Consider the following 55,000-nt stretch of genomic DNA (forward strand, 5'->3'; position numbering starts at 1 on the left):
CATTTTCAGCAACTAACGCTTCAAATCCCTGACCTTTCAGATTTACTGTATCAATACCTACATGGATAAGTATTTCGCGGCCTGAATCTGAAAGAATGCCGATTGCATGCTTTGTCGGGAACATGTTAACGATCTTCCCGTCTACCGGTGATACAACAGTTCCTTCTGCAGGTACAATCGCAAAACCATCACCCATCATTTTACCTGAGAATACAGCGTCAGGTACTTCTGTGATTGGTTTGATTTCTCCTTTGATCGGTGAAATGAAAAGATCTTCCTTGTGCTCAGTCTGAAGAGCTTCAGGATTTACTTCTTCAATTTGCTGTTCAACTCCGCCTTCCGGAGCTTTTTCAACCGTGCGCGGTCTTTTGCCGCTCATGATATCTTTCATTTGTCCTTTGATTGTTTCAGATCTCGGGCCAAAGATAGCCTGGATGTTGTTTCCTACTTCCAGTACTCCAGATGCACCAAGTTTTTTTAAGCGTTCTTTATCTACATTTTTAATATCGTTTACCGATACACGCAGACGAGTAATACATGCATCAAGATGAGCGATGTTTTCTTGTCCGCCCATAGCATCAAGAACTTCATATGGAAGATCTCCGCCTTTACCTGAAGAAGCTGTTTCTTCATCTTCTACTTCTTCACGGCCCGGAGTCATTAAATTAAATTTGCGGATGGCAAATCGGAAGCCAAAGTAATAGATCACAGCAAATACTAATCCAACAGGAATGACAATCCAGGCATTTGTCTGAGGGTTGATTAAACCGAATAGAATATAGTCAATCAAACCGCCTGAGAAAGTCATGCCGATTTTTACATCTAAGAGATGCATGGTCATGAATGACAGACCTGCAAACACCGCGTGAACCGCAAATAGGATAGGAGCTACGAATAAGAATGAGAACTCCAGCGGCTCTGTAATACCTGTTAAGAAAGAAGTTAACGCCGCAGATGCCATAAGGCCTCCGACTACCACTTTCTTTTCCGGACGTGCTTCATGATAAATTGCTAATGCAGCGGCAGGAAGACCGAACATCATGAACGGGAATTTACCAGTCATGAATGTACCTGCAGTAAGGTTTTGTACATTGTCACTGATTTGTGCCATGAAAATGCGCTGGTCACCGCGAACCGTTTCCCCTGCATTCGTTACATACTGTCCGAATTCATACCAGAATGGAGAGTAGAAAATATGATGAAGACCAAAAGGAATCAATGAGCGTTCAATTAATCCAAAAATAAACGCTGATAGAGTCAAGTTCGCATGAACCATGTTTTGAGAGAAAGCATTCAGCCCTTCCTGGATTGGCGGCCAGATAACAAGCATCAGCAAACCAAGGACTACAGACGTTGCTGCCGTAATAATCGGAACGAAACGCTTTCCGGCAAAGAAACCTAAATAGGATGGAAGTTCGATTTCAAAAAACTTGTTATATAATGCAGCGGCGATAATACCAACAATGATACCGCCGAATACACCTGTCTGCAGAGTTGGGATTCCTAATATGTTTGCATAATTAAGCCCATTTACATCCTCAGCAGTAATTCCTGCAGCCGTCCCCATTGTCACATTCATAATTAGATAGCCGATAATGGCAGCAAGCGCAGCTACACCTTCACCGCCGGCCAAACCAACTGCTACACCAACTGCAAATAGAACAGGCAGGTTGGCAAAAACGATATCTCCTGCTTTTTGCATAACTTGAGCAACGATTTCAACTCCGCTGTTATCCAGGAATGGAGCCAGCTCAAGCAGCGCCGGATTTTGCAGAGCAGCACCGATAGCGAGCAGTATCCCCGCTGCCGGCAGTAATGCTACTGGAAGCATTAAGGCTTTTCCTACTTTTTGCAGGACGCCAAATACTTTTTTAAACATATGTTAACCCCCTATAGTTTTTTACTCATTAAGCGTTTTCATTTAAAGCGGCAAGCATTAAAAAAATAAAAAAGGCATGAGGAAAAAGGATAGAATTCAGGTGTATACAAGGGTATCATACCCTATTTACCTAAATTCAATTACCTTTCTTCACTCATGCCTGATCGAATCAGTAACACGTAAAGACTTGCCTGTTTCGCAAGATAGTATTGTAATTAATTTATTTTCTTTTGAAGCCTCTGCAGATGCATTGTCAGATAAACAGCTTCTGCATTAAAGACTGGTTTTTTTAATGTTTGCTGCATTACTTTAATGAGCTTCCAAGAGAGATTGTAGCACACCGGATATTCTTCTTTCAAGAGGGAAGTTATTTTTTCCGGCTCTTCAACCACCTCGCCTTTGTTAACCCGTTCAATGGTGAATCGGATATGGCGGACAAGCCTCATATAATCGATGCTGTCTTTATCAATCTTAATGTCAAGCTGTTCTTCAATCATATTCACAAGATGGGTTACCAGTTGTGAATGCTGATTGACTTCGGATAAATCGCGGTTCATTACAGCACTATGAACATGGAGGGCAATGAACCCAATCTCCCCTTCAGGCAAATAAATACCGGTTCGCTGTCCTATAAGGTTCACAACTTCGTGGGCAATTTCGTATTCAAATGGGTAGAGAGTCTTAGTTTCGATAAGAAAAGGATTTTTCATTTCCATCCCTTTTTTCAGACGCGTTATTGCAAACATCAAGTGATCAGTTAACGCAACATGGATATGTTCATTAAGCATGGAATTTGCCCTTTGTTTAATCAATTGAATTGAGGAGATAATTGCTTCAAGCAATTCATTATCCACAAAAGGCATCAGTTTAATATAATTCTCCTGCTCTTTTTCATTTTTAAGCACAAAGAGCTTTTCAACCAAATTAGAGTCGATTGGCTGGCCCGGCCTCCGGCTGAAGCCAATCCCCTTACCGATAAGGACAACTTCCCCAAATGACTCGTGGCTGCCAATAAGGACGTTATTATTAAGCACTTTTTTTACCTTATACTCACCCATTCTCTTCTCCCCGCCCATAAACAAATGTACTCTCATGGTATTAAAGCCTGTCCGGGAAGTCAACGGATTGAGAATAAAATAAAACAGACCCGCATTAAAGCGGGCCTAATTCATAATTATTACTTCAGGAAAATGAAATACAAAACAAATATGACGAACAGCCCGTACATGATTGGGTGAATCTCTTTGATTCTTCCTTTTACAATCATGGTGATTGGATAGAAAATAAATCCGATTGCAATTCCTGTTGCGATACTGTAAGTCAATGGCATTGCAATAATCGTAAGGAATGCCGGAACTGCAATTTCAAACTTAGTCCAATCAATGTTGCCTAATGATGCAACCATCAATACACCGACAATGATCAGTGCCGGAGCTGTCACCGCAGAAGTGATGACTTCTAATAACGGGAAGAAAAATAATGATAACAGGAAGAACCCTGCTGTGACAATCGATGCAAATCCCGTTCTCGCACCTGCCGCAACCCCTGATGAAGACTCAATGAAAGAAGTTGTCGTGGATGTTCCGAATATCGCACCAACGACAGTTGCTGTGGAGTCCGCCAGAAGCGCTTTACCTGCGCGGGGCAATTTATTTTCTTTCATTAAGCCCGCCTGGTTGGCAACACCCACTAACGTTCCTGCTGTATCAAAGAAGTCAACGAATAGGAATGTCAGAACAACCACCAGCATGCTTGTTGAGAAGAATGAAGGGTCACTGTATGCCCCGAATGCCGCTCCAAACGTTGGAGCTACACTTGGCACGGAATCAACAACCTTTCCTGGAACGTCAATCAGGCCGGCAATCATCCCAACAATCGTCGTGAGTACCATCCCTATAAAAATTCCGCCATTAACACCTTTTGTCATCAGAATTACTGTGATGATAATCCCGAAAATAGCCAGAAGCACATTCCCATCAGTAAAATCTCCTAATCCTACAAGAACTGCATCATTATTGACAATCAGCCCTGCGCTTTGAGCACCGACAAATGTAATAAACAATCCGATTCCGGCACTGACCGCATACTTTAATTCAGCAGGGATCGAGTTAATAATTTTTTCACGCAAACCAGAAAGGGATAAAAAGATAAAGATAATCCCTGAGATAAGAACCCCGCCTAATGCATGCTGCCAAGGAATTCCCATTGTTAAAACAACAGTATAAGCAAAAAATGCATTTAATCCCATTCCCGGGGCAAGTGCAATCGGATATCTGGCCAGCACCCCCATCAATAGGGATCCAATTGCGGCAGCCACTGCTGTTGCCACAAATACTGCCCCATAGTCCATTCTCATGGAATCCGGCAAATCAGGTATATCCATTAACGATAATGTAATCGGATTAACGACTAAGATATAAGCCATTGCTAAAAAAGTTGTAAGTCCGCCGATAAATTCACGGCGATAGTTAGTACCAAGTTCTTCAAACTGGAAGTACTTCTTCATTTCTCTTCCCCCTATTGGCTGTCTTTATTTTTTAAAATAAAAAAACTCCGGTTTGACTACCGGAGCATTGACAACTAGGCTCGTGCTTGCAATAGGGGAAAACAAAGAAAAATAATAGCAAAAACATCCCTATTTGCACTTACCTCGTAGTCAAGCTATTTACGGCAGCTCGGTAGAAACTTTTGGGCCATATCCCCAATATTATACGACGTAAAACGACATATTTAATTCTTCTTTATCATAGCACCTCAAAAAGTCCTAGTCAATAGAAAAAGCGAACATTTTCATGTCCGCTTTTTCTTAATGTTCGTATTTTATTCCCACTCGATTGTTGCAGGCGGCTTGCTCGTAATATCGTAAACCACTCTGTTGACATGCGAAACTTCATTAACGATTCTAGTTGAAATAATCTCCAGTACATCCCATGGGATACGTGCCCAGTCAGAAGTCATGCCGTCTATTGAAGTAACCGCACGGATTCCGATAGTATAATCATAAGTCCGGGCATCTCCCATTACACCGACACTGCGGATATCAGGCAGAACCGTGAAGTATTGCCAAATGTCGCGATCAAGCCCTGCCTTTTGGATTTCCTCACGCAGTATAGCATCAGACTCGCGCACAATTTCAAGCTTATCTTCTGAGATTTCCCCGAGAACGCGGATACCTAATCCCGGACCAGGGAATGGCTGTCTCCAAACGATTTCATCCGGAATGCCAAGCTCTGTTCCCAGCGCACGCACCTCATCTTTAAACAGAGTGTTAAGCGGCTCGATCAGCTTGAATTGCATATCTTCAGGAAGTCCGCCTACATTATGGTGAGATTTAATGGTTTGCGCAGTAGCTGTTCCGCTTTCAATAATATCTGTGTAGAGAGTCCCCTGTGCAAGGAAATCAATGCCTTGAAGCTTAGCAGCTTCATCATCGAATACATAGATGAATTCGTTGCCGATAATTTTTCGCTTTTGTTCAGGATCGCTAACACCTTTAAGCTTATTCATAAAGCGTTCCTGGGCATCCACTTTAATTACATTCATATTAAATCCATCAGCAAATGTCTTCATGACGCCTTCTGCTTCATCTTTTCTCAGCAGGCCGTGATCCACGAAAATACAAGTTAGCTGGTCACCGATTGCTTTATGAATAAGGACGGCAACAACAGATGAATCAACACCGCCGCTTAATGCGCAAAGAACCTTTTTATCTCCAACTTCCTGGCGTATCTTTTCCATTTCGATTTCAATGAAGTTTTCCATTGACCAATCGCCTGTACAGCCGCAAACGCCGAACACAAAGTTTTTCAGCATATCGTTTCCGTGAACTGAATGGCGTACCTCAGGGTGGAATTGAACAGCATATAAACCGCGTTCTTCATTGCTCATAGCCGCAATCGGGCATGATGGATTTATACCATCCACTGTAAAACCAGCTGGAGCCTCTACGACAAGATCGCCATGGCTCATCCAGACTGTCTGTTCTCTAGGCAGATCTGTAAACAATTTGGATTCATTTTCAATCTTCATGATTGCCTTACCGTATTCACGGTGCTTGGCAGGCTCTACTTTACCATCAAAATGCATCGTCATCAGCTGCATGCCATAGCAGATTCCGAAAATCGGCAAGCCCAGTTCAAAAATTTCTTCATCACAGCGGAAAGCATTTTCGCCGTAGACACTGTTAGGCCCGCCAGAGAAAATAATTCCTTTTGGATTCATTTCTTTGATTTCCGCAGCTGTAATCGTATGCGGATGAAGCTCACTGTATACACCCAGTTCACGGATTCTGCGAGTGATTAACTGATTGTACTGGCTTCCAAAGTCCAGCACTACGATCATTTCTTGATTTTGAAGTTCTGTTTTCCCCGTCACACTGTTCACCTCATTAAATTTGTAATATTTCTTTTAGTCTTCTCTCCTGCAGGTAAAATATCTAGTAAAAATATAATTTCTTTGCAATCTCATATATAACCGCCAGCCAGAAGCTGGCCAATAAAAAAACCGGAACTCTTTCTCCACAAAAAAAGTGAAGGCAGAATTCCGGTTTTCACGTATAGCAAAAAGCTTCTTCTGCCTTCATAGTCAGATCATTTACGGCGATCCGGTAGAGACTTTCGAACCATATTATCGAGGATATATGAAGGTTGCATGATTTAATTGTAATACGCGGCAAAAACCGAACATTATGCCGCTGTCTTATTTGCCTATTGTAACAACAGCCCCAAATCCCGGTCAAGCTATTGTCTTTTTAATTAAATTTTCCCACAATTCCTTCGTGTCATTCCAGCTTCCTTCTTTTAGAACACCCCTGTAAACAAGTTCTTCATAACGGGCTGTCAGCCTGCTCATTTCCTTTGTTGAGAAAAAGCTGTCTATATATTTGGCATACTCCCTTAAGGTTTGGCCGTTTTTCCGTTTTAACCCGTACCGGTCCAATTCTTTTAAGAGAATCAGATAAGCCTTAGGAAAATGCTCATCATCCTTTGTCTTTTTAAATCTCCAGATAAAATAATGCGGCATCCATTTGCCCCTCTTCTGGAAAAGCACGAAAACAAGCACACCAGCTGCCAATATCGCTGCTGCGATTACTTTCCAATTATCTTTTAAGAAAGTTCCCAGATTGTCCCAAAGCTCTTTTATTGAAAACGGCGATTTTTCCGCCGCTGCTTCTTCAGGCATGTCTGGCTTAACAGGAGTCTCAGTCTCGCTTGGCTTAACTTCTTCTGGCTGGCTCGTATTTTGGCCAGCGTTGTCAAAGTTAAATTGTACGTTATTATTGAACCCCTGAGTTGGTTCAAATGGAACCCAGCCCATTTCAGGGAAATAGATTTCCACCCATGAATGGGCATTGTTATTTGTTATCTCAAACAAGCGAAGACCAGACCCTAATGACTGCTTGAATTCTCCTTCTGTATAACCCTTCACCCATCTTGCCGGCAATCCAATGGATCTGGCCATTACCACCATGGAGGAGGAGAAATTGTCGCAATATCCCTGTTTGGTATCAAATAAAAACTGATCCACATAATCCTCATTTTCATCTGGAACAGCTACGTCTGTCTGGCTGTAGGTATATTCTGCCCTTCGGAAATACCTCTCAAGCTCCCTTGCTTTTTCAAACCAGTCCGGTTTCTCTTGAGTAATTTCCAGAGCAAGTTCCCTGACTCTTTCAGGCAAGTCTTCAGGCAGCTGTGTATATCTCGCCACAAATTCCTCAGGCAGTGATTCCGCATTTGCCCAGGCTGCCTTCATTGCAGTCACACTGTATTCAGGCACCTCGAAGCCTAACTTATATTCTTCCAATGCAAATGGCCGTCCGCCCTCCAATGTCCGGATCTTTTCAGTGGCCGTTTCAAGCTCATAGGTAATGAACGGTGCAGCTTCAATATTATTTAACCCTAACGGATACACCACATGAGGGTAATTCATAAAAGTATAAACGGAGCTTACTTCTTCAGTGGTTTCAATTGCATCGTTATCGATGAACGATGTAACCGGGATTTCTTCTCCCATTCCAAACGGTTGATATTCTCCCTCTGCCTGGGATGTAACCCATCCTTTGCCTGTATAAGTATCTTTTGTTTCAACCTTCCAGTAATGGCGGGACTCTACTTCCGCCCTGAAGACCACAGCGTTATCTCCTATAAAAGGACCGCCAAGACGGGAATCATCTTCCCCATAGCCGATTTTCTGAATACCCGGGCCATCACTGCCGCTATTTTGTCCATACGACTTAATAAATGGAACAGGATCGGGCCAAATCGGTTCTGCCTTAGGTGCTGCAAACCCCAAGCCAGTACTCAGAGCGATCAGAGCAGTCAGCGGAATCATCCATTTGCGCGACAGGGAGGCTTCTTTTTCAGCCCTTCCTGATCCAGAAGACGGTTGAAGGTTAAGATGCCCATAACCGCAAAGCCCGCAATAACTGTCCTGACAATCGCCGCATCTGCCTCGTAAGGCGTAAAGGTATCCAATACAGTTATATAAATGAGTGTCATGAAAAAGAAAATGAAAATCCGCCTGCGATTGATCAGCCAATACTGAATCAAATAAGTCATCAGCCACAGCAGAATGAAAAAGAGGAGGCTTCTGAATAAATTTGTCATGCCCGGCCAGTCTCTATCAGCTATTAAAGCAAAATTGTGCACCATGTCCGATGCAAATAATGATAACCATGAAAATTGGAAAAACGATCCCTCAAAGTACAAATAATGCAGTTCATAGAGAATATAAAGCACCTTTATAAACCCGCTTAATACAGGGCTGACACCGAAAAAAGCCAATAGAAGCGATAGTATAAGGAACATGAGAAAAACAATGACATTGGATGTGTCCGTCAGCTCCTCAACCGGACGAAGCCATTCCCATAATAAGAAAAATCCCAGAACATAAAGGAGAAAAGAGGTAAGATCTTTCTGTACCTTAAGAGAACTCATCACTTGCTCACCCCCGAAAACACATCTGCAAAGTGTCCGTTATGAACCAAAACTACCCGGATTCCCCTGGCATTGGCAGAGGTTTTGAGCAGCAGTTCATCTCTGGAAGGAGCTTCATCCTCATTTTTCATTAGAAATATAGTGACAATCCCTTTCTTGGACGTGAAAAAACTGGCTTTCTCTATAAGCGCTTTTGTTAATTTCGCTGTAATAACCATCAGCTGACTGTTCTGCTGTAAAAGAAAGTGCTCTGCTTCAAGAACCCGGTCCACTGCCGCTTGAGAATCATCCTTTATTTTTGCCAAATGATAAAACAGCTGAAGCTGGTGCGCTTCCCCGCCTCTGATTGGAAAAGCTGTCCGCGTTTCTGCTGAGGTCAAAAACCCAGTCTGTGCTCCTTTGCGGAGAATCGCCCTCGCAATGGAGGCTGTAAACGAAACGATCGCTTCAAACCGGCTATCCGGTGCACAATCCATGAGGATATAGACGTCATGGGATTGCCTTTGTTCAAATTCTTTGGTCATAATATCATTCCGCTTAGCAGTAGCTTTCCAGTTAATCCAGGAGAATCTGTCTCCCGGCTGATACTCCCTGATGCCGATGGCCATGGAAGTATCCCTTTGCACCCGCTCTTTTGAAGCAGTCATTCCCTGATCATAATGATGTGCCATAGGCTTATAAATGATTTCCTCATATGCCGGATAGACGATCATCCGGCTCTCAGCAGGTGCTTGCCTTTCTTTTTCTATTAAACCGAGCAGATCACCTGTTTTCACACGGATGGAGGCAAAAAAATGCTCCCCCTCGGAAGGCTATTAATCCTGTATTGAAGGGACATTTCCTTCTGGAACCCAGGAAATAAAAAACGCTTTGCCTCGTTTGATTTCCTGGCATGCTGAAGCTGTTCACTCATCTCATCCTCAATGATCAGATACAATAGTGGAAAAGCTGTTCTTCTGGTTATCTTCAGGGTGATAACTGCCTGCTCGCCTGCATTGAATTCTGTTTTTGGCAGGATCCGCTCCACCTTAAAGTCGTTTAAAGAATAAAACGATAAGCCAAGTGCGTAAAGAGCAAAAGGAAGAAAGCTGTAAAATAAAAACCAGCTTACAAAGCCGCCCTGAAACATCGCATATGAAAAGGCGAACAGAATAAGCAAAAATAACACAATCAGCTTCCAGACATCTTTCATTGCTTTTAATAGCTGTTTCATTTTACTTGGCTAACCTTTGAACAGGAACCGAAACCCTGGCAATGACCCGTTCTACTACTTCTTCAGCGGTAATGCCCTCAAATTTTGCCTCAGACCTTAAGATAATCCGGTGGACAAAAACAGCAGGCGCTAAATACTGAATATCATCCGGAAGAACATAATCCCGGCCATACATGAATGCGTAAGCCTGGGCTGCTTTCATTAAAGCAATCGAGCCGCGGGGGCTTGCCCCTAAATACACACTGCTATGGCTTCTGGTCTGATTGGCAATTTCCACAATATAGCGTTTAAGCGTCTGATCGACATGCACTTCTTTAATTTCTTGCTGGAGTGAGCGCAATTCAGCTAAATCTATAACAGATTCCAGATCTTCTATCGGCGGAATCCGCTGCGCCCGATTCAGGACCTCCATCTCATCAGCGATATCAGGATAACCCATTTTCATTTTTAACAGGAATCGGTCCAACTGGGCTTCCGGAAGCGGATAAGTTCCTTCATACTCAATCGGATTTTGCGTTGCCATAACGAAGAAGGGTTTCTCAAGGCGATGTGTCACCCCGTCAATGGTTACGCTGCTTTCTTCCATCCCTTCAAGAAGAGCAGATTGCGTCTTGGGGGAGGTTCTGTTGATTTCGTCTGCTAATATAATATTGCCCATAATGGGGCCAGGCCTGAACTGAAATTCCATTTCCTTCGGATTATAGATGGATACGCCTGTCACATCCGAAGGCAGCAAATCAGGCGTGAACTGGATGCGTTTAAATGCGGCTCCGACTGATTTAGCCAGTGCACGCACCATCATTGTTTTCCCGACACCCGGCACATCCTCGAGCAAAACATGGCCTTCCGCTAAAAGTGCCACTAAGCTCAATTCTGCGACATCCCGTTTGCCGATCATGACTTTTTCGATATTTCCTAATACCCTCTCAATTGCAGGGTGCATATGATTTCTATCCATGTGAAATCTCTCCCCTTTATCTATATCTCGCATTCCATTAATTTACATTATCCTAAATTTAATTCTAACCTATTATATATTCGCTGTCGCGTTAGAAACTCCTGTGTTTTTCTTATGATGATTCTCCCTTATCCCTGGGTTTTCAATAAAAAAAGACTGCTTCACAGCAGCCAAACATACATTACTTATATCGTTTTCCACTTTGATCTACATAGAAAGATTCAATGATGGTTCTTTCAAACGGCTTTCCATTTTCAGTCTGGCCTTTCACTTCTGTTGTCACATTGTATACACCTTCATGTGTAAAATCGCTTTCGGTCATGAGGCCAGTCTTTTCTCCATTGGCTTTTTGCTGCAGTTTTTCCCTGAGGAATCAAACCCGAAGAGGACCCATTTTGTATTAAAGGTTTTATGGCTTTTCGCAGACTTGCCCAGAATTTTATCATTTAACGGGCTGTCCAGCGCAACAGTGTACAGATACGCAGCATTTGCCGGAGCCTTTAACGCCCAGTTTCCCACTTTAGGATAATCTATTTCAAACTGATGAACCCATGCTCCTTTGAAAAACTCGGATTCTTCCTGATACGCTTTTTTCGTTTTATATTCCTTTCCGTCCGGACTGGTCAATTTTAAAGCAGACAAATTCTTTTCACTTAAAAAAGAAACGGTCATGGATTCTACATTTTCCTCCACGGAAAACTGTTCGCTTATTGCACTGACAGCTTTCCCGCCTTTTACAATGGAATGAGTGCCAGGCTGTCTGGCAGCGGATCCAGAGCTTGCTGGTGAGAAAACCGCAGCAGGCTGAGTGATAGTGGTATAGGGCCTGAACACCGGAAATGTATGGGATCCTTCCCGGATGGTTGTATGATTCCAGCTGCCCTCCTGAACAACGGATGCTCCTGGCAAGCGGGAATTAACCGCCGTAATGACGCCATCGCTTTTTCCATACTGGCTCAGATATAAGCCTCCCCAATAGGTTGCACTGCCAAATGAACCCCATTTAGTGCCGCCAAGTGTATAATATCGATTTTTTGCAGCATTCTGATGGGAATCTGTAAGGCTACGGAAGTATTGCATATTGCCTGTCTGCAGGGATTCAGTTGCTTCATTATTGTTGCCAAGGAGGGCAGCAAGCCACCAGGCCGCGCTGCTGTGGGCGAGATCTGCGAGTTGGGTTCCAAAATGAGGGGAAGATAGGGAGATGACATTTGAGACATATGGATGGGCATTGTAATGAACAAGAGCTGTCTGAATATCAACCCCGCCTTTGCTGTAGCCAATGACCACTAGCTTTTTTCCGCCGAAATGATGGTACATTTCTTGAAGCTTTTCAGCCAGAATCGTACCATTCGTCCACATATCACGGTCATGATGAAGGTCAATGAATGCTGTTTCATACCCATTTGCCAAAGCCACTTCATACATATCATTCCCTTCATGCCAGACAGCTGATGAATTATTATAGCCGTGCACAAACACAAGAGGTGATTTGGAAGGATCAATGCTTGAAGGTGCTTCTCCGGCATACCAATAACCCGGAGTTCCACTGTCATCACCGCCAAAACCGCCAGCCTTCACCATACCAGGGATAATCAGCATCATACAAAAGATCACTCCTGCCATTTGTTTTATCAAGCTTTTCCCCTCCTTAAAGGAGATCCGGACGGAAGCCCAGTCAATTTGATTTTATAATTTTCAGAATATTTATTGAAGGGTCTTTCGATATAATTTCCACACATTTGGAAAAAAGAGGCCAAATTATTGAAAAAAGCCACAGGAACAAGCCCCGTGACTTTATAGCAATTAATAGGATACACCTGTGCGGTTATGTGTTTTTTCAAACTCTTCTTTATTCGGGTCAAAGTATTTTTCATTGAAAGCTGCCACGAATTTATCATCTTTAATATATCCCGCTCCCCATGTAGGATCCATAGTAAGCCAGCTTCCATCCACTTTCACTTCCACCCATGCATGCTTCTGCGGCCAAAATCCGCCGAAAGCAGTCCCTTCGACAAAACGGGCTTCCATATTGCTTGCCCGGAGCAGGGCAATGGCAAGATACGAATAATCCTGGCATACGCCCGTTTTGGAATCCAGTGTCTTGAGTGCACTATCATCCCAGCTGAAGTCATCTGTTTCAAGTTTATTCACATCATATGAAACGTTTTTCGCGACAAAATCATATACAGCCTTCGCTTTTTCCCTTTCACCGCTTATGCCTTCTGTCAATTCTTTCGCCAGTTCAGTAATTTGCGGTGCATCTGACTGAACGCCTCTTGAAGGCAGAAGGTCCCGCTTATCCTCGCCTGTTGACTCTACCTCAAACTTGGCAAATCCATAATAACGGAAATAATCACTGTTTTCTTCTTTAATTTCAGGAACACTTAGTGTGACTTCATATGTGCCCTGGCCGAACCTTAAATAAAACGAATCATCAAATGTGAAGTCTTCTACTGGAATAACATCCAGTGCTTCGTCCTCACCCTTTTTAGTGGTAATGTAAATATGATCGGTTTCAGGGCCAAATTCTGCCTGCGGATCAATTTTTCCTTTTACAAAAAAGACACCGTCAGATTCCTCACCGCCATATTGCGGGTATTCAAGTGCCACTCCCCGCTCCTCATACGTTTTAGAATATTCGATAGGGCTCATCGTCCTATCAGATTCGTTGTCTATTAAGATAGTTGTAGCCGTCTGATAGTAATTTTCCCTTTCCCTGTCAGGGACAAGCACCTCAAGCTCGTGAAGCCCTTTTCCATAGAATAATGGCACATCATAGGAAAACTTTCCGTCCTTAAGCGGAATGACATGCTTCCACATATCCGATTCCTTATTCAGCTTAAGCATGATCGTATCGCTGTCTGATAGGCTTCCCGCTTCCCCTTTTAAATGGAATACTTCATTGCCATTTATATAGCTTGATTCAATATCCAGAGTCAGATCTGCCTCCTGGCCAAACGGAGTATACGTCAGATCCCGTTCCGCATTTGGATTCACATTGTGGACAGTGAACGAGGCAAGATCATAATAGTAATTCTCACTATCCGTACTCGGAAGCTGAACGGTTATCTTGTACTCGCCTTCCCCATTAAATAAACGGATATTCTGCTTGAACTTCCCTTCTTTGATGGGTGTGTAGTATTCAAGATCGTTCCCTGCCGGTCCATCCTCTGTGGAACGAACCTTAATCCAGGCATAGTCTGATTTTAGGTCCGAATACTTCTCGATCTCTCCCTGCACAGCCACCCTGCCATTAGCAGCAAACTCCTTATACTCCGGATTCTTCAAAGCCGCTCCCACTTCCTCGCTGTAAGAAGTCAGCTCCAGAGGTTCGAGCTCAAGTTCCTTGTTTTTCTCTTTAACCAGTTTTTCATATTTGTCTTCTTCCTTTTTCTCTGCTTTGGCCTCTGAACTGCTTTCTGAGCTGCAGGCTGAAAGGAAGAGAAAGCTGGCTAATACTAACATCAATAGGGTGATGGGGCTTTTCTTTGGCATGGTGTCCTCCTTTTTAATCTTTCTTAACTGTATTACGTGCGTTATGCCATTCGGTTTCAGAAATTACCAAACTCAAAACAAAAGCTCTTTATAGGGTTAACCTTTAAAGAGCTTCTCTGTAGTACTGTTTTAAAAAATTCAATATCGATAGATATTAAAATATTTCTATTAATTTTACTCAATCCTATGTTCCTGCCTAACATAGTTATCTTCTTCCCTTAACTTATCCAGATCGATTTTCCGATCCCATACTTTTCTGGCATTGTCAGTCATATAAGGAAAAATGTATTGATCAACAATTACCTGAAAATCACCATCATCCAAGAGATTATAGGTGCAAATCTTTATTTTTTTATCATCGAAGGTTTCAATAACAATATCATTTATAAGGTTTAATGGATTTCTTATTAAATCAATTTTTTGAATGTTTTTTATTAAAACATGGCCTTTTGGTGCAATAACTGTACCTTTATCCCCTGGAACTATTTTCAGCAAAACCCTTCCTGGGATTAATCCAGGCAGACTCCAAAGAGTCAAATGAAGATAGAAGGGAGTTAAAACAATTCCTCCACCAAGATAGAGGAAAGAATACTTAGAGTTGAATTTCAATCCATGAATGATTAAGAAGATACACGCAAGCAAAAATCCAACTGTAGCCAAAAACATCCATACATACATGAACTTAGAACCTTTTATGATTACCGTTTCGCCTTTTTTCTGAATCATTGACAAACAATATTCACCCCTTTGAACCAAGCAAAGATACTAAAGAAGAGAGATTCCACACATAAAACCATTATTCAGCCTTTGGTCCTTGCCTCTCATAATTAGCTTGCTGCCGAAGATTCTCCAGATTTATTTTTCGATCCCAAACTTTTTTTGCATTTTCAGTCATATAAGGATATATATATTGGTCAACTATTATCTGATAGCGAAAATCACCAATCAGGTTATACGTGCGAATTTTAATTTTTTGATCATTGAATGTTTCAATAACAATATCATTAATTAAATTCAATGGATTCCTTACAAGATCAATGTTTCGTATGTCCTTAATTGGAACAATACCTTTTTTGATTTAATCACACCATTTTCTCCGGGTGTAATGGACAGCAAGATTTTACCCGGGATTAAGCCTGGTAAATTCCAAAGTGTGATATAGAGATAAAAAGGAGTGAAAATTATCCCTCCGCCAAGATAGAATAAAGAATATTTAGAGTCAAACTTCAATCCGTGAACAATTAGAAAGATACAGGCTATTAAAAAACCTACAGTAGCAAGAGACACCAAAACATACATGATGTTTGAACTCTTTATTGTTATATGATCTTTGTCTTGAACCATCGATATATAATAATCCCCCTTTAGATTTGAGACAAATAAAAGGAGTCACTTTTTTCTCTCCTTGAGAAAGCCCTCTCTTATGAGAGGACTTGTTAGACAGATTCAATTTATCTTATTCAATTTTAGGTTCTTTTCTCTCGTATCTTGCCACTTTACGAAGACGTTCAAGATCTACCTTTCGATCCCAGACCTTTTTTGCATTTTCAGTCATATATGGATAAATGTATTGATCTACAATCATTTCATAATCTAAGTCACCAAGAAGATTATATGTTCTAATTTTTATCTTTTTATCATTGAATGTTTCAATAACAATGTCATTGATTAAATTTATAGGATTTCTAACTAAATTGATATTACGAATATTACTTATAGATACCGTACCTTTTTTAGCATTAACTGTTCCTTTTTCTCCCGGGAGTATTTTAAACAAAACCTTTCCTGGCATTAATCCAGGCAGACTCCAAATAGTCAAATAAAGATAGAAGGGAGTTAATACGATTCCTCCGCCAAGATAGAGGAAAGAATATTTAGAATTAAATTTCAGTCCATGTGTAATTAAGAAGATACAAGCAAGTAAAAATCCTACTGTAGCTAAAAACATCCATACATACATGAACTTAGAACTTTTTATTAATACAGCTTCTCCTTTTTTCTCAATCATGGACAAGAGGAATTCCTCCTTGGACAGAATTGTTAAATAATAGGTTTCTAATAGATGTCTCGTCTGCCCTTTGAATATTTAAATCTAAGTTATCGTCTCTTGTAATCATCCAGAAGTCCAATTTCCCAGGAACAATAAAAATTAGGTCAATTAAATCGGGATTTTTTGCAGAGTCATATTTAAGACTAAGTAAGCTATCCATTCTTCCTTTTCTATTGGAAATATCTTTTAAAAACTCAAATGAGAATGAACCATTAACCCTATTTTCCCACTTTTGAGCAGTAGATTCAGACAACGAATCCGATTCACTCATATCACCTAGGAATTCTTCAAATTCTTCATTCTTCAAACTAAAAAGCACTTCATCCTGTAAAGGCAGCTTGCTAATATTGAAGAAACCTTTAATACTTGTTATTATATTTTCTGGTGTGGATTTGGTAATATAATGTACTTGATGGTCATGCAATAACTTATGAAGATAAACTTCCCCATTTCCAAAATGAAAAGATATGTTTTCTTCCCCTCCGAACTTTAAATCAAATCTAGAAGCTTTAACCGTCTTCTCCGCATTACTCAGAATATTAATATAAGACTTGTAGTTCTCTTTTAATCTATATTGATTATTAACCTCTACGGCCATATCTTTTGCCAGCAAAGAGCGAGCCGCAAATTCCAGCATTAACTTCAATTCGGAATCTTGAAGTGAAGGAAAATACGTTTCTTTCATAGATATTCCTTCTTCATATAATCCTTCACTATAAAATGCAAAAATTAGTTCCTCAATACTTAATTGAATGGTACTCATATTGCCTCCTTAAAAAAACGATAATTTTTTATCTAAAAACCCTTTTGCTCCATCTAATAAAGATCCAGCTGTCTCCTTAGCCTTTGACAGCCCTTTTCCAATATCTTTAATTTTCCCTACCGGATCAGACATTGTTTCTTTAATTTGTTTATTGACAATATCAATACCCTTATTTGCTGCTTCAACAGCTTTTCCAGCTTTCTCAAACCCACCTTTAAAAAACTCGACTCCATGGTGTAAAGGTTCCTTAATAAGGATAGCACCCTTTTCAGCAATTCCAGCAGTTAATTTAGCAGCTTTCTCTCCAATAATTCCACCAACGAATGAACCTGCAGCTGCACCCACAACTGTTCCAACCGGTCCAACTAAACTACCTAAAGCTCCTCCTATTACTGCACCTGTAATTGCTCCTCCTGAGATAGCTACTGTATTATTTACAGCATTACCAATCGCTTTAGCATTTTCACGCTTCAAAACATCCGGGTTATTTCCGTACTTAGCATAGTTCTCTGAAATTTTAAGCCCCATTCCTCCGACTTCCATTGCACCGGTTAAAACAACTGTACTTAATGCATTTGTTTTAGCGAATTTGGCACCAGTACTAACAAAAGATTTAAACGTAGTTGGATTAAAAGTTTTATATTTAATTTCATCAAAAAAAGCTCTGGAGCTACCCGCAAACTTCGCCACATCATCCGGTAGATATTTAGCAATTTTTCTATGAATTAAATCCGCAAGTGGTACATCTTTATACTTACTTCTCAAATATAATGGACCCAGGAACGCTCTTGCCATCGTTCCCAACTTTTTAGATTCATCAATTTTATCTGTTACCTTCTGAAGGGCCGCCATATGTTTATAGGTAAATACACCATCAGCATCCTTTATAAATTGAGTAAAGCCCAACCCGTAAAAAGCAAGCTGTTTTGTCATCAATGCTCCGAGGGCTGTTACGGCACCATATTGCTCATATAGCTTATACAACTTACCGACCAGATTATCTGCGTCAGCAAATTTATTCGCGACCATTCTCAGGTCAATCTCCATTTCACTGAGCTGCCCAACCAGCTGATTACCAGTACCCCAAGGATCCCCTACATGATAGAAGCAATGCCTATATTCCGCCGGAGCGCTGTTAATCAAATCTGCAAGCTCCATATGGAGGTTTCTGTATTCGTCTTCAACTCTGGACAAACGAGTAACCAAGTCATTTGCCAGGTCTTCCAGGCGATCTGGATTGACAGATATTTCATTTCCCATTTCAATACCTCGTTTCTTTTCGGATTAGTTCTTCTAACTAAATTAAATTAATTATTTGATACCCAACTATTAATACTTGAATTGGCAATATAAAAAGGTCTGCACATCCCGGCACCGCTTCGCCATCATATCTTTTATTCTTGTCATAAGAACCTTTTTCTTCTCTTCATTATTAGACATAAAAAACCCATCCAATCTTTACATTCTTCAATTATTATTTTTCCTTAAGCCTTGCCAATCTCTCTAATTCTCTTTGTCTTTCAATTTCTTCTCTGACTCTGTCAACTTCATTCGCAGCGCTTTCCAGTTCTCGGCTGATGTTATAAAGGTTATCAGAGTGCCTTTGGAAGAGGACACCTGCTTCTTCCAATGCGGAATCAAATTTGTCCCGGGCTTTGCCTTTCCATTCATCTGCATGGTTTTGGACACTTTGCTTTAGTTTGAATTCCTCTGTTTTAATATCATCTGAAGCTGTCTGAAATACCCTTGCCAGGGCTCTTACATGTGATGAGTTCATTTTGACACCTCATTTTAAAAGTTATTCTATCCAATAATTTAAAAGTCTCGTCAGCTGGCTATTTGGCCAGACTTTTTCATCCCTAATTCTTTATTCTATTTTTTAGAGGCCAATTATTTGAGGAGAGTTTGCTGAAGAATTTGGCTGCAGTATTTATGTACATGTCTCCAAACCGGAGACATGTACGGGAATTATTCAATTGTCGGCCTGCTTTGCCATCCTCGGTATGAGGAATCCCATAATCACACCTATGGCAATGATAAGCAGAATAATATAAAGATAGATTAATTTGTTATCTTGTTCAGTTGGAGTTTGCTCCTCCGCCTTCAAAAAGCTTTCCTGTTTAGAATCGGAAAAAAGCTGAAGCTGGTCTGCTTTTGCGGTGATGGTATTATTAGTGGTTTCACCGCCATCAAAAAGCTGATCCTTCACTTCCTTCAAAGGATCCAGGTTCTTTTTTGTAAAAGTAAGATCCTTTTGTTCTTCGGGGATCTCTTTTTTATTTTCATAAAGCGATTTTTCATGCAAGTAATCGGTATTCTCTTTGAATTCCTTTTTTCATAGGTATTCGGAGTTAAGTTATCAAAATCAGGGGTCGCCCCGGCTGATTGGCCAGCTATCAGCCAAATCGCCGGGATCAACAGAATGATTTTAATAAATCTTTTAAGCTTCATAAGCCTGATCCTCATCCCTTTTTGTACGCAGGTCTTTTATCGACCGGACTGCAAATGGAATGATGGCAAGGAAGGCTATGATGCCAAGCAGTATGAGAATAGCCGGAACAAACAGTGATTGCGAATCATACTGGATGGACATATATACCTTGGACATTGGATCTTCATAGTTAATATTCGGTGCTGTAAGAGCCAGGAACGGACTAATGAAGAAGGCAATGAGACCAACGCTCAAAATCCATCCTGCCAGATTGCCGATCTTGAATCCTGCCAGCACAATGGCTGAAGCCGCAGTCAGCAGCAATATGGTGAATATCGTCCACTCAATAGCCCGATCCTGTTCCATTGAGTAAATATTAAGGCCAAATATGCTGATAATCAGACCAACAATAAGATTCAGCAGTACAAACATGGAAGCATGGACAAGCATCGGCGCATTTTTGAAATAATGGCTGAAGTATCCGATCATTAAGCTGCTGAGCAGAACAATGGCCAACACAACAACCGGCGGCAGCTTGCTTTCTTCTTTCTTTGCAGCTGTTTCTCCGCTGATTTGAAGCGGATTGGATAATTGTTCGTATACCGGGCCATTCTTTTGGCCATTCACATAGGTATTACCAAGAAGGTTGTAAATATCATCCCGGAACATCTGAGTCGTCTCTACGTTCGAGCCCCACTTGGAATTCAGTGTATCTGCATCCTGCTGGACACTTTGCACCTTTTGCTCAAGCTCACTTGTATAGGACACGATATTGCTTTGGTTCTCCCCGATAGACCCAACAAGATCATTAATCATCAGCATTCTTTGGCTGATTCCTTCCTGTTTGACCATCACAGAAGTACCGTCGATGCTATCTACAGGAACTGGTGTATTCGTTGATGATGTTTGAATTTGCTCTCTTACTGAATTGGCATTCTCTTGGAGAGCGTTTAAATCTGTCTCGATTGCTGCTTGCTGTTCTTTAATTTTTTTATTGTAATCTGTGAAGAATGCAGTAAACTGACCTTCGAGGTCTGTCAGCTTTTGCTGAGATGATGGTATTGCTGTGTTCAGGTTATCCCACACCTTTTGTTCTTCCTCATTCACAGCTACTATAGAATTTAATTTCTGTACAAGCTCTTCCACCTTTTCAGGATTTTGACTGTACGAATTTTTTATTAAATCTTCATACTGAATAAGTGAGGCATAATACTCCATCATTTTTACAGGTTTAGTATTCGTAATTTCATTATTAAAAGCAGCTAAGTTAAAACCGAGTTCTATGATTTGCTGTTCTTTCTCCTCTATAAGATTGATCATAGAAGAGAAACTCATTGAAGCCCCAAGCTGATCTAAGAGGCTATTCTTTTCTTCCTCTAAACTTTTATAAGCTGCATCCAGGTTGGTAAGGTCTTCAATTAATTTGGCATTTACTTTCTGAAGTTCCTCAACTATTTTTTGCAGCGGGTTTTCTCCAGAATCCTTCGCTGCCAGTTTTTGCTCTACTGCTATTAGGCGCTGGGATAAAGCAGGTAACACAGTCAAAGCAGAAACAACTTGTTCCGGCTTGGTACCTTCTATCGTCTCTAAAGATGTTTTCAAATTTGTAATCTCTTTTTCAACGCTTAAAATTTCATTTCTTTCCTCTTCCATACCAAGTAAAGATGGGGCTTCTAAACTGGCCGCTGTTATAGAATTAGCTTTGGCTCCCCCAGGATTTTTGTTAGATGCTGTTCCTGATCCTGCACCTGGATTTCCCGGTTGTTGTCCATTGGATAGTTCCCCTTTCAATAACCCGATATTTTCAGCTGCTTTATTGAATGAAGCTGCTTCTTGTTCTTGAAAATATGTTTTTAAAGCATTCATTTGTCGACCTACCTGATCGTTACGGATAGCCGATAAATCACCAAACACTTCACTATTCTCCTCAAGCTGCTTTTCCACACTATCAATCCCGCCAGCCAATTCCTGATTCCCCTTATTCAATACACTAAGTGCCTCAGAATAAGTTGGCTGCTGTTTTCCCGCAACAGCTTGAATATTGACTACATTTTCATCCTGCATTTTTTGAAGGATATTTTGCTGATTATCCTGGTATTCTTTATACTGATCTACAAACTGTACAAACGAGCCAAGGTTCTCTTCAAATTGGCTGAGGTTGTTTTCACCCTCAGTAGTGCTTTCGGCAGTAGTCTTCACTGTCGATTGAATGCTCTCCAGCATATTGCGCTGCTGTTCAATTTCCTCTGCCAGGTTCTTTGAACTAGGCTTATAGAAAGCGAGCATTGCATTCTGGAAGTCTATTTCTTTTTGTAAAATGGTATCGAACTGGGATTTCACATTTTCAAGGTCCTGGGATACATAGGTCCAATACAATGTTGAAATCTTTCCATTAACACGGTTGGTGGCAGTCTGGATCTCACGCAGAACCTTTTCCCGGTTCAGTGAGTTCAGCTGGTTCTGCACCGTATATTCAAAACTTGCTTTTTCAGGCTGCTTGCTTTCATAGGACATGATGTTCTTTGAAAAGTTGGATGGAATATAAACGACTGCGTCATACTTGGTATTTTTCAACCCATTCTCTGCAGCACTCCTGCCAATGACGGTCCATTCATACTGTGAGCCGTCCTGCAGAATCGATGTAATTTCCTCTCCAAAATCAAGTGACTTCTCTTCCTTGTCAGCGCCTGTATCTTCATTAACAACAGCTATGGTTCTTGTGGCATTCTCCCTGACTAGCAGAGGATTATCGCCAATGGAGCCAAAAAAGATGGCTGGCGCGGCGATAATCAGAAGCATCACCAAAACCATTTTCACGATGTATTTTGTTTTGGCTGTCATGCTAAGACCTTCCTTTCAGTGGCACATAAAGGAATTTGAATTTTTAATTCCTTTCCGTTTATAACGTAATAACCATATCCCGGCTGGATCTCTGCCTCTTTCCGGTCGTATGGAAGGGTAAACAGCGTCTGCTCCGATTTCTTCATCAGAACGATCGCCTGGCGGATCTGTTTGATTTCTGCTGTTAAGGAATCGTATCCTTTTGTCAGTTCATTATTGCTGCCCGTAACGATGACACTAAAGCCCAGATGGCTGCCGTTTTTCATCAGCCTTGCCATTCTTTCCTGCAGACTGTTATCTAATGTCTGCGCAAAACGGGAGTATCCATCCACAGCCAGTACGATTGGCGAAAACTCTATATCGGTCTTGCCATGCTGGATTGCGTTTAGATATTCTTTTTCCCTGAGGGATAATTGTTCTTCCACCTGTGCTGCCCAATCGCTGATCTGTTCCTTTGTCTCGATATAAACCGACTTTTCCTCGCTGGCATAGGATGATAATCCTCTGTCAAAGGAATCGAAAATACCGACGGACTCTGCATCCTGAACAAGCATGTGATTGATCATGAGCTTAAGAACATTTGTCTTTCCTTTTTGGGCCTGCCCCAGGATGATGCAGTGTTTCGTTTTATTGAAGTTCGCATATACAGGTTTTACAGATTCCTCATCAAGGCCAACAGGCACAAGTCCCGGCTGAACAGCTCCATTAGTGTAGCGGGTAAAGTTAATCGTATTAAGCTCTGCTGGAAGCATCGGCACCTCTTCAGGCAGCCTGCAGTCCTTGTATTTCTCTTTCAGTTCCTGGATGTCTTCCCGGATGGCTTCTATAATCTCAAAATCATCCTTGCCATCTGCCGGCAAGAATACCTGTGAGAAATATGCCTCTTCCATTTTAATAATGGCTCTTCCCGGTATAGGCTCAGGTGCGAACGGAACCCTTCCCAGTACGGAGTATGCCTCGCTGCTGTCCATCAAATAATGGACAACCTTCGTTTTAAGGTTGTTCATAAGCGACTGTCTGATCGAATTGATCCGCGTCGCAGCAAAAATCATATAAATGCCGAGTGACTGTCCGTCCCTGGCAATCTGATTGATTTGTGTTTCAAGCTCCTGCATTTCTTCTTTTACTAAATCAAAGTTATCAAATGTGATATATACGAGCGGCAATTTCTCGCTGCTCATCGAATTGTACATCTTAATTCCGCTGACTTCCTGCTGCTGAAACAATAGCTTTCTGCGGGCAATTTCATCCTTGATCAGATTCATGAACTTTTCAATTTTACGTTCTTCATCCATCAGGAAGAAGTCGGCCGTATGCGGCAGCTGTCTTAGCGGAAGAAGTGAGCCATTTCCAAAATCAAAAATATAATAATGGGCTTCTTCCGGAGTTCGCTTTTCGGCAATGCTGAGAAGCATTGTCATAATCGTATGGGATTTTCCATAACCTGAGGAGCCAAATACCCCCACATTACCATCCTCTATGATTTGATAGCTCAATGGATACTGGCTCTGCTTCTCAGGCTCATCCACCATCCCTAAATGAATCTCATGATTCTCTTCAGCGCGGTGGAGCTTCCTGCTTAAACGCCCTTCAAGAGGCGGAAGCCACGGACTTCTAAGCTTTTTAATGCCCATCGAAGACTGTGCTGCTTCAATTTCCTCCACCACTGCTTCAATTTCTGTTTTTCCGCCTTTTTTCTTTCCTTGGCGTGAATTAACATCCGATAATGGCACAAGGCCCAAGTCGGTTACGATTGCAATTTCATCCTCTGTCTCTGAGGAGTCATCCAAATAAGGCGCCCCGCTCCATGCAGATTGGAAGAGCTCATAGACTTCATTATTGCCGACTTGCAGGTAGCCGCGTCCGGTTACGGTAATAGCTGCTGCATCTCCGTTTTTGATGATCTCCCGACTGTCATCTGTGTCCTGAACCTTTAAAGCTACCCGGAAACGGGCATTGCTCCAGATCTGTTCATCAATGACACCGCCTGGCTTTTGGGTTGCCAGAATTAAATGCACCCCCAGGCTTCGCCCAATTCGTGCAGCACTGACAAGCTCCCTGATGAATTCTGGCTCTTCACTCTTAAGCTCTGCAAACTCATCGGAAATTAAAAACAAATGCGGCAGCGGTTCCTTTGCCATCTTGTTTTTATAAAGGTCTGTGTAATCATTGATGTGATTCACCTGGTATTGATCAAAAAGCCTCTGCCGTCTTTTCAATTCACTTTTGATTGAGGCTAGCGCTCTTGAACTGAAGTTTTTGCTTCCTTCAATATTCGTAATGGTTCCAAGAAGATGCGGCATGTTCTTAAACGGCTGAGCCATTCCCCCGCCTTTGTAGTCAATCAGCAGGAAAGCGACCTCATGTGGATGGAAGTGAACTGCAAGTGAAAGAATATAGGTCTGCAGGAATTCACTCTTACCCGATCCCGTTGTCCCAGCCAGCAGTCCGTGCGGGCCATGCGCCTTTTCATGAAGATTCAAAAGCGACAGATCTTCCTTTCCTTTTAAGCCAATTGGTACCGCCAATGATCTGGAAGACTCTTTTGTAAGCCAATTCTGCTTGATTGGAAGTTTTCCCACTTCCTTTACTTTCATCATTTCCAGGAACGAAACGCTATTTGGAATGGAATTGGTCATTCCAACCTGATGATCAAGCGTTCTTAACAGACGGGAAAATTCCTCATTTCCCTTCTTCTGATGAGCATCGAGCCTAAATGGGATGCTCACGGCCTTTTTGTCCTGAATCAGAATGTCTCCTTCTTCCTGATTGACATATCTGACAAGTGTTTGAATATTATCATGCAGGCTTTCCTTTGAATCAGCTGCAGTAATAACGGAGATCCCCATGTTGGAGTGGTCGCCCTCCAAATACTCCAGAATCACATGATCTGCAATCAGCTGCTGGTTAGTAATGATAAACACCAGATGCGGAGAATACACCTGCTTTTCCTTATTTTCATCCAAATCCCTTTCCCGCAGGATTTCATAAATGGAAGATAACAGCTGATCCCTCGTTTGTTCGTTATATATCAGCCCTTTTGCATGTGCATGCGGCATCTGGAAATGCGGAAGCCATTTCAGCCATTCCCATTTCTTATATTCCTTTTCATTAAAAATAAATACAAACCGTACATCATGATAGCTGTGGAAAAACGCCAGCTGTCCAATGATCTGGTGTATCTCATTCTTAACAACCGACTCTTTTCCGATCAGTCCGATTGGCCCCTTAGCAAGGTCAGCCACGACTGGCACATTTCTAACTTCCTTATAAACTTTTTCCATCTGCTGTGACTGTTCAAGCAGGTCATCAATTTCACGGTTAGCCATATCCCCAGAGCTGACCTTAACTTCATAACTCGCTGGCACATTACCGGTTCCAAGCCTGAACTGCAGAAAATCAAAACTCGCAAGGGGTCTTTCCCAAATCCGGTCGGATATATGGCTTGTGAAGTATTTCATTTTCTCAAAAGAGGGAAAGTGGAATTCCAGAACATGCCTCTGCTGGTCAGACAGTGCCTGCAGCTCTTTCCTCTTCTCTTCCAGATAGGCAGTATACACTCGATGTCTGCGCTCTTTCCGCTTCTTTTGATTGCTTTTATCCTTAAAGTACTGAACGGTAGATGTGACTAACGTGGTCATGAACATGACCATTGAAATGATAATAAAAATTCCTCTTGGCTGAATCAGAGCCACGATGCCCATCACGATCAGCATAATCAGCGGCGGCATAATGATCATCCATAACCCCCGATTGGAATCATCAGGCTCCTGTGACGGGAAGGATAGAGAAACTTTCTCATCCGGCATCTCATAGATCATTCTGGGCGTTCGGCGATAGAGCGGATATTTCTTTGCCATCTCTGATTGCGGCCTGATGGTAATCGGAAGCTTAGATTCATAGCTTTCAATGCTGTCGATCTGGAATAGATCCTCTTCTTGTATTCGAATAGACATAAATGGGAAGAACAGCACATCCCCGATTTCAAGAAAAATTCTCTCTACGGCTCTTTTTCCGTTTACATAGAGCTGTCCTGACTGTGGTTCTGCCATCCAGCCGTTATTTGTTTTAATCAGTTCGAAGGAATGGCTTGCATCCATTAAAATGCCGTTCTTTTTATAAATCGATGCTTCTGGGTTTTCCGAGGAAAATTCTATTTGCTTTTGATAGCCAGAATAGTAGGTCTGGCTATTCATATTTTCAGAGGTTACGATTATCGTCAGGGTCTTCCCTTCATCATTTAGCTGGAAGGGTTCCCCGTCATTTAGCTTTCCGAGAACTGACTCATTTTGCCTCACTTCATAGGAGCTGTCGTGCCTTTCTATTGACACAGCCCCTTTTGTGAAAGGGAAATCCCTTATTGTCACCAGCTGTTCAAGCTCTGGGCCTATGGTGATCGTGCTGCTATTTTCAAATGGCATAGACAGCTGCTGGCAGTAATCGCTGTAAAACAACCATAACTGTTCCATCTCTCCACCTCCTGTCTATCTTAATTTGGTTTTGTCTTTGCTGCCTCTTCCTGCTTTTCGGCTGGCTTTTCAGCAGATGTTTCAGCTGCCTTTGAATCTGCAGGCTTTTGCTCTTCTGCAGCCTTCTGTTCAGGCTCTTGTTTTACAGCCTGCTCATTATCACTGCTGTTACTTTGCTCTTCCTGAAGACGCTTCTCCTCTTCCTCCTGAGCTTTCTGTTCCTCTATATACTCATCAATCTCAGCTTGAATTTCGTCAATTTTCTGCTGTTTTTCATCAGATTCAAGACTATCATCTACTTTGATAACTTCCCGGTATTTAATCAATGCAAATAGAATTAATTCTCTATCCTCAAGATCCCGTGAGATATCGAGAGCTTCCTTAGCATCTCCCCTCCCAATATGAATCCAGTAATGATAGTAAAGAGGATCTGTCTGCAGGGTGATGGTATTTTGGACATTCTCTTTCTGGTCTTCCGTCAATGCTTCATTTATTATGTAAGACTGCGCAAGTTCGTATTGCACGACTCGCGGCATCTGATCAATATCATAATTGGATAATTCAGAAACGACTTCACTATATTGGCTTTTCAAGAAGTGTTCCTGGCTATTAATAAATGCTGCCTGTTTAGGCTGTGTAAAGAAAAGGGAATATAGACTGAAAGCAAGGAAAGGCAATAAAGCAATCAGCAGACCCCAAGCAGAATACCTTGTGGCTTTCCATTTTTTCTGCGGAACCTTAACATATTCCTTATCTTTCTTTTCAAGCATTTCAATATTAGTCCGGATGACTTCTGACAATTCATTTTCATCCTTGGCTTTGATCACACTAGCCGCTGCAGGCGACAGTTCAATGGTTTCATGGAGTCTAAGGTAATCCCGGAAGGAATGCTTTCCATCTACAGCAGCTGCAACGGTCGCTTTCAATTCCATCCAGAGTTTTTCATGATTGGCTTCATAAGGCGGAAGGCTTTCTTTCACACCATAGTGAAGCAAATGCGGCGACAGGCTTTCATCAGCCACTAAATTTTCCGGACAAACAATGAGATGCAGTCTGGTATATGGATGACTTTTCACAAGCTTGAGGAGCTGTGAAGAAAAGATCCATCTGCTTCTTTGGTCTTTCTTTTTTAATTTGGAAAAGGTTAAATAATTTGAGGGAATTTGCAGGACGAGGCGCAGTTCATCCTCTGTTAAATGGACATCCCTTTTTATAGCTGAATCCATAGCTTTGAGCAATTCCAATTCCGCAGCAGCATCAGCTTTTATTTTCTCTCTTTGAAAAAGAATGGTAAGGGATTGATGATCTGTTTCGACAACCGCTTCAAGCTGCTCTTCAAGGTAGGTTTGACTCTTTTCTGACATTTTTTAATGCTCCTTTATAAAATTTCGAAACGGTCCCCAGTGGTAATCCCCTTTTCTGCCAGCTTATCGTTTCCTGACAGAATCATTTGCTTGTTAGGAATTCTGACCCAATAGCCTTCCCGGGGCGGCTGAGGAATCGACTTAGCTTGCCAAACAATATCAACTACTTTTTTAACAGAGTGATAGTTAGATAGACGGAGATCAAAAGGTTCAACTTCATAATTTTTCAGATCAATTGTTAATTCTATGTACATATTCAACACCCCACTAGAAAAGCGCAAGCGCCTCGATCACCCTCGACACCTCGAGGGGGTAGGCGCTGGAGCTAGACAAATTACCAAAGTGAAAATTTGCTAATTTAGTACAAAAAAAGAGCGCTTTTCATCTGATGAATGTAGCGCTCCTTCTCCACTTTATTGATTCAGATGAAATTAGCCGCGGATTTGGCCAGCAATCTGGTTATCAGCATCCTCAAGAGCTCTTGCAGTATTATTAAGCTGAACAGAGATATCCTCTAATAATTGCTGCATTTGAACAAATGAAGGTCTTAAAGATTGGTATTGTTCAGCAAACGCTCTGCTTGCTTCCCCTTCCCATGCACCTTCCAGTTCACGAATCATATTATCCAAACGGACAATCTGATCCCCAACCTGGCTGCTTTCTCCATTATAACGGTTAGACATGCCTACTAATTCTGCTGGTGTAACGCGAATAACTCCTGACATTCAAATCTCTCCTTTTCAATAGGTTACTATTATTGTAAAAATACACAATTAAAAGGTCAATTACTTACTTGCAAAAAATAACAAAACAGTTATTTATACCCACCAATACCCAATTTCGAGATACTTAAACCAAAATTGGTATTTTTTTCATAGGTTTTTTCTAATTTTTTGTTATTCACTCATTTTAAAATTCAAATTTTCTACCTTTTTATTACTATCATGGCAGTCAAAACTCGTCAAATCGCTTGAGTGGCCTTGTCGAATTATGTCTGTGGTTTTATTCCTATTAATCTATAAACCCCCAATTGTATTTTATAGGCAGAATTACCTTATTATTTATATTTTAATTAAACTTTGTTGAGCCCTTTTTTTCCTAAAATCACCCTTCCGGCTTTTGTAGTTCTTTTGAATCATTTTCAAGAAAAAATTTCCGTGTTCTTAAAGCAAAAAAAAGATACAGCTGAATCGCTGTATCTTTTAACAACCTATTTATTCCTCAACCACCTTAGCATCCTTCAGCATTTCATCCGTTAAAGCGACTCCCTGCTCCTCAGCTGCTTTTTTGTTAATCACCAGCTCAAGACTTTCAGGGTAGCCAACAGGAATCTCACCAGGCTTTTTGCCTTCAAGGATATCAACGGCCATTTGGCCAGTAGAGTATCCAAGATCATGATACTCAAAACCATAGGAAGCAAATCCGCCCCGTTTAACCGAATCGCTTTCTCCAACAAATGCTGGAATGTCTTTCTCATTGGCTACGTTCAGCACAGATTCAAGGGCAGATACAACTGTATTGTCCTTAGGGATGTAGAACACGTCAGCACGGCCGACTAAGGATTCTGCAGCCTGCTTTACCTCGGAGCTTGTTGAAATAGTCGTTTCAACCGCTTCAAGTCCTGCTGCCTCGATGGCTTCTTTCGCATGCTTAACATTTACTACTGAGTTTGGCTCCCCATCATTGTAGATGATGCCGACCTTCTTGGCTTCCGGTACAAATGTATTAATGGAGTCAATCGTTTTTTTGATGGCATCCGGATGTGTATCAGATGTACCCGTTGCATTCCCGCCTGGCTTTTCCATGCTTTCCACAAGCTCAGCACCAACAGGATCAGTGATGGCTGTAAAAAGGATTGGAATATCCTTTGTGGATTGCACAACTGATTGTGCACTGGCAGTCGCGATAGCAAGAATCAAATCATTCTTGTCCGCTACCAGGTTCTGGGCAATGGACATATTATTGTTCATATCCCCCTGGGCGTTTTGGAAGTCGATTTTAAGATTTTTTCCTTCTTCATAACCAGCATCTTTCAATGCGGCAATAAATCCCTCTCTCGCAGAATCCAATGATGGGTGCTCCACAATTTGCGTGATCCCGATTTTTACGGTTTTCTTTTCTGACGATTCCCCGCTGGTTTCCTCATTTCCTGATCCACAGGCAGCCAGCATTAATAATGCGCTGCTTGCTAGGATGGCTAACATTTTCTTCATCCAAATATCCCCCCGACAGTCATTCAGTTTTTAAAATTTTTATAATATTTTGATATTAACACGTTTAATAAGTAGGTAACAATAGCTAATCCCACTTTTTGTTAGATAAATTGACATTAACAGTTTTAGAAGGCTCTATTTGCGAAAGACTATAATAAAATATAGGGAGGGATGAGATTGGAATTCGATTGGATTTGGAACTCAATCCTTGTCGTCATCGGGGGCACCCTGTTATTAAGGATCGCTGGCAGAAAGTCTATTTCACAGATGACATTAGCTCAGGTAGTAATCATGATTGGCATCGGTTCACTATTAATTGAACCGGTTTCAGGGGAAAGCATTTGGACTACTCTTGCAGTAGGACTCATCCTTGTACTCACCCTAGTTGTCATGGAATATGCACAAATGAAATCAGACAAATTTGAGAAGTTTATCACTGGGCAATCCAAAATTATCATAGAAGATGGAAAATTAAATGAACAGAATCTGAGAAAACTCCGGTTTACTGTGGACCAGCTTGAAATGAAGCTGCGTCAGCATAATGTTGCAGTTATCAGCGATGTAAGATGGGCAACCCTGGAGGCGAACGGACAAGTGGGCTATGAATTAAAAGAAGAAGCCCAGCCTGTAACGAAAAAGGAATTCCTTCAGCTGCAGGCTGATGTCCAGCAGCTGATTCATTTACTGGAACCCGCCTTTGCCAAGGGCTTCTCTGTCCATATGGTTCCTGAAAACGAAGAGGATATTTTTACAGAAGTCGCAGAAGAAACGACTGATAGTGTACCAGATCGACTGCAGTAAGAATGAAGCTGATTCCCATTGGGACTCAGCTTCTTTTGACTATGTTAACGAATTGGCACCCTGTTAGGGATTTCATTATATTCATCCGGATTCAAATCATACACACTGCCATCTGCCACACCATTGATAATCCCCATGACACCTGTTTCTACTGTCTTAACCAGCTGACCTTTCATCTTTTGTCCATAGTTATGTGTCTGCCCTTTTACCTCAAATAGGACAACCCCGCTGCCGTTCAAGGCAAAGGAGCCCAAGGCAGTTCCAGGCAAGTCTAACTCCTGGTCATATAAAGAAATATTGGTAAACACTGAATTTCCTTTTTCCTGAAGTGCATCATAAAGGGCGACGTTTAACTGGCGTGAAAAATCAAAGCGGTAATTCTCCGCATATTGGCTATATTTTGCACCCTCCGCAGAACTTGGATCCGGAACAAAGTCTGCTGAAATGGACATTGTTACATCTTCATCTGTTCCTTCAATCTTATAGAAATTCTGGTGATGAAGATCTAAAAAGACTTCAACATGACCAAATTCCTCTTGAAGACTCTTATAAACATCCCGGACTGTTTGCGATTCAGGCGTAATATACCAGCCTGGAGTGCTTGAATTGCCAGGGAAGTCCTCCGCCTTCGGAACATAATTTAAATCCGGGTTAAAGTCACGGTTTACATCGAATCCTGGTGCTGCAGAATAGTCGTCCCCCTGAAGGCTGCGTGTGTAATAATTCCAGGTGGGCTGTGCATTATGTAATTGAGGAAACTGTTCCTGAACCTCTTCCCAGGTCATTACATTGCCGCGCCTGTCCAATTCGGAACCATCGGCATTCATCATCGGGATTGCGACAATCGTTAATTCTTCTCTAATCCTTTTCGCATCTGCTGATTGACTTGACCCCAAATATTGAAGAATATTCAGCAACGCGACAGTGCCGGTCTTTTCATTGCCATGAATTTCGCTCTGCACTAGTACCACTTTATCTCCATGGCCTACACGTGCTGTAAAGATATCTCTCCCCTGATTCGTTTTTCCCGCAGATTCAACCTGAACCAGGCCGTTCGATGATTTTTCAATTTGAGTTAACTTTCTCTTTAATTCTTCATAATCAACAAAACCATTAATTGATACATTTTCTTCTGTCACAGGCTTTGCGCCCTCAGCAAAGCCGACTTGGGGTACGAGAATCGCTGCTGCCAGTGCTGCTGAACTAAGTACTTTCCATAATGATTTCTTCTTCATTTTTAAGCCTCCTCTGATCTATTAATTCGATATCCGAATTATTTCTATCATGCCTTTTTAATAGGAGGATGTAAATCTGCTAAAAGAATTAATATTCTGAATAATAAATATCCTACATTTTCCTTATTAGTTAAGACTTTCATCATATATGAAGAGTCACTCAAATATATTCTTAGGAAAATTCATTAGCCGTTACACAAACTTGTGTTATTAATCTGATTCATTTTCTGCCTTATCAAGCATCTCAGCCACGGCATGCCGCCGGCCATCCTCATTTTCATAATAAACCTATTATTCCTCCTGAATTCAGCAGGTAAATCATTGCCGAATTCAAAAGGGAAAGCCCCTTTATGAGCTTCCCCTGATATTTATTAATAAGGGTATCCAAATCCTGGTCCACAGCAAGGTCGCGGGTAATAAAGCGGCGGCGGTGGAGGATACCAATAATATGGACGCGGGTAGAATAAAGCAGTGCCCAATAAACCTCCTGCTAACCCGCCTAAAAAGGGCAGACCAAAGAATCCAAAAAACCGCTGATCCTGCGGCTGATAGGGGCCTCTGTAAGGGTACATCCGTTCATACCTCCATTTCCTCTATATATGGCTTACACTATTTTTATATGCGTGAAAATGGGTTTGGCTTGGGCAAATTCATTACATATGGAGGGGGAATGTTTGGGACATATTAAACGAAAAACCTTGAAAGGCATAGCCGATTCAAGGTTCAAAAAAATATATTATATTTTTAGAAATCCCAACTACTTCACCTGGTGATTTATTAATAATGCTTCTTTATTGGATTGCCTACAATGCCTTACTGAATATATTCTTTTTCCGTATAATAAAGCATTACTTAAAGAATAGTAATATCTGTGTCTTATCCATCAACTTCGTCTATTCTTCATTCTTAATACTTATTAAGCTTTGTTTTACTCATAATTTGTAGCGGCAATAAAGTCAAAAGCATCAGTTGAAGTAATTTCATTGTTATACTCAAAATTATATATCAGGATTACGGCATTATATGAATTTTTAAGGTCTATACTTTTCTTGATTTTTGGGATAATAATTTCTTCATACGAACACCCATCTAATAATGTCGAAATATCACTACTGCTATTCTTATAAACTACTTTCTCTATAGTATCCTCATCTGTTTCATCCATATCAATATTAAAATCGATAAAAAATTTGGATGGGACAGACTCACCATCCTCATCATAGGTTAAATCTACATACTTTTCTATAGAGTCTTCTTCTTTAATATTACCTAACCAAATAGAAACCCATCCTTGTTTTTCCATTATAGTATCCTCCTATTTTAATCTCAGATCATCCGGTAAAGACGAAACCCCACCCTCAAGTCTATAATTAGCCCAATTATTAAGTCGTCAACAAATGAATTATAATCGTTAGATGTATCTATTATTGCCAATAATTCATTATGTGCTTTAGTTGAACCTAACCCTCCATGAACACCGTTTGGATTGACAAACTTAACATCAGATATAGCTGTTCGTAAATCTTTAATCTCTTCAGCACTAATGTTCCAATGCTTAAATTGCGGAGCTCTTGAAACTAAGTGCCACTCGTGTAAACCTCCAGGCTCTCTAAGCTGACGTTCAATTTTCTTTCTAATCTTTTTATCTTTCCAAAGTTCATTTAGTTCACTACTTGTTAGGGAATTGAAGAATCTATTGAAGTTCCCACTCTTTGCAGTAGGTATATCATCGACAGTTAATTTGGTTCTGTCCTTTATATTTTCAGCATTATCAATTCTCTTTCCATCCTTCTTCCCCGGCAAAACCACATGGCCCTTTTCCTCTTTCAATATCCTGACAAGCGCATCAAAGTCTGCCTTATTGATGCTTTTCCGTATAACCTTGGTTCCTTGTTTTCGGACAACAGCCGCCAGCGACAGGTATTCGAGAATTTCAAGCGGGGTTCCATCAGCTATGGAGTCCAGTTCCCGTACTCCTCCCACGCGATCTTCTGGAATGGAATCAACGAACTCGTAAGCTTTTCCTTTTTCAGCATAGTACTCTCTGACGATCCGGCCATCATCATATAGATGGAACTTGCCGCCCTGGTTCTGACTGCCTATGCCGTGTTCATCTATAACTTCAACAGTCAGGATCTCTCTGCCGCTCAAAGAGGTGAATTCCTCTGGGCTGATTTCTTTATCGTTTAGCTTTGCCAAAGATTTCAAAGCTCTTAACTGATATTGGATGGTCTTGTTTTCGTAGTTACTCTGCCAGATAGCCCAAATGGAATAAGCACCAGGCGGCAGCATCTGACTCAGGGCAGTTATGCCCAGTTCTTTAAGGAATTCCGGTGAGCGCATGGAATTTCCTGCTTTATGCCTGATGCCTTCTAAAAGCTCTCCATAGATTGGGCTGGAGTGAAGCTGCTTAACGGAATAGCCGGATATACTAAGATTTCCACTCTGAAAGTGGCTGGAGATTTCATCGATGTAGGTCTGCATCAGGTGAAGATCCTGCTCAATTGGATCAAGTGCCAGTGTTTGCTGGCCGTCAAAGGTAATAAGGTCATCAACCGTATTTCGCCGGTGAAGTTCCGCTCTCCTTACATGTGCCGAAAACTCCCCATCCTGCAGGTGAGGGAGACTGACAATATCAGAAACTTTCTGCATCACCGCATTTGTCTCTTCTGTTAGGCTTGTGGTGATAGATTCTGTTTTTACCAGGCCCTGTGCCGCTTCTCCATCCAAAAGCTCTGACGGATGAATCCATTGCTTGCCGGCTCGAGCATCTGAAGTGAAGTAGCTATTCTTTTTAAAGTATTTTGATAGTCTGCAAGAAAACCTTCAAAAAATAAGAGAAAAGGAGAATGACATTCACGAAAAAAAGCCTGAATAGCGGCTGCTCCCTCTCCCCGAAAGGAGTCCTCAAGCGAAGTGATACCTTCTACATCACGTGCAATGTTTCTTATCTGCTCTTCTAAGGAGTACAGACTGGAATGAAGCTCCTTCAATCCGCTATGCAACTCCCGTGCATCTAATACCTTCAGTATAAATCGCCTCCTGCCATTCGACAACTGCAATAGAGGTACTTCTAAGAGCCCCTCACTAGCATTTTCCATAATTTATACTTTACACCAAAAATAAGAGTAATTTTATCACGAATAGGATTATTTTTACACTTTTGTATAATACAGTAATAATTACCCATCGACACAATAATCAAAATGAGAAAATCGTATCATTATTACATTATTTCCCTGTGATATAGTAAAATGGATTCTATTTTATGGATGTATAATATGAAAATTGCAGTATATAGAGGTGATTTTTCATGTCTTTAGGATATTACTACAGTTTATTGGCGAAGAAACAAAACAAGCTTCAGCGACTGCTGGCCTGTAAGGGAGAGCTTCAAGGAAAACAGCAGGAGTTTAACCACTATCGGCATACCGTCACAAAGCCGGATCTTTCTCCTTTCACCTGGCAGGGAAAGCTGGCAGGTGAATTTGAGGACATCCGGTTTGAACAAATGCTTGCGAGTTACACTGACATCGAATCAAATCAGTTTCTTGAGGTGTTTTCAGCCATAGACCGGAAGCTGCAGCAGATCCAGCAGGAAATCTATTCTATCAAACAAACGATTGCTTCCCTGGAAGCGCAGCTTGCAGCGGAGAGGTCGAAGAAATAATAAGGAGGTACTGAGAATGGATACCGAGATTAAGCTAAGGATAAGTGATATAGAACAGGCACTCACCAACCTTCAAACCTCCGCTAACGGACTCCAGCCAACCCTTCCATCCACTATTGGGGAGAATAATGTCCTTGATTTCATCAATAAATTGAATGCTTTAAATAGGCAGCTTCAGCAGGTGACAGAGGCGTATAAATCTGTATTGCTGCAAAACGAAGAAACAACGCGACAATCCGTGCAATTCTTAGATGAATCGGATCGGCTGCTATCCAGGGGAATACATGGAGAAACTGGCAGAAGAATTCCGTAGCCATTACTATTAAACAAAGAAGAAGCTTCCCACAATCAGTTTATGGGAAGCCTCCATTAATATTTTCCAGCCTATTGCTGGATTTACTTCATTAGGAACCTATAATACTATACTTGTGATTTCTCATTTTCAGGAAAATCTCCAAGTGTTCTTTTAAGAATCCGACATAACGGTCGACCTCTTCTATCGTAGAGTAGGGAGAGATCGAGAAAAATTTATGTGCGTACACCGGCAGCTGCTTGTTTGAGTCTGCCGCTTCCACAAGTCGCTGCTTTTTTGTATTTCCAAAAAAGACAGTATTTCGTTCAGCACCAATTACCTCTGCAAACTCGTCATTAAATTGATTAATTTCCATTATTTCTTCCACAGGTAAATGTCCGTTCAATTCATTATCCCATTCAGTCTTTTCAGGGTAAAAGCGGAATGTTGTAATAGGAGAAATTTCATTCGTTACTGCCACATTCGAAACTTCTCTTGTTAACATCTCTCTAAATGCAATATTGACACGGATATAATTGGCCAAAAGCTCTTGATAGCCTTCCATTCCAAATGCTAATAACGATGCATAAATCGCCAAAGCACTTCCCATCCGCGAGCATTCCAGTGTGAAGCCTGTATGATAGCTGCCATACCCACGATTCCCAACATAAGGCGTTTCCGCTGCATCTAAGTCTACATACTTAAGATATTCTCTGTTTTTAATTAAAAATAAACTTGTGATATATGGGGTTTGTCCAAGCTTATGGAAATCAAAGACCATACTATCTGCAAGCTTTATCTGTTTGAACTTATGCTGATAGGATCTTAAAACCTTCTTAACATTGTCTTCAAATCTCAGAGGGTTGCTTTCAAAATCGTAATGGTTAAAGAAGGTATACATGCCGCCCATGGCCGAATCTGCATGGATATAGATCGGAAATACGCCATGGGTGCGTTCCAAGTCTTCTGCTATCCGCTTAATCCCCTCAATGTCATCAACCCCAAATGTATCAGTCGTTCCCATTGTGGCAAGTACATAAAGAGGAACACCGCCTTTGGCAATAACAAGCGCCATTTTCTCTTTTAAATCGTCGAGATTCATAGAATGATCAGCATTCGCTTTTATCCGAATCATGTTTTTCACGCCAATCCCTGCAGCTTCTACAGACTTATACAGACTATAGTGTGATAGCTCTGAACAGAAGCAATAGAGATTTTGCGGTACACCATTTTCATTTGAAGACGGAGCGTACCGTGCAATGGCAAGTCGCAAAGAATTAAAAACAGCGCCTTGTCCTCCCCAGGTTGTATACCCTGCACTAATGCTCTCATCGTATCCGATTAATTTGGATAGCATACTGGTTATTTCGATTTCTGCTGCAGCCGCAGCCGGTCCTTCCACATCCCAAAGATTGTTCCCATTGACCAGGACCATTACTAAGTTCCCGATCATACTGGCTATATTCGGAAGGGGCGCTGCGTTGGCTACATAATTTCGATTGACGTAGCGGTGTCCTTCTGCCAATTTAAGAAGCTCCTGAATCACTTGTTCTATCGGCACACCCTTTTTCGGAACATCGGCCTTTTCAATGATACGATTATAGTAATCCTCTGAGTACTCGGGCATTATTCCCAGTGTTAGTTTGTTGGGATCCTTTAACTCATCTATTTTCGTTAAGATCGTCTTAAAGTAAGACAATAATTCCTCTCTTTGGAGTTCATTCCCATCCATACTGGGAAATAACTTTTGTATTTCCTTCATCCTGTACCTCCTGGATGCTTTTTCTTGAAGCAGTTTTATCTAAAGATCCAATAAAAAAGTCCACACAGGTGGACAAATCAGTGCCTAATTAAGCCTTTTGGCAACCTTGCTGCCATAAAAATATTCCCTATTAAACAGAAGGAATACTGTAATATTTATTGATCCTTTCTTTTATAAGGACTAATTCGGGCATCAAAGGGAAGCTTCCCACAGGCTGCATTTACCTGAAAGAAGCACCTTTATATTAATCAGCCAGCAAAGCAACGATCTTTATACTGCTGCACTGAGCTTTTTATCAGCAATTTGACCATGAGCTGCCTCTGTTTCAGCACCATGATTCCATACAAATATTAACTTGTTTACATCATCTGTTAGCTCTACAAGATTCTTTGCTACCTGGACAAGTTTTTGCATTGCAGTCAGTTCATCATCACTAATTTCGATTAGCTCCTCAAACATTTCAACAGATTCCCGTGAGATTGAGGCAATCTCAACAATTGTTGCCATGATCTGCTGCGAAGCAGAAGATAATTCCTGTGTACTCGCAGAAGAGTTTTCATTATTTTCAGCAATAATTTTTGTAGTAGCCAGAATTTGTTTGAACATGGACCCAACTTCTACAAGGGTGGTATTTGTATCTTTCAATTCCTCTGTTCCCTGCTGCATGGAGTTCACGACTATCCCAGTTTCCTCCTGTATATTCTTTACAATGTTTGATACTTCAGAGGAAGACTGCCGTGATTGTTCGGCCAATTTTCGAACCTCATCAGCAACGACTGCAAATCCTTTGCCATGCTCTCCCGCACGGGCCGCTTCTATGGCCGCATTCAATGCCAATAAATTAATTTGTTCTGAAATCCCTGTAATCACTTTTACAATCGTGCCGATTTCATGAGATTTTTCTCCGAGTTTATTTATGGCATCAAATGTTATATTTACCGTTTGATTAAACTGATTCATTTTATCTAAGGAATCCTTTAGCTTCTCGTTTCCTTCCTGCGTCAGTTCTAAGGTAGTATTCGATTGTTCTGAAATCTGAAGGGATCTCACGGATAGATCTTCGATAGCCTGTGTCATTTCCTCCATAGATGCAGCACTTTCTTCTGTTGCTGCCAATTGTTTCGTCAACCCTCTGCCTACCTCATCAATTGCCGCTCTAACAATATCCGCTTTTTCAGAAGCATATTCACCGACTTCAGTAAGATTTTCACCTTTTTCATGAACATCTTTTGAATAGGAAAAAACTTTTCCCTTACAAGGCCGAAATAGTCGATTAGCCCATTAAATACAGCATGTTTAGAGCTTCGTTCATCAACCTTCGCTGCAATTTTACCTGCTGATAATTCTTCCATTCCATTTATTATTTCCTTATGAATATGGAGATGGTGTTTTAATGAAAAGTATCGATAGGCAAAAAACACCGATACTCCCATTAAAATAATATTGATGCCTAGCATAATCGCTTCCATTATAATAAATCCCCTAACATCTATTTAATTAAATTAGACTTTATATGTAATTTAAAGCTCTTTTATTAGGATATATGTTCCATCTGCTACATTTGCAGGAATACCACTCAGCTTATTATTATCCTGATATTTATGGACAATATAATTTCCTTCAGTATCTTTATATTTTTTCATATTATGATATTTTTCCATGACCCGTATTGATTTAGGGTTGGTTGCTTCACCTAAAACAGCCTTTAATCCTTGGGATGATGCTTTTGCGATTAATCTATTTCCTAGCTGCTGAATAATTTCATGACGATTATGTTCAGCTATTACGCCTAACATGAAAAGGTGTAATAGTTCTCCATCCTTGATTTCATGTCCATTCTGTTTTTTATAATCTTCCATAAAACGTTTATCTACATCTTCCAAAACACGGAGAATTACATTCATATCATAAAAAGAACCTTCAAATATGTCTTCTCCGATTATCTCAGGTGCATTTGTATCTCCCGCAAGTACACCGACAACTTTATGATTAGCATCCTTTGCAACTGCGCAATATCCCTGTTCAATCGTAGAGTCTAAATAATCCTTGGTAAATTGATAGAAATCCTCATAGCCTATATTCAATTGTCCTACCATTGGCTCCTGAACCCATTTCCCTGCAACCTCCACTCCTATGAATGTTCGAGCCAGACAATCAGCTGCTTTCACAATTAATTCTGGCTGATCCTTCTTTATAATTTCGTATGTATATAGCTCTAGTGTTGTTTGCACTTCTTTACTCCCTTTCAAATGTAAAATAATGATCCCCTAATCATTGTCACGAACATTAGATGCCATGAGGCACTTTATCAACAAACGTACCTGAGAACTCAATTCTCTCAAGTGCATTCCTGATTTGCACCTGCGCAATTTTAGATGACGGTTTTACTACAAGAATATCCTTAAATCCCAATGAAGAATAAAATTGCATTGTCTGTTCAAGCTGTGGAACCACCTTTGATGGGACAGGTGTTTGATGGGTCCCGTCTACAACAAATGTATAACTTTGCCTTGATACCTTACTAATCGTATCCTGTAAATCTATCATATAACCTTCCGCATCCTCCTCTCTCATTAACCCATGAACCTGTACATGAACTTCCTTTGCGGCCTCATTAATGGCCATTTTGTATTTTTTCTTATCTACAACTATCATCGCTGATCTCCTTTGCCTGTATTCTCCATCATTTTTGCAGCTATTTAAAAGGTGTCCAAAAAAAAGACTATCCCCAAATAGACAGGGATAGCCAAATAAACGTTCTTTATTATCCTTGGCAACCCGACTGTCATTACCCTGGAGGATTTTAGACTCGTAGCTTTGCGTCCTTACCTTTCGATAAGTTTGCCTTTTCAATTTTATTGAATATAGGACTAATTTCACGATTATATTTTACTATACTATTATAAAGAACTTGCCATTTTTTGTCGATACTTGTAATTTTTATTTCTGCATCCAATTTTATCTGGAAGAGTATGTCCCCATGTTAAAGAAATAAAAAAGGCTTCCCATAAGTTTAGTCAACTTATGAGAGGCCTCAATTAAATACCTTTATGTTAACAAAATATCAGCATTCTACATTCACCTCGCCAGCGCAAATTCGGCCGGTAAAAATCAACTTCATGCTTCTCAAATCTCCAGCCAAATTTAATTAACGTATCCCTTTTCAAAAAAGCGAAAATAAAAGAAATAATTTATAGAGCTGATGTATTTTGTTATTCTAGTAAATATGCATATTGGGCAGCTTAGGAGTGGATTTAACTGTGAACAAAAAAGACATCGCACAGATTCGGAAACAATTTAAATTAAATAATGACTTACTAAAGATCTCAGATATTTTTAATGTCTATATTATGAAGGAATCAAGTGAGATTTATCATTATGAAAGCCAGCCCTTTGAAATGCTGGACCAGGATCAGCAGGAGCTATTTATGGATAACTTCAAAAAGCTGCTTGGCGGCCAATTGGATGAAAAGCTCTTTGAATTAAAGTTTCAGAGGGATGCCGAAAACAGCAGTCAACTCATCCTGCATCAGGGATTGCTAAGCAGTGATGCTGAAGGCTGGATGGATCAAATGCTTCAGATAGTCGGCAAAATGCTGGGAATCCGGCAATATGAAAAGGATATTGTCGTTACATTCATTCGCGGGGAGTATCTTAAGCCAATGAAACGCCGCAACGCAGAAGCCGAGGAAAGTGAACGGGATGCCGTTTATTCTCATCCCTTTATTCTCTGCAGCATAAATAACACTCAAGAACCGAAGAAAGAATTGCTTTTTGACTATGTAGAAAAGGAATTTAAATATCATTTTACCGTTGATCCGATTATCAACCTCAAGGCTCCCATTTCAGGGTTTCTATTTCCTTGCTTTACCGATCATGCAGCTGATGTCAATCACGTCTTGTATTCAGCAGGCAAGGTACATGAGCCCGACTACCAGTTCATAGTGGACGTTTTAAACGGGGAAGAAACGATGACGGCGCAGGATGATAAAATCGTTTTTGAGGAAATTATTAAAGACGTAACAGGAGATCAGCTAAGCACAGCAACCCTTTCCAACGTATATGAAGAGATTAACCGTATGATCGTGGAAAACGAAGAGGATGAACCGCCGAAGCTGGATTCCAAAGACGTAGAACGCGTTTTAAAAGTGAGTGGTCTCGAAGATATTAATTCAGAAAAGGTCCAATCCGCTTATCAAAAAATCATCGATGATGACAAATATGAAATAAAGGCAACCAGCGTCCTGCCCAAATTTAATTCAAAATCAATAAAAATCAGCACGAAGGCAGCCAACATATCCATCTGCCCGCAAGATCTTCGATATGTAAAACAAGTCCATTTTGACGGCAAGCGCTATCTGATGATCGAAGTGGAAGAAGATACTGTGATTGAAGGCTTCACGATGATTCCCGAAACTTTTGGCGGGGGTTCGGACAAAGAATAAATAAAAAAAGGAATTCCCGAATAGGAATTCCTTCAGACTGTCGACAAACTCGATGAAAATCGTGCTTGTCTGCAGTCTTTTTTATTTTAAAATAGAAGTAATACAATGCTTGAGGTGATTTAAATGCTTTCAAAACATAATCCAATTCAACGGGATCAAATTGAAATGGTTGCTTTAGACGAACTTGTACCGGCGGACCATTTGGTCCGCAAAATTGAAGCGGCGATTAATTTCTCATTCATCTATGACTTGGTAAAAGATAAGTATTCAGAAAAAGGCCGCCCAAGTATTGACCCTGTAATATTAATTAAACTCACATTTATTCAATATACCTTCGGTATTCGCTCCATGCGTCAAACAATTGAAGAATTGAAAACGAATATGGCTTATCGATGGTTTTTAGGATATGGCTTTCACGATAAAGTTCCTCACTTCTCAACTTTCGGTAAAAATTATGAGCGCCGATTTAAAGACACCGATCTCTTTGAACAAATATTTTACCGAATCTTAAAAACCGCAGCTGAAAAGAATTTAATTAGTGCTGAACACGTTTTTGTAGATTCTACTCATGTAAAAGCGAGTGCAAATAAACGCAAATTTGAAAAGAAAGTTGTTCGAAAAGAAACCCGTGCTTATCAAGAACGCCTTCAAGAGGAGATTAACCAAGACCGCGAGGATCATGGAAAAAAGCCGTTTCCACCAGATAAGTTTGATAAAGAAGAATACAAAGAAATCAAGGAAAGTACAACAGATCCAGAGAGTGGCTACTATGTAAAAGATGAGCGTACAAAACAGTTCGCTTATTCTTTCCATGCGGCCGCAGACCGCAACGGCTTCGTGTTAGGCGCAATTGTAACCCCTGGTAACACGCATGATAGTCATATTTTAGAGCCATTGGTAGAACAAGTTATTGAGAAAGTTAGTAAACCAAAAGCTGTTGCGGCAGACGCAGCCTATAAAACACCTGCTATCACGAGCTACTTATTGAAAAACGACATCACACCTGCTTTACCTTACACACGACCTCGCACAAAAGAGGGTTTCTTCAGAAAACATGAGTATGTTTATGATGAGCATTTTGACTGTTACATTTGCCCAACTGGTGAGATATTAAAATATACTACAACTACAAAGGAAGGGTATCGTCAATATAAATCAGATCCTCGAATTTGTGCTGGATGCCCTTTCTTGTCTCAATGCACACAGAGTCAAGCACATCAAAAACTGATTCAACGTCATGTGTGGGAGGAACATGTGGAAGAAGCAGATCATCTTCGCCACCATCAAGACGTCAAACCGATCTATGAAAAACGCAAAGAAACAATTGAACGAGTATTCGCAGATGCAAAAGAAAAGCATGGCATGCGTTGGACAACCCTCAGGGGACTTAAAAAAATGTCGATGCAGGCGATGCTTACTTTCGCTGCCATGAATTTGAAGAAAATGGCCACCTGGACTTGGCAAGGTCCAGAAATGGCCTAAATGATAACCTCGGAGAGGTCTGCAATTCTCTGTAATTACTTGAAGTCCTACAAAAAATGAAAAAAGAGTTCGGAATGAGACTATTCCGAACTCTTTTTGTCTACAAACTGAAGGAATTCCCGAATAGGAATTCCTTTTTTGTTTGTTATAAACAGTTTTGGGAACAGCAGGACAAGAAAACCTGTACCTATGTCCTGGTGGATGATGCTTTAAAACGTTGGGTTCAACGCTTTAAATTACATCATGCCGCCCATTCCGCCCATGCCGCCCATATCAGGCATTGCAGGAGCAGCGTTTTCTTCCGGCTTGTCAGCAACTACTGCTTCAGTAGTTAAGAACATAGCTGCAACAGATCCAGCGTTTTGAAGAGCTGAACGAGTTACTTTAGTTGGGTCAACGATACCAGCTTCGATCATGTTTACCCACTCGCCAGTAGCAGCGTTGAAGCCAGTTCCAACTGCTTCGCGCTTTAAGCGGTCAACAATGATAGAACCTTCTAGACCGGCATTGTGAGCAATTGTGCGTACAGGCTCTTCCATCGCACGCAATACGATGTTAACACCAGTTGCTTCATCGCCTTCAGCCTGGATAGCAGCCACTTTATTGTATACGTTTAGAAGGGCAACACCACCACCGGAAACGATGCCTTCTTCTACAGCAGCACGTGTAGAGTTAAGGGCGTCTTCGATGCGAAGCTTGCGCTCTTTTAATTCAGTTTCAGTAGCAGCACCAACTTTAACAACTGCAACACCACCAGCAAGTTTAGCAAGGCGCTCTTGTAATTTTTCGCGGTCAAATTCAGAAGTTGTTTCTTCCATTTGAGTGCGGATCTGGTTCACACGTCCGCCGATTTGCGCGCTGTCTCCAGCACCCTCAACGATTGTAGTGTTTTCTTTTGTAACAACTACTTTAGTAGCGCGTCCTAAAGAGTCGATTGTAGCAGACTTAAGGTCACGGCCTAACTCTTCAGTGATTACTTCACCGCCAGTCAGGATCGCGATATCTTCAAGCATAGCTTTGCGGCGGTCACCGAAGCCAGGAGCTTTTACTGCTACCGCGTTGAAAGTTCCGCGAAGCTTATTCACAACTAGTGTAGCAAGTGCTTCACCTTCAACATCTTCAGCTACAAGCAATAAAGGCTTGCCTTGCTGTACAACTTGCTCAAGTACAGGAAGGATTTCCTGGATGCTTGTGATCTTCTTATCAGTGATTAAGATATAAGGGTTTTCAAGAACCGCTTCCATCTTATCAGAATCTGTAACCATGTATGGAGAAGCATATCCGCGGTCGAATTGCATACCTTCAACCACATCAAGCTCAGTTGTGAATCCTTTAGATTCTTCGATTGTGATAACACCATCGTTGCCAACGCGCTCCATTGCTTCAGCGATCAGCTGGCCAACTTCATTGTCAGCAGCAGAGATTGCAGCAACCTGAGCAATAGATTCCTTATTTTCGATTGGCTTAGAAATAGCTTTTAATTCTTCTACAGCTGTAACAACTGCTTTTTCGATTCCTTTGCGGATGCCCATTGGGTTAGCGCCTGCAGTTACGTTCTTAAGGCCTTCACGGATCATTGCCTGAGCAAGAACAGTTGCAGTTGTTGTACCGTCACCGGCAACATCATTTGTTTTACTTGCTACTTCAGCAACAAGCTTCGCACCCATGTTTTCGAATGCATCTTCAAGCTCGATTTCTTTCGCAATTGTCACACCATCATTGGTGATAAGTGGAGAACCGAATTTCTTCTCAAGAACCACGTTGCGTCCTTTAGGTCCAAGAGTTACTTTTACCGCATTTGCAAGGGAATCCACACCGCGAAGCATCGCGCGGCGAGCTTCTTCACTAAATTTAATCTCTTTAGCCATTGATAAAAACCTCCTCAAAAATTTTAGCTTTATTCTTTAATAATCTTCGTCTGATCGGCGATTAGCCAATTACAGCAAGAATGTCATTTTCGCGTAAAATTAAATACTCTTTGCCTTCGTACTTCACTTCAGTACCAGCATATTTTGAGAAGATGATACGATCGCCGTCAGCAACTTCAAGGGCAACACGCTCACCATTTTCAAGAACGCGGCCAGTTCCTACAGCTACAACTTTACCTTCTTGAGGCTTTTCTTTAGCAGTGTCCGGCAGTACGATGCCGCTTGCAGTTTTTTCTTCAGTTTCAACAAGCTCGATAATAATTCGATCACCTAGTGGCTTTAACAAGTGAAACAACCTCCTCAAATAATATGTAAATATTTTTATTTATTAGCACTCTCTCTGTATGAGTGCTAACACAATTATTATATTAATGAATCTCATTTCTATTTGCAAGGGTGAAGCTTAAATTTTTTAGAAAAAATTTCATTCGCCCATACACGCTATTTTTCGACACAGACAACCTCTTAAGTATGCTTCGGAACTCTTCACTTTACCCATAGTATTTTCCTGCTTTGATGCTGATATTTGAAACCCGCTCCTTATTAAGAGTACAATGGCTTTAGGACTTGTTTTCCAACACTCAGAATAAGGAGTATAACATTTTGAAGAAGGAATATTGGTTTATATTAATAGCTTATATTGCCATGCAGCTGTCCAGTTTGTTTGGCGTTCCGCTTGTGTTATTTATTGCAGATGCCCTTGGACAGAACCCCGAAAACATGCAGATCCTGGCTGTAGCCTACTGGCTTGTCATCAGTTTTACGGTTACACTGATCATTACGCTTCTATTATTAAGAAAAGAGATGAAAAAAGGCCTGGATAGGGATGCATCTTCCGCAGCAAGCTCAGCGGGCTGGGCAGTTGGGGGTATATTTTTGGCCCTGATCGCTCAAGCTACTGCTGCCAGCATTGAAAATATGATTGGGATTGAAATGGGATCTGAGAATACGCAGCAGATTATCCGGATTATTGAAGCATCGCCAATCGTTATCTTAATTAGTTCGGTCATTGGGCCAATACTTGAGGAGATTGTCTTTAGAAAAGTTATTTTCGGTTCTCTCCATAAGCGCTTCAACTTCTTCTTATCGGCCCTGATCAGCTCAGTCATTTTTGCACTTGCCCATTTCGAGCCTGAACATGTACTGCTGTACTCGGCAATGGGGTTCACCTTTGCTTTCTTATATGTCAAAACGAAGCGGATTATTGTGCCGATTTTTGCCCATGTGGCGATGAACACCTTTGTTGCGGTTATCCAGCTGAATCAGGATAATATGCAAAAATGGTTAGAAGAAATGGAAAAAATGCAGAGCTTTATCAGCTTTTTCTAGCATAGGGAAATGCTTTGCAGAGTTTTAAACTTACTGGGGGATTTTGATGAGAAGCACACCTTTGTTTTCAGGCTTTATTTACATCCTTCTCGGATGCCTTTTCACTTTTATAGCCATACAGAATATCCAGCATGAAGAAACCTGGGGATTCTTTACTTATTTTCTGATTATAATTGCCACATTCGATTTTGGCACCGGACTGCGGATGGTTGGCCTGCATTTTAAAATGAAAAATAAAATGAAAAAATGAGCCCCCAAAAGGCTCATTTTTTTACATTTCTTCCGGATAGTTTTTCAGAAAATAAACCAGTGACTGCAATTCTACTGCCAGATCGATATGGTGAATCCGAATCGAGGCTGGCACAGTGAGCCTCGCAGGTGTAAAATTAAGGATTCCTTTTATTTTCGCATTCACCATCCGATCGGTAATAGCCTGGGCAGGCGGTGCCGGCACCGTTAAAATCGCCACCTGAATATTATTATTTATAATAACTTCTTCAAGGTCATCCATATGATGGACCGGTACATCACCGATTTTCGTGCCAACCTTACTCTCATCAACATCAAAGGCTACTTCTATTTTGGTATTATTATTTTTAAGAAAATTATAGTTAAGAAAGGCTGTTCCTAAATTCCCTACCCCGATCAAAGCTACTTTAGTCAGCTCATCCTGGTCAAGAGTCTTCCGAAAGAAGCCCAGCAGGTAATTCACATTATATCCATATCCTTTTTTCCTAACGCACCAAAGTACGAAAAATCGCGGCGGATTGTTGCAGAATCTACCTTTACCGCCTCACTCAATTCTGCTGAAGAGACTCTTTGTTTGCCTGATGAGTGAAGGTTTTTAGAAAGCGGTAGTATAAAGGCAGCCGTTTAGCTGTTGCCTGCGGTATCTTAATTGGTTCATTGGCCATTCGTCCATCCCCATTTCTTATGATGAATTAATTTCTTTTAAAATCTCCGTTTTTTCCGCCTGTTTTCTCTATTAAAAAGGTTGGCCCAATCACCATTCCTTTATCTACAGCCTTGCACATGTCATAAACGGTCAGCGCACAGACAGAAGCGGCTGTTAACGCTTCCATTTCCACACCCGTATTTCCCTTCGTTTTTACAGAAGCAGTAATGATCAGGACATACTCTTCCTCTTCCGCCTTCCATGAAAATGAAATGTCCACGCCCTTAAGCGGCAGCGGATGGCACATCGGAATAATGTCCCATGTTTTCTTGCTCGCCATAATGCCTGCAGTTTGTGCAACAGCGAGTACATCCCCTTTTTCATAGAGTTGGATGTTATCTTTTCGTATATCTCCTGATTAAGAGTAATACTTGATTGAGCAATGGCTGTTCTTGCCGTTTCAGGTTTATCGCTGACATCCACCATTTTTGCCCTGCCCTCTTGATTAAAATGAGTAAAATCCGCCATTCAAAACACCTCTCTTCAAAATCATACACTATTTTTCTGTTACTTTGTATGTGCTTTGTATTGTTCCTCACATATTTATTTGCCTTTTGTCTTGATTGAATGCCCTGCAGAAGGGATTATAGTCCTGTCTCCTTTATTGCCGAACATATATGAATGAGTTACACTTACTCTATACCCGAGGTGAAAGAACATGATACTATTACAAGTCAATCAGCTGGCGAAAAATTTTGGCGCTGATCCCATTTTAACCAATATAAAGCTTGAAGTACAAACCAGGGACAGGATTGCGCTAGTAGGGCGCAATGGTGCAGGAAAGTCCACCCTTTTGAAAATTATTGCCGGACAAATGACATATGACTCCGGTGAGATTATAAAGCCAAAGGAAGTAACAATTGGCTATCTTGCACAAAATACCGGCCTGGAATCAGAGTTATCCATTTGGGATGAAATGCTGACTGTTTTTAGTCATCTGCAGAAGCAGGAAAAACAGCTTCGCAGCCTTGAAGAACAAATGGCAGACCCTGATATCCTAAATAACTCTGATGCCTATGAACGCATCTTAAAAGAATACGACAAGCTTCAGGTTGATTTCAAAGAAAATGGCGGCTATCAATATGAGGCAGATATCCGTTCCATTCTCCACGGACTCAACTTCAGCTCAATGGGCTATGACACTAAAATTTCATCATTGAGCGGCGGACAGCGTACCAGATTGGCCCTTGGTAAACTTTTGCTGACAAAGCCTGATATCTTAATACTGGACGAGCCTACCAACCACCTGGATATTGAAACATTATCATGGCTCGAACAGTACCTGCAGGGATACAACGGTGCCATTCTAATCGTATCCCATGACCGATATTTCCTTGATAAGGTCGTTTCCCAGGTTTACGAGATTTCCCGCCGCCAAATAAGAAAGTACCCAGGAAACTACAGTTCCTATCTCGATCAAAAAGCGGCTAACTTTGAAAGAGAAATGAAGCAATTCGAGAAACAGCAGGAAGAGATCGCTAAGCTGCAGGATTTTATCCAGCGAAATCTTGCCCGTGCTTCCACAACCAAAAGGGCACAAAGCCGCAGAAAGCAGCTTGCCAGAATGGACGTGATGGACAGGCCGCTGGGAGACGAGAAATCAGCTTCTTTTGGCTTTGACATTGAACGGCAATCAGGCAATGAGGTTTTAAATATTCATTCTCTTGCTATTGGCTATGAAGAGATAGTGAGCGAGAATATTTCACTGCGACTGGCAAGAGGTGACAGCATTGCACTGGTGGGGCCCAATGGAATTGGCAAATCCACCTTGCTCAAAACCATCATCAAAAAGATCTCTTCTTTTTCCGGGGAGATACAGTACGGTTCCAATGTGACAATTGGCTACTATGACCAGGAACAGGCGGAACTCACCAGCAATAAAAGAGTCCTGAACGAATTATGGGATGAATACCCGCTAAAACCGGAAAAGGAAATCCGGACAATACTTGGGAACTTTCTTTTCTCTGGTGATGATGTTCTTAAAACTGTTTCAACACTGAGCGGCGGTGAAAAGGCACGTCTTGCGCTTGCGAAGCTTATGATGCAGAAAGCCAATTTCTTAATCCTCGACGAGCCTACAAACCATTTGGATCTGGATAGCAAAGAAATTCTTGAAAATGCATTGATCGATTATCCTGGAACGATTCTCTTTGTATCTCATGACCGATATTTTATCAACAGAATCACAACAAAGGTAGTTGAACTTTCCAGTATTGGGGCAACAGAGTATCTCGGCGATTATGATTATTATGTGGAAAAAAGCAGGAACAAGAGGAACTGCTTGCACTTAATGAGCAAGATGAATCCACGGCATCACAGCCTGTTAAGCAGGACAAAAATAATTATCAGCAGGATAAAGAAGCCAAAAAGCTCGAACGCCAACGAAAAAGAAGAATGGAAGAAATTGAAGAGCAAATAGAAGGATTGGAGAAAGTAATCGATATGAATGACCAGCTTCTCTGTGATCCGAATGTTTATCAAGACCATGAAAAAGTGATGGGTATCACAAATGAAACTGATCAAGCAAAAGCTAAGCTGGAAGAATTGATGGAAGAATGGACACTTTTAGCTGATGATTAATAAAAGAAAATTCATAACTTTTAGACTGGTAGAATAGTCACTGCCAGTCTTTTCTATTATCCACAGAGATAATCACAAGAAAAACGCAGTTATATATACTCTCCACAGACTTTTCCACATTATCCACAATTTAAACTGTTTTTATCCACATTACCAACATAATATTCTGAAATAAATGATTTTATCCACAGAAAAAGCCCCCTATGCGGTCGGGGACTTTTTCCTAATTTATTTATCATTGTGGATAGTGATGTCCAAACCGGGATTGGCATTTAAATCAAGTCCGGCGAATTGTCCTTTTTCAAACAGCACACTTCCTGCTGCACCAATCATCGCTGCATTATCTGTGCATAATGTTAATGGCGGAATAATAAGCTTTATCTCCGCTTTGTCCCCAAACCTCTTTTCCAAAGAAGCTCGAAGTCCTTTATTCGCCGCAACTCCGCCTGCGAGCAGCAGCTGCTTCACCTGATATTCTTCAACAGCTCTTTCTGTTTTCGTTACTAAGACATCAATGACACTTTCCTGGAAGCTTGCAGCAAGATCTTCCGGCACAATGGTCTCACCACGCTGCTCAGCATTGTGAACAGTGTTGATAACGGCAGACTTTAAGCCGCTGAAGCTAAAATCGTATGAACCTTCTTCCAGCCATGCTCTCGGAAGCTGAATGGTCGGGTTCCCTTCATGAGCGAGTCTGTCAATGTGAGGACCGCCTGGATATGGCAGATTTAATGTCCGGGCAACTTTATCATATGCCTCTCCTGCAGCATCATCCCTTGTCTCTCCAATCACTTGGAAATGGCCATGCTCCTTCATATAGACAAGCTCTGTATGACCGCCTGAGACTACCAGGGACAGTAATGGAAATTCCATTTCTTCAACCAATCGATTGGCATAAATATGTCCAGCAATATGATGCACGCCTACAAGAGGGATACCATGAGCAAAAGCAACTGCTTTAGCGGCATTAACCCCGATCAGCAGCGCGCCTACAAGGCCAGGTCCTTCAGTCACAGCAATTGCTGAAAGATCTGAATATGTAATGCCTGCCTTATATAATGCTTCTTCCAACACTATAGTTATCTGTTCAACATGATGGCGGGAAGCGATTTCCGGAACTACTCCCCCAAAACGTTTATGGCTTTCTATTTGGGATGCAACTATATTGGCTGAGATTTCACGGCCATTCTTAATGATGGCAACAGCCGTCTCATCACAGCTTGTTTCAATCCCCATGATCCATTGATCTTTATTCATTATAAATTCACCCACATTACTAAAGCATCTTCTTGATTATCAGTGTAGTAGTTCTTCCTTATGGCTCCATTTTGAAAACCAAGCTTTCGGTACAAGGCCTGAGCTGTGAAGTTAGATACCCTTACTTCCAGAGTCATCGTGATGGCCCCCATTTCAGACGCAATCTCCATTAACTTTCGCATAAGAGCTTCTCCAAGCTTTCTCCCGCGATATTCAGGGAGCAGCGCAACATTTGTGATATGAGCTTCGTCCACTACGATCCATGCTCCACAGTAGCCTATAACTTTATTTTCTTCTTCTAAAACAACATACAATGCAAACTGATTTTGTGTTAATTCGTTAAAAAAGGCTTCCCTGCTCCAGGGTGTTGCAAAGGACTTATGTTCTATTTCCAAAACATCATCAATATCCTCTTCATTCATAAAACGGAAAGTTAAGGATTTATTCATACGTTCGCTTCCTCATCACTATAGCTTTTTTTCTTGGTTTGCTTTTATCCAATTGGCTTCAGCTTCCGCAATCCTAATATAATTAGGAACAAAAGAGTGAACTTCCTCAGGCTCTCTGTCTCTGCCTAACAAGGCAAGTTCTGCCGGCCTTGGATTATGTTCTGCAGGCGAAGCGTACACCGCCAGGTCTCTAAGGGATTCTGTAAATACCTCTTTATGTAAAGGCAGATCATTCCCTATAAAAAGGACCTTCTCTTGCTGCTCAGAAAGCATTGCTGCCCAATCTTTTGCAAGAAGGAGCTGGTCTTTCATAAGAGATGCTAACTGCCCTTCCTTATATTGATACAGGCCAGTATATATTTGTCCTCTCCGTGCATCAAACAAAGGAGATATGACGCCATTAAAGTATCTGCCTGCCGAAGCCGCATAAATTTCCAGGCTGGATACCCCAACCAGCGGCTTATTTAAAGTCCAGGCCAGAGTTTTTGCAATTGTAACCCCAATTCGGACGCCTGTATAGGAGCCAGGTCCTTTCGCAACAACAATTTTATCTAACTCAGCTGGCGTAACACCACAATCTTTCATTAAGATATCAATAGCCGGCATAACACGAACAGAGTGATTCTTTTTGACATTGGTAATGTACTCGCCTATAACCTGATCACCATCCAGAAGAGCTACTCCCAAAGGGTAATTGGATGTATCTATGGCTAAAACCTTCATAACATAATCTCCTTACACAATTCCTCATATCTTTTTCCCCGGGGTTCCAGGACAAGCTTTCTTGAGTCATTATCATCAAGATATAAATAAATCGTCAATAACTCTTCGGGAAGCTGTTCTTTAACTAGATGAGCCCATTCTACAACTGTGACCCCATTGCCTTCAAAGTATTCATCAAACCCCAAATCCTCAAAAGAATCTTCAACTCTATATACATCCATATGATACAGGGGCAATCTTCCTTGGTATTCTTTAATAATCGTAAAAGTGGGGCTATTTACATTACGGGTAATATTAAGTCCTTTTGCCAGCCCCTTGGTGAATGTCGTTTTTCCTGCGCCCAAATCTCCTTCCAGAGCAAGGACATCCCCCGGCTGGAGCAGACTGCCCAGCCTTTCCGAAAACGCCATCGTATCCTCTGGCTTCTTTGAGATAAACTCAAACTGACTCATATGTTTCATCACCTTTTATGGTTTAATCTATAAAGAAAAAAACCTTAGGATAAATCCTAAGGAGAATAATCTATATGTAGTTTACCTTATTTTGCAGCAATGGGCAAAGTAAGCTATTTTCATTATTAATGGAATATAAGCTGAGGATAAAAAAGAATAAAAAAAAGACGAAACCAGGTTTCGTTTGACGTTTTTAATATTAGAAAATGGCGGTCCGGACGGGACTCGAACCCGCGACCTCCTGCGTGACAGGCAGGCATTCTAACCAACTGAACTACCGGACCAGATTGCGGGGGCAGGATTTGAACCTGCGACCTTCGGGTTATGAGCCCGACGAGCTACCGAACTGCTCCACCCCGCGATAATATTATTTGTGTGATTTTTCGTCACAATTTGTTTTTCCGCCCGGCAGCGTCCTACTCTCACAAGGGGACAGCCCCTAACTACCATCGGCGCTGAGAAGCTTAACTTCCGTGTTCGGTATGGGAACGGGTGTGACCTTCTCGCTATCGCCACCGGACTATGTAATTGAAGAAACTTCGTTCCCTCAAAACTAGATAATGCATGAAGAAGCATTTGCCGAGTATTCACCAATGACTTGTCTAGCTTCGGCTCCTAACTTCTCGGCCGTTTCGATCCGTCCCTCCAAATCCCAAAACCAGGATTTGAATGGCCGGCTCTCCAACGTCTCTCGAAGTTGAACAGTCGCCTCCGCTTTTCGTTTTGGTTAAGTCCTCGATCGATTAGTATCAGTCAGCTCCACATGTCGCCACGCTTCCACCTCTGACCTATCAACCTGATCATCTTTCAGGGATCTTACTAGCTTGACGCTATGGGAAATCTCATCTCGAGGGGGCTTCATGCTTAGATGCTTTCAGCACTTATCCCTTCCGCACATAGCTACCCAGCGATGCCTTTGGCAAGACAACTGGTACACCAGCGGTGCGTCCATCCCGGTCCTCTCGTACTAAGGACAGCTCCTCTCAAATTTCCTGCGCCCACGACGGATAGGGACCGAACTGT

44 protein-coding genes, 2 tRNA genes, 2 rRNA genes, 6 pseudogenes and 3 riboswitches (2 of these 57 only partly in view) are annotated in these 55,000 nt (G+C 41.3%); of the genes and pseudogenes, 8 read left to right on the forward strand and 46 right to left on the reverse strand.

The genetic code is table 11. The annotated features are described in order from the left end of the window. The 24 genes and pseudogenes from ptsG to M5V91_RS20745 form a co-directional block, all read right to left on the reverse strand. Positions 1 to 1,879, reverse strand: the 5' portion of a protein-coding gene (gene ptsG, locus M5V91_RS20625; protein WP_019382400.1) for a glucose-specific PTS transporter subunit IIBC. Its footprint begins 179 nt before the window's first position; the window shows 1,879 of its 2,058 coding nt (coding positions 1-1,879); it begins with the start codon at positions 1,877 to 1,879; its stop codon lies off the left edge, out of view. A 215-nt stretch (positions 1,880 to 2,094) separates the two neighbouring features. Then, positions 2,095 to 2,937, reverse strand: a complete 843-nt coding sequence (glcT, locus tag M5V91_RS20630; RefSeq protein WP_019382399.1) for a glucose PTS transporter transcription antiterminator GlcT — start codon at positions 2,935 to 2,937, stop codon at positions 2,095 to 2,097. Between the two features lie 119 nt (positions 2,938 to 3,056). Further along, positions 3,057 to 4,385 carry an NCS2 family permease gene (locus M5V91_RS20635; protein ID WP_009336181.1) on the reverse strand — a complete coding sequence of 443 codons (1,329 nt, stop codon included), beginning with the start codon at positions 4,383 to 4,385 and terminating at the stop codon, positions 3,057 to 3,059. A gap of 127 nt (positions 4,386 to 4,512) precedes the next feature. Continuing rightward, positions 4,513 to 4,614, reverse strand: a riboswitch (purine riboswitch). 85 nt (positions 4,615 to 4,699) lie between these two features. Then, positions 4,700 to 6,220 carry a glutamine-hydrolyzing GMP synthase gene (gene guaA / locus M5V91_RS20640; RefSeq protein WP_175502204.1) on the reverse strand — a complete coding sequence of 507 codons (1,521 nt, stop codon included), beginning with the start codon at positions 6,218 to 6,220 and terminating at the stop codon, positions 4,700 to 4,702. A gap of 220 nt (positions 6,221 to 6,440) precedes the next feature. Further along, positions 6,441 to 6,542: riboswitch (purine riboswitch) on the reverse strand. Between the two features lie 71 nt (positions 6,543 to 6,613). Further along, a complete protein-coding gene (locus tag M5V91_RS20645; protein WP_284521477.1) occupies positions 6,614 to 8,173 on the reverse strand; it encodes a DUF4129 domain-containing transglutaminase family protein in 1,560 nt (519 codons plus the stop codon). A 35-nt stretch (positions 8,174 to 8,208) separates the two neighbouring features. After that, positions 8,209 to 8,817 carry a hypothetical protein gene (locus M5V91_RS20650; protein ID WP_284521478.1) on the reverse strand — a complete coding sequence of 203 codons (609 nt, stop codon included), beginning with the start codon at positions 8,815 to 8,817 and terminating at the stop codon, positions 8,209 to 8,211. Continuing rightward, positions 8,817 to 10,030 (reverse strand): annotated as a pseudogene (locus M5V91_RS20655) (DUF58 domain-containing protein). The gene M5V91_RS20650 and the pseudogene M5V91_RS20655 overlap by 1 nt, the downstream one beginning before the upstream one ends. 1 nt (position 10,031) lies before the next feature. Beyond that, positions 10,032 to 10,988 (reverse strand): AAA family ATPase, encoded by a 957-nt coding sequence (locus tag M5V91_RS20660; RefSeq protein ID WP_071158498.1) that lies wholly within the window; start codon positions 10,986 to 10,988, stop codon positions 10,032 to 10,034. Positions 10,989 to 11,169: 181 nt separating this feature from the next. Then, positions 11,170 to 11,310: a hypothetical protein gene (locus M5V91_RS20665; RefSeq protein WP_258747254.1), complete on the reverse strand. Its 141-nt coding sequence runs from the start codon at positions 11,308 to 11,310 to the stop codon at positions 11,170 to 11,172. Continuing rightward, positions 11,307 to 12,626, reverse strand: coding sequence for an esterase/lipase family protein (locus M5V91_RS20670; protein ID WP_284521479.1), 1,320 nt, complete (start codon positions 12,624 to 12,626; stop codon positions 11,307 to 11,309). The genes M5V91_RS20665 and M5V91_RS20670 overlap by 4 nt, the downstream gene beginning before the upstream one ends. 168 nt (positions 12,627 to 12,794) lie before the next feature. After that, positions 12,795 to 14,486, reverse strand: coding sequence for a transglutaminase domain-containing protein (locus M5V91_RS20675; RefSeq protein ID WP_071158496.1), 1,692 nt, complete (start codon positions 14,484 to 14,486; stop codon positions 12,795 to 12,797). 174 nt (positions 14,487 to 14,660) lie between these two features. Next, complete coding sequence (locus M5V91_RS20680; RefSeq protein ID WP_251175682.1) at positions 14,661 to 15,212, reverse strand: DUF5381 family protein; 552 nt, start codon at positions 15,210 to 15,212, stop codon at positions 14,661 to 14,663. A 70-nt stretch (positions 15,213 to 15,282) separates the two neighbouring features. Continuing rightward, positions 15,283 to 15,830, reverse strand: a pseudogene (locus tag M5V91_RS30635) (DUF5381 family protein). 112 nt (positions 15,831 to 15,942) lie between these two features. Next, positions 15,943 to 16,494 (reverse strand): DUF5381 family protein, encoded by a 552-nt coding sequence (locus M5V91_RS20695; RefSeq protein ID WP_026041748.1) that lies wholly within the window; start codon positions 16,492 to 16,494, stop codon positions 15,943 to 15,945. Then, a complete protein-coding gene (locus M5V91_RS20700) occupies positions 16,487 to 17,299 on the reverse strand; it encodes a YfjC family protein (protein ID WP_009336192.1) in 813 nt (270 codons plus the stop codon). The genes M5V91_RS20695 and M5V91_RS20700 overlap by 8 nt, the downstream gene beginning before the upstream one ends. Positions 17,300 to 17,308: 9 nt before the next feature. Next, positions 17,309 to 18,559, reverse strand: coding sequence for a YfjB-related protein (locus tag M5V91_RS20705; protein WP_251175683.1), 1,251 nt, complete (start codon positions 18,557 to 18,559; stop codon positions 17,309 to 17,311). 214 nt (positions 18,560 to 18,773) lie between these two features. Next, complete coding sequence (locus M5V91_RS20710; RefSeq protein WP_009336194.1) at positions 18,774 to 19,076, reverse strand: WXG100 family type VII secretion target; 303 nt, start codon at positions 19,074 to 19,076, stop codon at positions 18,774 to 18,776. Between the two features lie 195 nt (positions 19,077 to 19,271). Beyond that, entirely contained in the window at positions 19,272 to 19,604 is a 333-nt protein-coding gene (essA, locus tag M5V91_RS20715) for a type VII secretion protein EssA (protein ID WP_284521482.1), read from the reverse strand. Positions 19,605 to 19,739: 135 nt separating this feature from the next. Then, entirely contained in the window at positions 19,740 to 22,571 is a 2,832-nt protein-coding gene (esaA, locus tag M5V91_RS20720) for a type VII secretion protein EsaA (RefSeq protein WP_251175684.1), read from the reverse strand. Beyond that, the gene (essC, locus tag M5V91_RS20725) at positions 22,568 to 27,040 is read right to left on the reverse strand and encodes a type VII secretion protein EssC (protein ID WP_251175685.1); all 4,473 of its coding nucleotides are present in this window, start codon (positions 27,038 to 27,040) and stop codon (positions 22,568 to 22,570) included. Before essC ends, esaA begins: the two co-directional genes overlap by 4 nt. Positions 27,041 to 27,060: 20 nt before the next feature. Further along, positions 27,061 to 28,404 (reverse strand): type VII secretion protein EssB, encoded by a 1,344-nt coding sequence (gene essB, locus M5V91_RS20730; protein ID WP_251175686.1) that lies wholly within the window; start codon positions 28,402 to 28,404, stop codon positions 27,061 to 27,063. Positions 28,405 to 28,418: 14 nt separating this feature from the next. Further along, positions 28,419 to 28,658 (reverse strand): ESX secretion system protein YukD, encoded by a 240-nt coding sequence (gene yukD / locus M5V91_RS20735; protein WP_019382382.1) that lies wholly within the window; start codon positions 28,656 to 28,658, stop codon positions 28,419 to 28,421. 177 nt (positions 28,659 to 28,835) lie between these two features. Continuing rightward, positions 28,836 to 29,129: a WXG100 family type VII secretion target gene (locus M5V91_RS20740; RefSeq protein WP_009336200.1), complete on the reverse strand. Its 294-nt coding sequence runs from the start codon at positions 29,127 to 29,129 to the stop codon at positions 28,836 to 28,838. A gap of 489 nt (positions 29,130 to 29,618) precedes the next feature. Continuing rightward, entirely contained in the window at positions 29,619 to 30,617 is a 999-nt protein-coding gene (locus tag M5V91_RS20745; protein ID WP_019382380.1) for an ABC transporter substrate-binding protein, read from the reverse strand. Between the two features lie 177 nt (positions 30,618 to 30,794). On the opposite strand from M5V91_RS20745, the gene M5V91_RS20750 reads away from it, so the two are divergent. Further along, the gene (locus M5V91_RS20750; protein WP_019382379.1) at positions 30,795 to 31,418 is read left to right on the forward strand and encodes a DUF421 domain-containing protein; all 624 of its coding nucleotides are present in this window, start codon (positions 30,795 to 30,797) and stop codon (positions 31,416 to 31,418) included. A gap of 44 nt (positions 31,419 to 31,462) precedes the next feature. Here the strand turns inward: M5V91_RS20750 and M5V91_RS20755 are convergent, their stop codons facing one another. From M5V91_RS20755 to M5V91_RS20770, 4 genes and pseudogenes are all read right to left on the reverse strand, one after another. Next, a complete protein-coding gene (locus M5V91_RS20755) occupies positions 31,463 to 32,653 on the reverse strand; it encodes a M14 family zinc carboxypeptidase (protein ID WP_009336203.1) in 1,191 nt (396 codons plus the stop codon). Between the two features lie 371 nt (positions 32,654 to 33,024). Beyond that, the gene (locus M5V91_RS20760; RefSeq protein WP_009336204.1) at positions 33,025 to 33,225 is read right to left on the reverse strand and encodes a hypothetical protein; all 201 of its coding nucleotides are present in this window, start codon (positions 33,223 to 33,225) and stop codon (positions 33,025 to 33,027) included. 356 nt (positions 33,226 to 33,581) lie between these two features. Further along, positions 33,582 to 33,956: an immunity 22 family protein gene (locus tag M5V91_RS20765; protein WP_071158480.1), complete on the reverse strand. Its 375-nt coding sequence runs from the start codon at positions 33,954 to 33,956 to the stop codon at positions 33,582 to 33,584. Positions 33,957 to 33,979: 23 nt separating this feature from the next. Then, a pseudogene (locus M5V91_RS20770) lies at positions 33,980 to 35,754 on the reverse strand (ribonuclease YeeF family protein). 212 nt (positions 35,755 to 35,966) lie between these two features. Between M5V91_RS20770 and M5V91_RS20780 the strand changes: the two are divergent. Both M5V91_RS20780 and M5V91_RS20785 read left to right on the forward strand, forming a co-directional pair. Then, on the forward strand, positions 35,967 to 36,323 hold the full coding sequence (locus M5V91_RS20780) for a YwqH-like family protein (protein ID WP_251175688.1): 357 nt from the start codon (positions 35,967 to 35,969) through the stop codon (positions 36,321 to 36,323). A 16-nt stretch (positions 36,324 to 36,339) separates the two neighbouring features. Next, the gene (locus tag M5V91_RS20785) at positions 36,340 to 36,636 is read left to right on the forward strand and encodes a YwqI/YxiC family protein (RefSeq protein ID WP_217027770.1); all 297 of its coding nucleotides are present in this window, start codon (positions 36,340 to 36,342) and stop codon (positions 36,634 to 36,636) included. Between the two features lie 91 nt (positions 36,637 to 36,727). Here M5V91_RS20785 and M5V91_RS20790 read toward each other — a convergent pair whose 3' ends face one another. The 5 genes from M5V91_RS20790 to M5V91_RS20810 form a co-directional block, all read right to left on the reverse strand. Next, a complete protein-coding gene (locus M5V91_RS20790; RefSeq protein ID WP_251175689.1) occupies positions 36,728 to 38,377 on the reverse strand; it encodes a pyridoxal phosphate-dependent decarboxylase family protein in 1,650 nt (549 codons plus the stop codon). Positions 38,378 to 38,647: 270 nt separating this feature from the next. Then, positions 38,648 to 39,505 carry a methyl-accepting chemotaxis protein gene (locus tag M5V91_RS20795; RefSeq protein ID WP_284521485.1) on the reverse strand — a complete coding sequence of 286 codons (858 nt, stop codon included), beginning with the start codon at positions 39,503 to 39,505 and terminating at the stop codon, positions 38,648 to 38,650. An 8-nt stretch (positions 39,506 to 39,513) separates the two neighbouring features. Then, complete coding sequence (locus M5V91_RS20800; RefSeq protein WP_284521486.1) at positions 39,514 to 39,846, reverse strand: hypothetical protein; 333 nt, start codon at positions 39,844 to 39,846, stop codon at positions 39,514 to 39,516. Between the two features lie 51 nt (positions 39,847 to 39,897). Next, positions 39,898 to 40,608 carry a hypothetical protein gene (locus M5V91_RS20805; protein WP_009336217.1) on the reverse strand — a complete coding sequence of 237 codons (711 nt, stop codon included), beginning with the start codon at positions 40,606 to 40,608 and terminating at the stop codon, positions 39,898 to 39,900. Between the two features lie 55 nt (positions 40,609 to 40,663). Beyond that, a complete protein-coding gene (locus M5V91_RS20810; RefSeq protein ID WP_009336220.1) occupies positions 40,664 to 41,032 on the reverse strand; it encodes a hypothetical protein in 369 nt (122 codons plus the stop codon). Between the two features lie 114 nt (positions 41,033 to 41,146). After that, a riboswitch (cyclic di-GMP riboswitch) is annotated at positions 41,147 to 41,233 on the reverse strand. Positions 41,234 to 41,637: 404 nt separating this feature from the next. Here M5V91_RS20810 and M5V91_RS20815 point away from each other — a divergent pair. Both M5V91_RS20815 and M5V91_RS20820 read left to right on the forward strand, forming a co-directional pair. Further along, positions 41,638 to 42,822, forward strand: a complete 1,185-nt coding sequence (locus tag M5V91_RS20815) for a DUF4317 domain-containing protein (protein WP_009336221.1) — start codon at positions 41,638 to 41,640, stop codon at positions 42,820 to 42,822. Between the two features lie 123 nt (positions 42,823 to 42,945). Beyond that, a complete protein-coding gene (locus tag M5V91_RS20820) occupies positions 42,946 to 44,304 on the forward strand; it encodes an IS1182 family transposase (protein WP_284521487.1) in 1,359 nt (452 codons plus the stop codon). A gap of 236 nt (positions 44,305 to 44,540) precedes the next feature. Here the strand turns inward: M5V91_RS20820 and groL are convergent, their stop codons facing one another. Continuing rightward, entirely contained in the window at positions 44,541 to 46,172 is a 1,632-nt protein-coding gene (gene groL, locus M5V91_RS20825; protein WP_009336288.1) for a chaperonin GroEL, read from the reverse strand. A 61-nt stretch (positions 46,173 to 46,233) separates the two neighbouring features. Beyond that, positions 46,234 to 46,518, reverse strand: a complete 285-nt coding sequence (gene groES / locus M5V91_RS20830) for a co-chaperone GroES (protein WP_009336289.1) — start codon at positions 46,516 to 46,518, stop codon at positions 46,234 to 46,236. 317 nt (positions 46,519 to 46,835) lie between these two features. Between groES and M5V91_RS20835 the strand changes: the two genes are divergently transcribed. Beyond that, the gene (locus tag M5V91_RS20835) at positions 46,836 to 47,561 is read left to right on the forward strand and encodes a CPBP family intramembrane glutamic endopeptidase (protein ID WP_009336290.1); all 726 of its coding nucleotides are present in this window, start codon (positions 46,836 to 46,838) and stop codon (positions 47,559 to 47,561) included. A 46-nt stretch (positions 47,562 to 47,607) separates the two neighbouring features. Next, positions 47,608 to 47,811, forward strand: a complete 204-nt coding sequence (locus tag M5V91_RS20840) for a YdiK family protein (RefSeq protein WP_019382369.1) — start codon at positions 47,608 to 47,610, stop codon at positions 47,809 to 47,811. A gap of 21 nt (positions 47,812 to 47,832) precedes the next feature. Here the strand turns inward: M5V91_RS20840 and M5V91_RS20845 are convergent, their stop codons facing one another. The 3 genes and pseudogenes from M5V91_RS20845 to moaC all read right to left on the reverse strand — a co-directional run bounded on the left by M5V91_RS20845 (position 47,833) and on the right by moaC (position 48,984). Then, positions 47,833 to 48,273 carry a redox-sensing transcriptional repressor Rex gene (locus M5V91_RS20845; protein WP_369425906.1) on the reverse strand — a complete coding sequence of 147 codons (441 nt, stop codon included), beginning with the start codon at positions 48,271 to 48,273 and terminating at the stop codon, positions 47,833 to 47,835. After that, positions 48,270 to 48,475 (reverse strand): annotated as a pseudogene (locus M5V91_RS30640) (winged-helix domain-containing protein). Before M5V91_RS30640 ends, M5V91_RS20845 begins: the two are co-directional and overlap by 4 nt. 27 nt (positions 48,476 to 48,502) lie before the next feature. After that, a pseudogene (moaC, locus tag M5V91_RS20850) lies at positions 48,503 to 48,984 on the reverse strand (cyclic pyranopterin monophosphate synthase MoaC). Between the two features lie 190 nt (positions 48,985 to 49,174). Between moaC and M5V91_RS20855 the strand changes: the two are divergent. Further along, positions 49,175 to 51,096: pseudogene (locus M5V91_RS20855) on the forward strand (ABC-F family ATP-binding cassette domain-containing protein). Between the two features lie 228 nt (positions 51,097 to 51,324). On the opposite strand, the gene tsaD reads toward M5V91_RS20855, so the two are convergent. From tsaD to M5V91_RS20895, 8 genes are all read right to left on the reverse strand, one after another. Next, entirely contained in the window at positions 51,325 to 52,353 is a 1,029-nt protein-coding gene (gene tsaD / locus M5V91_RS20860) for a tRNA (adenosine(37)-N6)-threonylcarbamoyltransferase complex transferase subunit TsaD (protein WP_009336295.1), read from the reverse strand. Then, a complete protein-coding gene (gene rimI / locus M5V91_RS20865) occupies positions 52,353 to 52,802 on the reverse strand; it encodes a ribosomal protein S18-alanine N-acetyltransferase (protein ID WP_009336296.1) in 450 nt (149 codons plus the stop codon). Before rimI ends, tsaD begins: the two co-directional genes overlap by 1 nt. Before the next feature lie 18 nt (positions 52,803 to 52,820). Next, positions 52,821 to 53,525, reverse strand: coding sequence for a tRNA (adenosine(37)-N6)-threonylcarbamoyltransferase complex dimerization subunit type 1 TsaB (tsaB, locus tag M5V91_RS20870; protein ID WP_009336297.1), 705 nt, complete (start codon positions 53,523 to 53,525; stop codon positions 52,821 to 52,823). Beyond that, positions 53,522 to 53,977, reverse strand: coding sequence for a tRNA (adenosine(37)-N6)-threonylcarbamoyltransferase complex ATPase subunit type 1 TsaE (tsaE, locus tag M5V91_RS20875; RefSeq protein ID WP_009336298.1), 456 nt, complete (start codon positions 53,975 to 53,977; stop codon positions 53,522 to 53,524). Before tsaE ends, tsaB begins: the two co-directional genes overlap by 4 nt. A gap of 207 nt (positions 53,978 to 54,184) precedes the next feature. After that, positions 54,185 to 54,261: transfer RNA gene (locus tag M5V91_RS20880), tRNA-Asp, on the reverse strand. 3 nt (positions 54,262 to 54,264) lie between these two features. Next, positions 54,265 to 54,338 (reverse strand) — tRNA-Met (locus tag M5V91_RS20885). Between the two features lie 42 nt (positions 54,339 to 54,380). Next, positions 54,381 to 54,497 (reverse strand): 5S ribosomal RNA (gene rrf, locus M5V91_RS20890). Positions 54,498 to 54,700: 203 nt separating this feature from the next. Further along, positions 54,701 to 55,000 (reverse strand): 23S ribosomal RNA (locus tag M5V91_RS20895) (it continues 2,634 nt past the right edge of the window).

Origin of the sequence: Cytobacillus pseudoceanisediminis (assembly GCF_023516215.1) — a bacterium.
Lineage (GTDB): Bacteria > Bacillota > Bacilli > Bacillales > Cytobacillaceae > Cytobacillus > Cytobacillus pseudoceanisediminis.

What these genes read in the sequence shown, in the direction of transcription:
- essC (WP_251175685.1), bottom strand. Translation starts at nt 27,040, where the DNA reads ATGGAACAGTTATGGTTGTTTTACAGCGATTACTGCCAGCAGCTGTCT.
- M5V91_RS20790 (WP_251175689.1), bottom strand. Translation starts at nt 38,377, where the DNA reads ATGAAGGAAATACAAAAGTTATTTCCCAGTATGGATGGGAATGAACTC.
- M5V91_RS20665 (WP_258747254.1), bottom strand. Translation starts at nt 11,310, where the DNA reads ATGACCGAAAGCGATTTTACACATGAAGGTGTATACAATGTGACAACA.
- M5V91_RS20650 (WP_284521478.1), bottom strand. Translation starts at nt 8,817, where the DNA reads ATGAGTTCTCTTAAGGTACAGAAAGATCTTACCTCTTTTCTCCTTTAT.
- M5V91_RS20635 (WP_009336181.1), bottom strand. Translation starts at nt 4,385, where the DNA reads ATGAAGAAGTACTTCCAGTTTGAAGAACTTGGTACTAACTATCGCCGT.
- glcT (WP_019382399.1), bottom strand. Translation starts at nt 2,937, where the DNA reads ATGGGTGAGTATAAGGTAAAAAAAGTGCTTAATAATAACGTCCTTATT.
- M5V91_RS20660 (WP_071158498.1), bottom strand. Translation starts at nt 10,988, where the DNA reads ATGGATAGAAATCATATGCACCCTGCAATTGAGAGGGTATTAGGAAAT.
- M5V91_RS20745 (WP_019382380.1), bottom strand. Translation starts at nt 30,617, where the DNA reads ATGAAGAAAATGTTAGCCATCCTAGCAAGCAGCGCATTATTAATGCTG.
- M5V91_RS20755 (WP_009336203.1), bottom strand. Translation starts at nt 32,653, where the DNA reads ATGAAGAAGAAATCATTATGGAAAGTACTTAGTTCAGCAGCACTGGCA.
- M5V91_RS20700 (WP_009336192.1), bottom strand. Translation starts at nt 17,299, where the DNA reads ATGAGTACCATTCAATTAAGTATTGAGGAACTAATTTTTGCATTTTAT.
- yukD (WP_019382382.1), bottom strand. Translation starts at nt 28,658, where the DNA reads ATGTACATAGAATTAACAATTGATCTGAAAAATTATGAAGTTGAACCT.
- M5V91_RS20820 (WP_284521487.1), top strand. Translation starts at nt 42,946, where the DNA reads ATGCTTTCAAAACATAATCCAATTCAACGGGATCAAATTGAAATGGTT.
- M5V91_RS20840 (WP_019382369.1), top strand. Translation starts at nt 47,608, where the DNA reads ATGAGAAGCACACCTTTGTTTTCAGGCTTTATTTACATCCTTCTCGGA.
- groL (WP_009336288.1), bottom strand. Translation starts at nt 46,172, where the DNA reads ATGGCTAAAGAGATTAAATTTAGTGAAGAAGCTCGCCGCGCGATGCTT.
- M5V91_RS20695 (WP_026041748.1), bottom strand. Translation starts at nt 16,494, where the DNA reads ATGATTGAGAAAAAAGGAGAAGCTGTATTAATAAAAAGTTCTAAGTTC.
- esaA (WP_251175684.1), bottom strand. Translation starts at nt 22,571, where the DNA reads ATGACAGCCAAAACAAAATACATCGTGAAAATGGTTTTGGTGATGCTT.
- guaA (WP_175502204.1), bottom strand. Translation starts at nt 6,220, where the DNA reads ATGATCGTAGTGCTGGACTTTGGAAGCCAGTACAATCAGTTAATCACT.
- tsaB (WP_009336297.1), bottom strand. Translation starts at nt 53,525, where the DNA reads ATGAAGGTTTTAGCCATAGATACATCCAATTACCCTTTGGGAGTAGCT.
- M5V91_RS20740 (WP_009336200.1), bottom strand. Translation starts at nt 29,129, where the DNA reads ATGTCAGGAGTTATTCGCGTTACACCAGCAGAATTAGTAGGCATGTCT.
- M5V91_RS20765 (WP_071158480.1), bottom strand. Translation starts at nt 33,956, where the DNA reads ATGGAAAAACAAGGATGGGTTTCTATTTGGTTAGGTAATATTAAAGAA.
- M5V91_RS20760 (WP_009336204.1), bottom strand. Translation starts at nt 33,225, where the DNA reads ATGTACCCTTACAGAGGCCCCTATCAGCCGCAGGATCAGCGGTTTTTT.
- rimI (WP_009336296.1), bottom strand. Translation starts at nt 52,802, where the DNA reads ATGAATAAATCCTTAACTTTCCGTTTTATGAATGAAGAGGATATTGAT.
- M5V91_RS20800 (WP_284521486.1), bottom strand. Translation starts at nt 39,846, where the DNA reads ATGGAAGCGATTATGCTAGGCATCAATATTATTTTAATGGGAGTATCG.
- M5V91_RS20675 (WP_071158496.1), bottom strand. Translation starts at nt 14,486, where the DNA reads ATGCCAAAGAAAAGCCCCATCACCCTATTGATGTTAGTATTAGCCAGC.
- M5V91_RS20810 (WP_009336220.1), bottom strand. Translation starts at nt 41,032, where the DNA reads ATGATAGTTGTAGATAAGAAAAAATACAAAATGGCCATTAATGAGGCC.
- essB (WP_251175686.1), bottom strand. Translation starts at nt 28,404, where the DNA reads ATGTCAGAAAAGAGTCAAACCTACCTTGAAGAGCAGCTTGAAGCGGTT.
- M5V91_RS20705 (WP_251175683.1), bottom strand. Translation starts at nt 18,559, where the DNA reads ATGGGAAATGAAATATCTGTCAATCCAGATCGCCTGGAAGACCTGGCA.
- M5V91_RS20710 (WP_009336194.1), bottom strand. Translation starts at nt 19,076, where the DNA reads ATGAACTCATCACATGTAAGAGCCCTGGCAAGGGTATTTCAGACAGCT.
- M5V91_RS20680 (WP_251175682.1), bottom strand. Translation starts at nt 15,212, where the DNA reads ATGATTCAGAAAAAAGGCGAAACGGTAATCATAAAAGGTTCTAAGTTC.
- M5V91_RS20785 (WP_217027770.1), top strand. Translation starts at nt 36,340, where the DNA reads ATGGATACCGAGATTAAGCTAAGGATAAGTGATATAGAACAGGCACTC.
- M5V91_RS20780 (WP_251175688.1), top strand. Translation starts at nt 35,967, where the DNA reads ATGTCTTTAGGATATTACTACAGTTTATTGGCGAAGAAACAAAACAAG.
- tsaD (WP_009336295.1), bottom strand. Translation starts at nt 52,353, where the DNA reads ATGAATAAAGATCAATGGATCATGGGGATTGAAACAAGCTGTGATGAG.
- tsaE (WP_009336298.1), bottom strand. Translation starts at nt 53,977, where the DNA reads ATGAGTCAGTTTGAGTTTATCTCAAAGAAGCCAGAGGATACGATGGCG.